The organism is Parenemella sanctibonifatiensis (genome assembly GCF_002250565.1).
GTDB lineage: Bacteria > Actinomycetota > Actinomycetes > Propionibacteriales > Propionibacteriaceae > Parenemella > Parenemella sanctibonifatiensis.
In genome coordinates, this window is sequence record NZ_NMVJ01000001.1 from 852,996 (window position 1) to 910,666 (window position 57,671).

Sequence of the window (57,671 nt, forward strand, 5' to 3'; positions counted from 1 at the left end):
CGCCGGGCTGGAACTGAAGAAGGAGTTCACCGAGGGGGCGCTGTCGCGACCCGCCGAGGCGCTGGTCCCGATCATCGCTGCGGTGTGCGGCATGGCGGTGCCGGCCGGCATCTTCTTGGCGGTCAACCTCGCCAGCCCCGACGGCCACCCTGGCGGCTGGGCGATCCCGATGGCCACTGACATCGCCTTCGCATTGGCGGTGCTGGCCGTGGTCGGCTCCAGCCTGCCCACGCCCGTACGCGCCTTCCTGCTCACCCTGGCCATCGTGGATGACCTGGGCGGCATCATCGTGATCGCGGTCGTCTTCACCACCGGCCTGAGCTTCGTGTGGCTCGGTGTCGCCCTGGCCTGCGTGCTGGTGTGGTGGCTGGCGCAGCGGCAACGCATCGATCACTGGGCGCTCTACGTCCCGCTGTTCATCCTCTGTTGGTACGCCACCTACCAGTCCGGCGTCCATGCCACCATCGCCGGTGTCGCGCTCGGTCTGGCGAGCCGCAACACCGCCACCGAGGGCAACGACCCGGTGGACCGCTGGAACCACTTCTGGTCCCCGGTCTCCGCCGGTTTCGTGGTGCCGTTCTTCGCCTTCATGGCGGCCGGCGTCGCCATCACCCCCGACCTGATGCTCGGCGTGGTGACCTCCCCGATCGGCCTGGGCATCGCGCTCGGTCTGGTGCTCGGCAAGACCATCGGCGTCTTCGGTGGCGCGATGCTCACCGCCAAACTCACCGGCGCCGCCCTGGGGTCGGGGGTGACGTGGCGCGAACTCCTCGGCGTCGGCGTCCTGGCCGGGCTGGGGTTCACGGTGTCGCTGCTGATCGTGGAGTTGAGCCTGCCCGCTGAACTGATCGACCAGGCCAAGGCGGCCGTGCTGACCGGCAGCTTGATCGCCGCGGTCGCCGGCGGCCTGCTGCTGGCCCGCCGCACCAAGGTCCACCGCGCCGAGCAGGCCTGAGTACGCCGTTGCACCCGGGGTATGGACGCGGGCCCCGCCGCACCCGATAGGCTGCCGATGCAGTAGACCCCACTGTCGGCCACCGGTCGGCAGTCCACCCAGTACCTGCGCAGGCAGGCCCGGAGGAGAACACGATGGCAGATCAGCCCGCAGTCGGTGACATCGTCAAGTTCATCACCGATGACGTGAAGGCCCTGGTCCGCGGCGAGATCGAGCTGGCGAAGTCCGAGCTCGTCCCTGCCGGCAAGGGCGTCGGTGGCGCCGCCGTCTTGGGCATCATCGCGCTCTACATCGTCTTCAACCTGCTCGCCTTCCTCTTCTTGGCCGGCGCCTTCGGCTGGTCACTGCTCTTCACCTTCGAGAGCACCGTGGTCAACCTGCTCTTCGGTTTCCTGTGCATGGCCGGCTGCATGCTCATCATCGCGGCCATCCTCGGCGCGATCATCTACTTCGTGCACGTGCCGAAGATCAAGGCGCCCGAGGCCACCATCGCGCAGGCCAAGGCGACCACCGGGGCCGTCAAGGCCTCGCTGGACCGCGGCCAGACCCAGGTCGCCGCCATCGGCGCGCAGCGTGCCGCCGCGAAGGAAGCCAAGAAGCAGGACCGTGACCTCGGCGGCCCGACCAGCTTCGAGGGCCGGGCCAGCTGACCCAAGTCAGGTCGTTCAGTCCAGTTCCGCCAGCAGTTCTCGCAACTGCTGGGCGCTGCTGAACGCCCCCGGATGGGTCCTCACGATCTCACCACTGGCTGACACCAGCAGGGTTTGCGGTACGCCGCTGCGCCCCAACTCGGCCAGGAACCGGCCCTGGGGGTCGAGCACGTGGGCGTACCTCCAGTCGGCCGCCTGCGCGAACTCGGTCGCCAGCGCAGGATCGTCCTCAACGATCACGCCCAGAAACGTGACCCGGTCGGCGTACTCCTCACTGACCTCGGCCAGGAACGGCGCCTCCTGCCGGCAGGGCCCACACCAGCTCGCCCACACATTGATCACCAACGGGCCGCGCAACTGGTCCAGTGAGACCTCGCTGTTGCCGCCCAGGCAGGTCAGCTGCAGGGCCGGCAGCTCACCGGGGCCGCTGGCCGATGGGCAGGCGGCAATTTCCTGCCCCAAGTCGACCGGTGCGGAGCTCGCAGGGCTGGGGTCGGCGCCCCGGTCCGGCGTCGGCAGGCAACCGGCCAGCAGGGCGGCTGCCAGTGCCACCCCCGCCACCAGCTGCCACCGTGCGCTCATCGACGCGGCTCCTTGATCAGGGTCGCGGCCACGTCCGGGTCGGTCTCGCCGATCCCGTACGCCGGGCACCACTGCGCCACCGAGCAGGCCCCGCAAGCAGGCCTGCGGGCATGGCAGCAACGCCGACCGTGCCAGATCACCCGATGGTTGAGCTGATTCCAGTCAGAGCGATCGAACAATTCGCCCACCTCGGCCTCGACCACCTCGGGCTTGTCACTGTCAGTCCAGCCGAACCGCCCCGCCAGCCGGATCAGGTGGGTGTCGGCAGTGATCCCCGGCACCCCGAAGGCGTCACTGAGGACGACATTGGCGGTCTTGCGCCCCACCCCGGGCAGCGCCACCAGAGATGCCAGATCACCGGGTACGTCACCGTCGTGGTCGGCCACCAGTTGGGCGGCCAGCGCGATGATCCGGGTCGACTTGGCGCGAAAAAAGCCGGTCGGCTTGATCACCTCGGCGACCTCGACCTCCTCGGCCCCGGCCAGGGCCGCCGCGTCGGGCCAGCGCCGGAAGAGTTCCGGGGTCACGCTGTTGACCCGTCGGTCGGTGCTCTGCGCCGACAACACGGTGGCGATCAGCAACTCGAAGGGGGTCGTGAAGTCGAGCTCACAACGCGCCTGCGGATAGGTGCGTCCCAGCTCTTCGAAGATTTCCTGCGTCACACGCGAAAGTCTAGGAGGGCGCGCGGACCGGGTCTGCGCGCGTACGGCTGCGCTGCCATGATGGGGCGATCGGTGCCGCGACACCACCGCCACCTGGACCGAGGGAGAAAGCCCTGATGACCCACGCTGCGAGCGAGCCGACCTGGCGTGACGCGCCGCTGTTCGAGGGGGCCGACGAATCCACCATCGATGCGGTCGGTGAGGCGATGTCGACGGTGAACGTACGCCGTGGCGAGACCCTGTTCCGGGCCGGTGACCGTGGCACCGAGCTCTACATCATCACTGCGGGCCGGATGAAACTGTCCCGCATCGAGCCCAACCCAGGCCCCCGCGCTCCGCGGGAGACGCTGCTGTCGGTGCTGACGCCCGGTCAGATGTTCGGCGAGCTGAGCCTGTTTGACCCGGGCCCCCGCAACACCACTGCCACGGCCCTGCTGGACACCCAGCTGCGCTGCTTGGAGCACGACGACCTGTTGGAGCTGCTGAACGGTCGTCCCGAGATCAGCCGGGCGCTGCTGACCCGGTTGGCGCATCGGCTGCGACGCGCCAACGAGATTGCGATCGACTTGGTGCTTTCCGACGTCCCCGGTCGGGTCGCGAAGTCGCTGCTGCGGTTGGCGGAGAAGTTCGCCGGCGACCAGCCGCTCCATGCCCCGATCGAGGTGCGCCACGACCTGACCCAGGCCGAGATTGCCCACATGGCCGGCGCCTCCCGGGAGACTGTCAACAAGGTCCTGGTCGACTTCGCGGTCCGCGGCTGGATCCGGCTCGAGTCCGGCGCCTTCACGATCCTCGACCACGACCGGCTGGTGAAGCGCTCCAGCTGAGAGGCGCCGGGGTGCCCCGGGGGGGCGACCTCGCTCATCGCCGCCCCCCATCACCGCACCGGAACTCAGCCCGCTCACTCACGTCAGTTCGGCGACCAGTTCCACCTCGACCGGCGCGTTCAGCGGCAGCGACACCATGCCGACCGCGGAGCGCGCGTGGCCGTCAGGGAAGACCTCCCCGAGCAGTTCCGAGGCCCCGTTGCCGACCAGCGCATGCTGCTCGAAGTCGGGGCTGGCCTGCACGAAGACGACGACCTTCACGATCCGCTTGATGTTGTCGAGCCCGCCTGCTGCCTGGGCAGCGGCCGCGAGGCCGTTGAGGGCGCAGATCCGGGCCTGCCGGGCGCCTTCCTCGACGTCGACGTCCGCACCGAGGGTGCCGGTCACCTCCAGCTTGCCGCCGATGGTGGCGAGTTGACCAGAGGTCCACACGTGGCCACCGCTCACGACGGCCGGGATGTACGCCGCGACAGGCTTGGCAACGACGGGCAGCTCCAGACCGGCCGCCTCGAGACGTTCGGTGGGGGTGCTCACTTGTCGTCCTCGATCGGGCGCTTGAAGTAGCCGACGAGGTTTTCGGCATTCATGCCGGGGACGACCTGGACCAGCTCCCAGCCATCGGAGCCGAAGTTGTCGAGGATCATCTTGGTGTTGTGCACCAGAATCGGTGCCGTCATGTATTCCCACTTGGTCATGGCACGTGCTTATTGGATTCCCGGCCCCAGCGCAAGGCCGCGCTGTCGTCGATGGACCGCTCAGCCGCGCTGGACCATTCAGTAGGCTGGCGCCATGACTTCTGAGCCGGTGCCGCTGCACATCGTCTCCGGCAAGGGTGGCACCGGCAAGACCACGGTCGCGGCAGCCGTGGCGTACGCCTTGGCTCGCGACGGCGCGCGGGTGCTGCTGTGCGAGGTCGAAGGCCGACAGGCGATCGCCGAGTTCTTTGCGACCAGCAGCCTGGGCGACACGGAGCAGCGAGTGCTCGCCTCGGTCGGCGGTGGCCGGCTGGTGGGGCAGTCGGTGGTGGCGACCCATGCGCTGCGCGAGTATCTGACGCGGGTTTCCCGGACACCGCTGGCGGGCCAGATTCTGGACAAGGTCGGGCTGGTGGACTTCGCGGCGACCATCGCTCCCGGACTGCGCGACCTGCTGCTGCTGGGCATGGTCTACGACGCGGTGCAGGCCAAGCCCAAGGGGCGTACGCCGGCGTACGACGCGGTGGTGCTGGATGCGCCGCCGACGGGTCGGCTCACCAACTTTCTCGACATCCACACCGCTGTCGCCGATCTGGCACGCAGCGGCCCGATCCACTCCCAGGCTCGCAGCATTGCCGAGGTGATGCAGCGGCCCCAGACCCGGGTGCATCTGGTCAGCCTGCTGGCCGACCTGCCCGCCACCGAGACCATCGAGGCCGCCGCCGAACTGGAACGGATCGGGGTCGCCGTGGGCGCGGTGATCACCAACCGGGTGCTGCCGGCCGATCTGGTGCCCGACCATCTGGATCGCGGCACCGCGCCGTGGCAGCAGCAGTTGGCCGCTGAGGTCGGGCTGGTCCGGGACCGGCACCAGCACGAACAGAGCGCGCTGGCCCGGCTGCAGGCCGTGGACCGACCCGTGGTGTCGGTGCCGGAATTGTGGACGGCGATCGACCACCGCAACCTGCCCGCACTGGCCGACCACGTCAAGGAGGCCATTCATGTCTGACGCCACCGACGACTTCGACCTCGATCATTTGCTGTCCGACCCCAGCGTCGGCATCCTGCTCAGCTGCGGCGCCGGTGGCGTCGGCAAGACTTCGGTCGCGGCCGCGATTGCGCTCCGTGCTGCCGAACTGGGACGCGAGGCGCTGGTGCTCACCGTCGATCCGGCTCGCCGACTCGCGCAGGCCCTCGGCCTGGGTGATGCGCTGGGCAACGAAGCGGCCCCGGTGCCCGACATCGACACCGCCGCCGGAGGTCGACTCGACGCGATGATGCTGGACATGAAGGCCACCTTCGACGAGGTGATTCGCTCCACCGCCCGCCCCGGCCGCGCCGAGGCGATCCTGCAGAACCGCTTCTATCAACAGCTCTCGACTGCCTTCACCGGCACCCAGGAATACCTGGCGTTGGAACGGCTGGGGCAGTTGGCGGACCAGGCCCGCGCGGGCGCCTGGGACCTGATCGTGGTGGACACGCCCCCCTCACGCAGCGCCCTGGATCTGCTCGACGCGCCGGACCGGTTGGGGCGGTTTCTGGACCACCAACTGATCGGCGCCATCACCGGCTCCGGCAGCGATGGGCCGCTGCGGCTCCTCAACCGTGGTCTGGGCGCTGCCACCAGCGTGGTGGGTCGGATCCTGGGCACCGAACTGGTCGCTGACCTACGCGCGTTCCTCGATGCCTTCTCCGACCAGTTCGAAGGTTTTCACGCCCGGGCCGAGGCGACTGCCGGCATCCTGCGCTCCCCCGCCACCCGATGTTTCCTGATCGCCTCGCCGCACTCCACGACCCTGCGCGAGGCCCGCTTCCTGGGGGAACGGTTGGACCGGGAACGGATGGGGATCGCCGCCACCATCGTCAACCAGGTGCACCCCTGTCCGCCGATCACCATCCCCGACGACTGGCAGAGCCCGGACCGGGCGCGACTGCTGGCGATGCACCAGTGGCTGCGCGGCCGCGCCGACCGGGAGCAGGATCTGGTCGCGGCGTACCGGGCTGGCGGCACCACGCATCCGGTGCTGACGGTGCCCCGGGTCGGCCGAGAAGTCAGTGATGTCGCATCGGTACGCGAGCTGGCCGCGGTGCTGGCCGATCAGCGGGTGCCCGAGCACCCATGGATGCGGTGGCGCTGAAAACTGAGAGGACCTTGACAACTCACCGAATCTCTGGCTCACATTTCGATGCGGTTGTCCCTTTCACGTACGCTGCCACCATGCCCACTACTGCCCGCAGCAGCAGCAAGCTCTACGCCGCGACGATGTTCGTGGCGATCAGTGTGCTGTCCGGACTGCTCGTCGCCGGACTGTTCCTGCCATTGGTCGCGACCGCCGGCGTCGGTGGTCGAGCCATCGAGGAGACCGTCGAGAACCTCCCGGCCGAGTTGGCGACCCCGCCGCAGTCGGAGCGTACGACCGTCCTGATGGCCGACGGCTCGGTGCTGACGCACTTCTACAACGAGAACCGCGTCTATGTGGAGCTGGATGACATCTCCAAGACGATGCAGGACGCGCAGGTCGCGATCGAGGACCACCGGTTCTTCGAACACGGCGCGATGGACCTTCAGGGCACGTTGCGGGCGTTCCTGTCGAACTCCGCCGGCGGCGACACCCAGGGTGGTTCGACGCTGACGCAGCAGTACGTCAAGCAGGTCCGCATCGAGACCGCTGCCCAGCGCGGCGATCGCCAAGCGGTCGCGGAGGCGCAGGAATCCAGCTACGAGCGCAAGATCATCGAGCTGCGCTATGCGATCGCGCTGGAGCGTCGCCTCGAGAAGCACCAGATCCTGGAGCGCTACCTCAACATCGCCTACTACGGCGACGGCGCGTACGGCGTCGAGGCCGCCGCCCAGCACTACTTCAACAAGAGCGCCAAGGACCTGGAACTGGCCGAGTCGGCGATGCTGGCCGGCATCGTCCAGAATCCGGTCGCGCTGGACCCGACCAACGACCCGGCCGCCGCAGTCGAGCGCCGCAACGTGGTGCTCGCGCAGATGGCCCGCTATGGCTTCATCACCGAGGAGGAGGCCGACGCTGCCAAGGAGGTCGAGTGGAACCCGGAGGGCATCCAGCCGCCTCGCAACGGTTGCGCCGCCTCCCCCTACCCCTTCCTGTGCCAGTACGTCGAGCGTTCGCTGCTGGCCAACCCGGCCTTCGGTCGGGACGAGGACGAGCGCCGCAACTTCCTCTACCGCGGCGGTCTGACCATCCAGACCAAGATCGACCCGAAGCTGCAGGATGCCGCCGAAGCAGCGATCGCCGAGAACATCGACGCCGAGGATCCCGTCCTGGGCGTGATGGTGATGCTGGAGCCCGGCACCGGGCAGATCCTGGCGATGGCGCAGAGTCGCCCCGAGATGGGCACCAACGCCGGTCAGACCTTCTTCAACTACGCGGCCTCCCGCGAGATGGGTGGGGCCGAGGGTTATCAGGCCGGCTCAACCTTCAAGCCGTTCACCGTCGCGGCTGCCCTGGAGAAGGGCATCCCGATGACGACGCGCTACGACTCCAACTCGCCGATGCAGTACAAGGGCAAGACCTTCCAGAGTTGCGAGGGTCCCGTCGAGATGGGTGATTACGAGGTACGCAACTCGACCCAGAGCGGCAACATGGACATGGCTCGGGCGATCTCCACGTCCACCAACAACTACTTCATCCAGCTCTCCCAGGCCGCCGGTCTGTGCAATATCACCCAGATGGCCGAGAAGCTCGGCATCGAGGTCGGCCCCGGCGTCGATCCGAACTGGGTCAACCTCTACTCCCACTTCGCGTCGCTGACCCTGGGCGCCCTGGAGGTGACGCCGCTGTCGATGGCGGAGGCGTACGCCACCTTCGCTGGCCGCGGCGTGCACTGCAACGCGGTGATCATCGAGTCGGTCCGCACCAAGGAGGACGTCGAGATCAACGTCCCGGGCGCTGACTGCAAGCAGGTCATCGCTCCCGAGGTGGCCGACGGCGTCAACTCGCTGCTGCAGGGCTCGGTGGCCAATGGCACCGGCCGGCCTGGCCGGATTCCCGGCGGCTATCCGCAGGCCGGCAAGACCGGTACCATCCAGGACACCCAGGCCGTGTGGTACGCCGGTTACACCCCAGAAGTTGCCGGCATCGCCATGGTCGCCATCGACAAGACCAACCCCTTCTGGCAGAGCGACAGCTGGCGCAACCGCACCCCCAGTCTGGATGGGCTGCGGCTTCCGGTGAGCGGCTCGCGGATGTCCGGTTCGGGTGGTCAGGACGCGGGCAACTGGATCTACCGTCCTTCGATGACGGCCGCCCTGGAGGGACGCCCGAAGACTGACTTCGTGGAGCCCACCGACGAGATCAAGAACGGCAAGCCGGTCGAGGTGCCCAGCGTCAAGGGGCTGAGCCCGAGCGCGGCCCAGAAGAAGCTGGAGGAGGCGGGCTTCGTGGTGGGTCGCACCCAGACCTACAGCAACCGTCCGGCCGGCACCTTCCTGGGCGTCTCGCCGACCGGCACCGCCCGGTACGGTCAGACCATCAACCTGATCTTCTCCCGCGGTCCGCGGCCGGATCCCAAGCCGGATCCCAAGCCGGATCCCAAGCCGGAGCCGAAGCCCGAGCCGGCGCCCGAACCGGCACCGGCCCCTGAGCCAGCCCCGCAGCCGCCGCCCGGCAACGAGGGCCCCGGCTTCGAGCCCCCCGGTGGCAATCAGGGCAACAACGGAAACAACGGCAACGGCGAAGGCGGCTGAGGTGACGCAGGTTCTCTGCCGGGAGGTCTCGGCCTCCCGGCCGCGCCCTGTCCCCGGCGTACGCCAGGTGCTCACCGGGCTCGGCGCAGTGGCGGCCACCGGTGCGATCCTCGGCGGTGGGCTGTTCGCGTACGGGCATGCCTCGCTGGGTGACTTCCGACTCCGCGAGGTCACCGCGCCGGTACTGCCGGCAGGCGCCGAACCGATTCGGGTGTTGCACCTGTCCGACCTGCACCTGTCACCCGATCAGACCCACAAGCGGCGCTGGGTGTCCCGGCTCGTGGCCCTGGAGCCGGACCTGGTCGTCAACACCGGGGACAACCTCTCGCATCCGATGGCGGTGCGGTCGGTGCTGGAGACCTACGGCGAGTTGCTCGAGCGCCCCGGGGTGTTCGTGTTCGGATCGAACGACTACCACGCGCCGCGGCCCCGTAACCCACTGCGATATCTGACCGGCCGCAAGCGGGCGCCGCGGCCCCCGCAGCTGTTGCCGTGGCAGAGCCTGCGCGACGGTTTCCTGACCGCGGGTTGGCATGACCTGACCCATCAGCGCGCCCAGATCGAGATCAACGGACTGCGGCTGGAATTCCGCGGCACCGACGATGCCCACATGGAGCTCGACGACTACTCCCGGGTCGCCGGTCCGGCCGCGCCGAGCACCCAGCTGAGCATTGGCGTGACCCATGCGCCGTATCTGCGGCTGCTGGACGCGATGACCGCAGACGGTTGCGAGTTGCTGCTGGCCGGCCACACCCACGGCGGTCAGGTCTGCCTGCCCGGCGGCCGTGCGATCATCACCAACTGCGACATCGAGCCGGAACGGGTGAAGGGCCTGTCCCAGCACAGTTTCGCTGGCCGGACGGCACACCTGCATGTGTCGGCGGGGCTGGGCAACTCGCCCTATGCGCCCTATCGGCTGTGGTGCCCACCAGAGGCGACGCTCCTCACCCTCACCGCTTGATCCCTGCCGCCTGAGTGGACCGCGGCAGCCAGGACCGCGACCCTAACCCCGCGTAGGATTCTCCTCACTCGCAGCCAGCTGGAGGGGGAAGGATCACCATGTTCAGCGAAACCGGCGTCACCAAGCCCGACCTCGACATCAACGAGCTCAACTCTCGCGGGTCGACCTACGACACGCTCACCGGCGCCACGACAGACGCCCTGTCGACCGTCACCGACGCCGTGCGTGCTGTCCTGGCCAAGAACAAGGGCGCCTCGGCCGACGCCTTCAAGGCCAGCGTCACCCGCGGCGGCTCGATCGTCGAGCACCTCTCCGAGGTCAGCCAGGCCGGCCAGCGCACCGCCGCGGCGTACGCCGGCGCTGCCAGCGGGGGCGGCTCCGTCCAGACCGCGATGGTGGCGGTCGCGACGACCCGCCGTCCGTACTTCTGGAAGGCGGTGATGATCGGCGACCACCAGTACGCGACAAAACTCCTCGACGCCACCCGCAAGGACCTGCAGCGGCTGGAGGCCACCGGGACCAGGAACGTGACCCAGGCCTTCTCCTCGCTCAATCTGCCCCAGCCGCTGCCGCTGGGCTATGGCGCCACCAGCATTGATCCGCGGATCGAGGACGACTGGCGCAAGCCCGAGTCCGAGGGTGGCATGTCTGATGAGGAGAAGAAGGATTTCCTGCAGCAGATGGCCGATGACTATGCGCGCGAGAACGGCTTTCCCCCGATTGAGATCGACTGGAACGCGCATCCCGGCTCCTTGGGCGTCTACATCCACCCGGACACCCTGAAGGTCGACCCGGCCAATCTCGATGACCCCGGGATCATGGAGACCGTGATCCACGAGATGCAGCACCGCCGCCAGCACACCGGCTACAAGGCCTTCCGATTCCCCTGGCAGGACGAGAAGAACGGCATGTCGCGGGAGGAGGCCGAGCGCTGGAAGCGGCTCAACGACGACTACGTCCGCGGCAAGGGCGACGATCCGAACACCCCCAACGACAACGAGGCCTATTGGGAGCGACCGGTCGAAGTGGATGCGCGGGAGGCCGCTTCTGGGTACATGAATGACTTCAGCTACGACGAGTACCAGAAGCGCAAGGACCCCAACTATCAGCCGCCCACCGGCGGTGGCACCGGCACCACCGACTTCCACCCGCCGACTTGGTCCGAGCAGGGCGGCAAGGTCGACTCGGCCGCCCAGGAGTTCTACATCACCGCCGAGCCGGTCATCACGATGCGGCCCTTCGCCGCCAAGTCCAACTCTCCGATCGAGTCGGCCGCCGTGGCCGGCGATGCCTCCTGCCTGGTGCCGTGGCATCGGATTGTCGCCGGCGCCAAGGAGGGCATGACCACCGTGGGTTCCAAGATGATCGGCACCGGCAATGACTACTCGGCGACCGAGGAGGACAACGCCTCCGCCGCCGGTCGGTTCTGGGTGTGACGATGATGCTCCAGGAAGCTCTGTCGTCCTATCTGGCCAAGCCCGGCGCGGCACGGGCACGCGAGTTGCAGCAGACGGTTCGCCGCCTGGCGGGCTTCGAAGAGGACACGCCGTGGATCGATCGTGCGATCGCCTTGGCGCAGCAGTCGCGCCACGACGAGTTGGCGCGGTTGCTGCGCGCCCTGATGCCGGCCAGCTTCGGCTGTCCGGTGGCCCATCAGTTGTACGCCGAGGCGTTGGCAGGTCTCGGCGATGCTGAGGGCGCCGAGCGGGAGCGGGCGTACGCGGCGCTGGGGCTCGAGCTGATCGAGGCCTCCGGGGACGGTTCCCGGGCCAAGCCGTGGTGGGTCCTGCACGTGGTTGACCAGTACGCCTTCCTGGATGCGCACGGCCACGAGGTCGTCTCGCAGCAACTGATCATGACTGACCCGGCCCACCTCGACGCCATCGAATGCGCCGACGGCGTCGTCCGTCACTTCGCTCTGGAGGCCGCCGATGCCGACTCCTGAGGTGCACACCGTCCATTCCGAGGACAGCGTCCACGTCGAATTCGTCGACGGCTCCCTCACGATCCTGCGGTGGCGCGGCGAGGGGCGTACGCCGCGAGCGTTGCTGGGCGCCGTCGCCGCGGCGTTGGACGCCGGCCGCGAGCAGCACCGCCAGGAGCTCGCGGCAGTCGCTGAGCCGCTGCCTGAGCCCGCACCGGATCCGGACCGGGATCTGGTGATGGCGTTCGCACAGCGACAGCTGGATGACAGCCCACCGGCGCCGCCACCGCAGCCGGGCGAGCTTTTCCCGAGCCAGACCGATGGTCGCGACGAGAGCGGCCGCGCCCACGTCTCGCTCACCATGGACCACGTGATGATCCTGGAGGTCTCCCCGGACCTGCTGGCCGATGAGCGGGCGGCCGGACTGGCGGTCATGGAGGCGTACAACCTCGCCGCCGAGCGGCTCACCGAGGACCTGCCCGCATGGGCCGAGGCGCGCCGCGACGACGACGCCCTTGCCGACGTGAACTGGTCGGAGCTGGCCCATGACGTACGCCGGCTCGGCGGGGGCCACTGAGATGGCGCCGCTGCCGCGTCGAGCGTTGTTGGCGGCGCTGGCCGCCGCACCCGTGCTGTCGGCCTGTCAGGGAGGCCCCGTGTCCACACCGTCCAGTTCATCACCAGGCGCCCCCTCGCCCGGTACGCCCACGGGCTCCCCCGGAGGCTCCACCCCGGCGACATCAGGGGTCGGCGAGTGCGCCTCGCTGACCTCGGGGCACCGCTACTCCCATCTCAGCGGCCGATGCGGGGCCGGCGCCCCGCCGCCCGGGACCGAGGTCGACCCGGTGCCGATGACCTGGGTCGGGCCGATCGAGCGCGACGGCGACACCGTACGCAGCGGCTTCATGAACACGGTGCTGGCCTGGGATCCGGCCACCGGCGCCGCCACGGCGCTGCTGGCAAAGCGCCACAACGCCAACCCGCTGTGGGCCGGCAGCGGCGATGTGGTCGTGGTGCCGCGCTGCGACGGCAGCCTGGTGGTGAGCCGGGCCGGCTGCGTGGTGCAGGAATTGCGCGGACACGCCCCGGTCGCCGAGGTGGGCGTCGGCGACGGGATCGTCGGGCTGACCTTCGTCGGCGACGAGTTGGTGTCGGCCGGTGCCGACGGGACGCTGCGGCGCTGGGACGCGCTGGCGGGACAGCAGCTCGCGCAGACCGACGTGGATCCCGGCGCCATCGCCATGACGGTGGGCCTGGGCGCCCTGGTGCTGAGCTGGCCCGACCGGGTGTCGGTGCGCCGGCCGTCCGACTTCGCCGAGATCACCGCCCACGCCGACCTGCCCAACAGCACCGGCTGGTCGCTGCTGGCTGGCGCACTGGTCGGGGTGACCGACAGCGACCCGCGCGAGGTCGTCCTGGTGCAGCCCGGTGCCGAACCGGTCCGGCACCCGTTGGACTACTGGCCCGTCGGGCTGTGTGTCACGGCCGACGGAGCGGCGGCGGTCTGGATCGACACCGACACCATTCACATCCTGCAGGCCGACGGGCAACTCACCGAGGTGCCGCTCGAACGACCGCGCCGCTTCCACACCGCCTGGCGGTGCGCCGTGGCCGACGGGGTGCTGTACGCCTCCGGCGCCGACCGGGGGATGTGGGCCTTCGACCTGGCCACCGGCCAGCTGCAGCAGACCTTCACCGACCCGCGTACCGGCCGCTGACGCTCACCGTGCAGCTGCAAGTGACACCCCCGCTTCCGCTGCGCTAAGCTGTTCCTCGGTCTTGTCCAGACCACAGACCTCGGGGTGTGGCGCAGCTTGGTAGCGCGCCTCGTTCGGGACGAGGAGGTCGCAGGTTCAAATCCTGTCACCCCGACATCAGTCAAGCCGGGCTCACGTTCTCGTGGGCCCGGCTTGTGCTTCCCGGGCCGCCTGACTTGGTGGGCGACCGGCGGCGGCTTCCCCTTCGATCATGTGGGCCCCTACGACGGCCTGCTGTGAGCCCCTACAGCGGCCAGAAGTTCTGTCGGTATGAGCCGGTAACGTGCAACTGAGGTCACGGCACAGCGGTGTGACCGGCGATCAGGACTGGGGTAAGCGATGACACGGGCAACCAACCGGGCGACGGTGGCGAGCGTGGCGCATGCGGCCGGAGTGTCCCCGGCAACGGTGTCCCGGGTCCTCAACCGCCACCCCAACGTGTCCCCCGAACTCGTGGCGCGTGTCAACGCCGCCGCAGACGAGGTGGGCTACCCGCGTACGCCCGCAGCCTCGGCCCGGCCCCGGACCAAGCTCTGGATGGCGATCGTCCCCGACGTCGAGACACCGTTCTTCATGCGGCTGCTGGACTCCTTCGACCAGGCCGCCGACGCCGCCGGGTGCTCGGTGCTGATCGGCAACTCGCGCGACAGTCCGGAGCGGGAGCGGACCCACATCGCCACCGCGATCGACCACCGGGTCTCCGGCGTGCTCATCGCGGCAGCATCGGTCAACTCCGACCTGGATCCGCTCAGCCAGGCCGGGATCCCGGTCGTCACCGTGGATCGGGAGGTGACCGGCTTCAGCGGCGACAACGTCGGGGTGAACAATCACCGTGCCGGGGAGCTCGCAGCCCAACACCTGCTGGCCCAAGGGGTGTCCCGGCCAGCCCTGATGACCGGTCCCGACAACGTCAACACCACGGTGGAACGCGAGGAAGGCTTTCTGGCGACCTTGGCCGCGGCGGGCATCGACCTGGGGCCGACGGTGCGGCTGCGGGAGCGCAGCCGTCACGCCCATCGGGTCGCCGCCGCGATGGTGCTGGACCACCCTGACATCGATGCGGTGTTCGCCACCAACAGTTGGCTGACGGCCGGGGCCTTCGCCGCGCTGCAGCGCTCCACACGCCGGATGCCGGACGACGTCGCCCTGATCGGCATTGACGACGACCCCTGGACAGCGCTGGTGACCCCGGCAGTGTCGGTGATCGGTCAGCCGATCGACCAGCTGGGTTCCTGGGCGGGTCGGCTGCTGACCGCGCGGGCGGACGGGCTCACCCATGATCAGGCCCGGGTCAGTCTCGACCCGGTGCTGGTGCCACGCGCCTCGACCCGCCGCCGCTGAGGTCAGCGCTCCCAGAGCCGAGTCACCGCACGCGGGAGCAATGGCGTCATGCCAAGCTGGGGGCCAGACCAATCCTTGGGAGTTTCGATGATCCGCATGCGTGCCGACTTCTTCGCCGAGTCCCTCGGCATGGGCACCTCGATGGTGGTCCTGATGCCACAGGAGACGGCCGGCATCGGCATGGCCGCGGCGGGCCCGCCCGAGGGTGGGGTGCCGGTGCTCTATCTGCTGCATGGCCTCAGCGATGACTGCACCGGTTGGGAGCGCCGCACCTCGATCGAGCGGTACGCCTCCGACACCGGCATCGCCGTGGTGATGCCGGAGGTGCGCCGCTCATTCTACGCCGACGAGGCCGTCGGCGAGGCGTACTGGACCTTCCTCAGCAAGGAGCTGCCGGCCCTGCTGGCACGGACCTTCCGGATCTCCACCGCACGCGAGGACACCTTCGTGGCGGGCCTGTCGATGGGTGGCTTCGGTGCCTTCAAGCTGGCCCTCAACCACCCCGACCGGATCGCGGCCGCCGCCAGCTTGTCCGGCGCACTGGACCTCACCCAACGATCCTTCGACGGATCCAACGGTCACCTCGCCGAACGCATCTGGGGTGACACAGACCTGGCCGGGACACCGGATGACCTGGTCGATCTGGTGCGCCGAGCCGATCCGGCCAGCACGCCGGCGCTGTGGCTGGACTGCGGCACCGAAGACTTCCTGGTGGACCACAACCACACCTTCGTCGCGGCCGCTGAGGAGGCCGGCGTACCGCTGCAGGCGCGGTTCCGCCCGGGCGCGCACAGTTGGGACTTCTGGGACGAAGGCATCCGCGACGTGCTGGCCTGGCTCCCGATCCGCCGCTGAGGTGGGGCGCCCAGCCGTCGAAGATCCTTTCACCCGCGGCTCGTGGCCACTTCACGACCGCGGGGAGCCCCCAACGTTCACCCAGAATCCACCCATCGCGGACCTGTCATTCATCGCGCTGCACTTGGATCAGCCCCGTGAAGACTCGCACCCTTTCCTCCGTCCGCGGCACAGTCGCGGCCGTCGTCGCTGCCGCCCTGTGCATGAGCGGCATCATCGGAGCCGCCCAGCCGGCTGCCGCTGCCCCTGAACCACTGCCGCCCCTGGTGATCACCGAGGTGATGCAGGACAACGCCGGAACGCCGAGCCACCAGGACTGGTTCGAGTTCTACGAGGTCACCAACACCACCGACGCGCCGATCAACTTCGCCGACTACGCGCTGCGCTACCACAACAGTGGCTGGCTGAGCGTGGTCGAGCCCGGCACCGAGACCCCGCTGGATGAGGTCATCATTCCCGCCAACGGGTCCGCGGTGTTCTGGCAGCGGTACGCCGTCGGCACCGGCGACGCGGCCGTGACGCAGTGGGAGCTGTCGGAGGCTGATTTCCGCGCCCACTATGGCAACGCGGACTCCACCTATCCGCTCTACCACTCGATCGGACAGGCCGGCTTCGCCAACTCCGGCGAGCGCAGCTTCACGCTCTTCGAGGCCGACCGTTCGACCACGGTCTCCGAGTCCCATTACAACCGCCCCGCCACCAACCGCGGCAACTCCGACCACTGGACCGTGCCGGCCGAGGGTGCCGTGCTGATCAACCACGTCCCCGGCACTGCGACCCCCGGCAGCGTCGCCGCCGACCAGCTGGTCCGGCCCGAGCCGACGGACCCCACTGATCCCACCGACCCGACCGCGCCCGGCCCCGGTGCCGACGGCAACGCCGGGGCGTACTTCCCGCTCGCCATCACCGAGATCTACGGCGACAATCCCGGCGCCGACGTCTATGAGTACGTCGAGGTCACCAACACGACCACCGAGCCGATCGACCTGACCGCCGAAGGCATCGAGCTGCGCTACCACACCTCCCAGTGGAACGCCGGTACGCCGCAGCCCTTCCTGCACCTGGCCGGCGAGGACGACACCCCGGTCGTGATCCCCGCCGGCGCCTCGGCGCTGTTCTGGCTCAACTACGGCGCCGACTCCACCCAGGCCGCCATGACCAAGGACCAGTTCCGCGCCGGCGTCGGCGCCGCTGCCGAGGTCCCCGTCTATCGCTTCGGCCCGCAGCCCGGCATCGCCAATGGCGGTGACCGTGGCTTCAGCCTGGTCCGCGACGGCGAGACCCTCAACCGCGCCTGGGCCCCGGCCGACACCGACCCGGCCGGCAACTGGAACGCCCAGTTCGCGGTGCCCGCCCGGATCGGCAGCGTCGACGCGGTGCTGGTCGACGCCGGCCCGGCCGTGGCCATCAGCCCCGGCACGGTGACGCTGGCCCAGGTCACCAGCGCCCTCGAGCGCGAGACCGACCCCGAGCTCGACGCTCCGGTGCTGCAGGTGACCGAGGTCGCCCCCGACACCGTCAACGTCGGCGGCTCCGACGGCTACGAGTTCGTCGAGGTCTACAACGCCTCCGATGCCCCGATCAACTTCGGCGACTACACGCTGAACTACCTCTACACCAACAACGACCAGTCCGGCCCGGTCACCAACAGCTCCACCCAGTGGCCCGCCGTGCCGTCCGATGTCGTCATCCCCGCCGGCGGCACCCTGGTGCTGTGGGTGAAGAACCCGGCCGGTGTCAACGCCGGCCTGACCGTGGCCGACTTCAACGAGCAGTTCGGCACCGACCTCGAGCTGGGCGTCGACATTGTCGAAATGTTCACCGGTGGCATGGCCAACGGCGGCTCCCGAGGCATTCAGGTCACCACCAACACCGGCCACGACATCAGCCGCAGCTACTACTTCGCCGACGACCAGACCACCCCGAGCACCGCCATCCAGTACGGCTGGAACCCCAGCACCAGCGACCCGCTGTGGGCGCCGCAGGATCCGACCGGCACCACTCAGACCATGATCGGGCTCTCGGCCCCGACCCCCGGCTCGGTTTCCGGCGACCAGGTGCCCCCGGCGTACGTCCCGGCGCCCGCGGCCGGCACCGCCCCGGTCGTCACCGATCTCACCGGCAGCGACGACGTACCCGACACCGAGAACCTCGACCTCGGCTTCGACATCGCCGACGACCTGCTGGTGCGCACCGTCACGCTGCGGATCACCGACAACCTCGGCGCCACCCAGGAGACGAACCTGGTGCCCGAGTCCGGTGACCGCTACACGTACGCCATCCCGGCAGCCGACCTCTTCGGCAAGCGCTGGATCGACTACGAGGTAATCGCCAGCGACGGCGCCCAGCAGACCACGTTCGGTCCGGTCCGGGTCGCGCTGGTCGAGGGCGAACCCGCCGCAGTCCGGATCAATCTGACCGAAGGCCAGTACGTCAGCGGTGAGACCCGCGTGGTCGCCACCAGCGAAGAGGGCAATCCGGTCTCCCTCAGCATCGACGGCGCCCCGATCGCCGATGCCGCACCGTCCTTGGAGACCGGCCCGGTGTTCGCCTTCGAGGCGACCAGCACCGACGCCTTCTTCCGCAACGGCGTCAAGCTCGGCGATGAGGTCCTGACCATCTTCGACGAGGGCTTCTACTCCCGTGTCGTCACCGTCGATGCGACAATCCCGGCCACCCAGGTGCGCCCGGGCGAGCAGGTGACCGTCACCATCGTCGCCGGCACCAAGGCGTGGCCGAACGCCGACGTCAATGAGAACAACGACGACTTCGTCGCCATCAACCCCCGCCTGGCGCTCCCCGACGGTCGCAGCCTACGGCCCGACAGCTGCGCGACCACCAAGGAGGCCGACGGCCGCGAGACCGACCCGGCGCCGATCGACTGCCCGGCTGCTGACGCCCGGATCGGCTTCTCCGACGCCGGCCTGGTTTCCTTCCTGGCGACCTTCACCATCCCCGAGGACGCCTTCACCTCGGTCGCGACCACCTGGGACACCACCGCCGTTGCGGACGGTCCCCACGTCATCGAGGCCAGCGGCGGCGACGCCAGCGCCACGCGTACGGTCCAGGTCGACAACACCGCCCCGGCCATCGAGAGCCCGATGGTCGACGGCGAGCTCTACCGCGGCGAGTTCGAGATCACCGCGACCGCAACCGACCAGGGCGCTGGGGTGGCCAACCTGACCGCCACCCTGGACGGCAATCCGATCCCGCTGCCGCTGGCGACCAGCTCACTGGCCTTGGCTCCGGGCGAGCACGTCCTGGCATTGACCGCCACCGACAAGGTCGGCAACACCACCACCCGGGAGATCACCTTCCGGACCGCCGACGAGCAGCCCGGCATCGAGCTCAACAGCCCCGATGACGGCGCCACCATCGACGGCAATGAGGTCGATCTGATCGCCACCGGCACCTCGCCCGAGGGTGACGAGTTGGACCTGAGCTTCCGGCGTGGCTACCGGTACGCCGCCACCGACCCCGAGGTCAGCGTCGGCGCCGGCAGCACCAGCGACGCCCGTCCCGGCGAGCGCAGCGACGCCACCGCGCTGAGCACCGAGGAGCTGGCCACCCTGGTCGGCACCGACGGTGTGGCAGTGGAGACCACCAGCGACACCGCGCTGCCCTACCAGCTGTTCACCATCGCGGTGCCGGCTGATGCGGGAGCCGGATCGCAGGCCCGGGTCCATTGGAGCGGCAGCGCCAACCCCGGCGCCAAGGTGATCCTCTACGTCCGCAATGCCGACGGTTCGTGGGAGAAGGTCGATCAGCAGCTGACCACCGCCACCCCGGCGGCGACCCAGCGTGCGGCGGCCGCGACCGAGATCGCCTTTGAGGCGATGGTGCCGGTGGATGGCCACGCCAGCAACGGCAAGCTGACCTTCCTGGTGCAGCACTCGGAGGGCTTCGCTGCGGAGCCGCGCAGCCAGCGCGACTCGGCGATCACACCCTTCAACCCGGATGCGACGCCGCGCAACCAGTACGACTTCACGATCGCGTGGGAGTCCGACACCCAGTACTACAACCGCAACCTGGGTCTCGACACCGACGGCAGCGACACCGAGTTCTACCGTCACCAGACCGCAATCCACGAGTTCGTCCTGGAGCAGCGCGACAACCTCAATCTGCAATACCTGGTGCACACCGGTGACATCGTCGACAGCGCCGACCAGCCGCACCAGTGGCGCAACGCCGACCAGGCGTACCGCATGCTCGACGAGGCGGGCTTCCCGTACGGCGTGCTGGCCGGCAACCACGACGTCCACGGCGGCGACGCCAACTACACCGAGTACGGCCAGTACTTCGGTGAGGACCGGTTTGCCAGCAACCCGTGGTACGGCGGTTCGTACAAGAACAACCGGGGTCACTACGACCTGATCTCGGCCAACGGCGTTGACCTGTTGGTGCTCTACATGGGCTGGCCGGACAACGTCTCCTACGAGGAGCTCAACAGCGAGGACATCGACTGGATGAACTCGGTGATCCGGCAGTACCCGGAGCGGAAGGTGTGGATCAACCTCCACGAGTACATGCTCACCACCGGTGGCCTGGGCCCGTTCCCGCAGCGAGTCTTCGACGAGGTCGTGAAGCCGAATCCGAACGTCTTCGCGGTCGGTTCGGGTCACTACCACGACGCGTACACCCGCCTCGACGAGATCGACGACAACGGTGACGGCGTGGCGGATCGCACCGTGACCTCGATGCTGTTCGACTACCAGGGTCTGCCCGAGGGTGGTCAGGGCTTCCTGCGACTGCTGCACTTCGACAACGAGGGACAGCGGATCCTGGTCCGCACCTACTCGCCGTCATTGGATCAGTTCAACTCCCCGGACGCCTCGCTCAACAACCCTCCGGGGATGCAGGAGTTCGAGATTCCGTACGCCGCGGCGGGCATCTCCCCCACCGCCAAGACCTTGGCGACTGACTCGTTCAGCGCCGAGATCCTGACGGCGACCGAGATCGGTTCGGTGGCCGGGGCGCCCTCGGGTCAGGCGGCGACGATCACCTGGTCCGAGGTGCCGCAGGGCGAGCAGGGCTGGTATGTGGTGGCGACCGGACCGCACGGTGGCGTGATGTACTCCGAGGTCCGCGAGCTCAACGCCCCGGCCGGCGTACCGGGTGAGCCCGGCGAACCCGAGGAGCCGGGTCAGCCCGAGGAGCCGGGTCAGCCCGGTGAGCCCGGTGGACCGGAGGAGCCGGGTCAGCCCGAGGAGCCGGGGCAGCCTGGCGAACCGGGTGAACCGGGGCCGGGCCAGCCCGGTGGACCGGAGGAGCCGGGTCAGCCCGGCCCGGATGGTCCGAAGCCCGGCCTGCCGGACACCGGTTCGGCGGCGGCGGCGGGAGCAGCCCTGCTGCTCGGGGCCGCCGCGCTGGCGGCGTACCGGATCAGTCGCCGACGCAACAGCTGAGGTCAGCACTCGCGGCCGGGAGGGAAACCTCCTGGCCGCGATGTGCGTTTCTGGCTGCTGCCCCGGCTGGGTCCGTCGGTCAGGCCCGGCTGATGGTGATCTCGGGCGGCTGCCGCAGCGTCTGGGCGACCACGCAGTAGCGCTCGGTCAGCTCCAGCAGCCGAGCCACGCTCTGATCGTCGGCGTCGGTGTCGAGGTCGAAGCTGAGGTCGATCGCCGTGAAGCCCACCGGGACCGACTTGTCGAGCCCGAGCGTGCCGCGGGCATCCCAGTGGCCGGTCGCGCGCACCGTGGCAGCTCGCAACTCGATCCGCATCGGCGTCGCCACCGAAGCCAGGGTCCCGCCGGCGCAGCTGGCCAGCCCCTGCAGCAGGATGTCACCGGAACAGGCATCGACCCCGTCGCCGCCGACGGCCTTGTGGAAGCCGGCCCGGATCGGCACGGCCCAGCTCTCGACCGTGGCGGTGATCGAATCGCGCCCGCCCCTGGCCTCGGCGACCGAGGTCACCTGCGCCGACTCCGGGTGATCGCGGTAGCCATCCTTGAGCGGGCGTTGCAGAGCCCGCAGTTCGGTGACGCCGATGCCGTGGGTCGGCGAGGTCGTCACGGTGGCCCGGTTGCCGGGCACCACCTGGTCAGAAGTCATCTCCGCTTCCCCTCTCACAGCTGGTGCGTCGGTCTCGGTGTCGCGGACCACCGCAGAACCATTGAGCCTGCATCGGGCCTGCCGATCGTACGCGCTAGCCCACTGGCATACGCGACGAAGGTGTTCATGCGCGGGCTTCCTTTTTCAGGCTCGGTAGCTGCCGGCGTGGTGGACCAGCGGACCGGAGTTGGGGGCATGACGGGCGGCGGAGACCTCGGCCAGCACGACGAAGCTGTCCCCGGCAGGCACCAGGTCGGAGATGTCAGCGGTCAGCCGAGCGCTGACGCCGGCCAGGCAGGGCAGCCCGTCGGCGGCGTACCCCCAGCTGCCGTCGTCAACGAATCGCTGCTGTCGGGGACCGGCGAAGCGGCGGGCAGTCGGCTCCTGCTGACGGTCGAGCAGGTGGATCGCGACCCGGCGGGTTCGCCCCAGTGTTGCCAGCGAACTGGAGCCACCGGACACGTTGAAGGAGACGATCGGCGGATCCATCGACACGGAGTTGACCGAGATGGCCGTGAAGCCGACCGGCCCGGCGTCACCGGTTGCGGTGACGACCCAGGCGCTGCTGGCAGCCTGACGGAACACCGGACGCAGGTCGAGCGCAGGCGCGGCCTGATCGATCTGGTCTGCGGCGATCGAGTTGGACATGCAATCTCTCCCGGGTGTCGGTGGCCGGCATGCCACGGCAATCATCATCCCACGTTGGAGGCCTCAATTAAATCGTTATGCCCGGTGGGTGAGACGGGCCCGGCTGCCGGCGTACGCCCGGCGCTCCCGCCGCACGGACCTGCACAACTACAGCCCGCTGCACCTACGCAGCCCGAACCGACGCTTTCACCTGCACAACTACAGCCCGCTGCACCTACGCAGCCCAAATCGGGGCGTACACCTGCACAACTACAGCCCGCTGCAGTTACGCAGCCGACCCCGCCCCCTTGTTGCTGCGTCTTTGATCCCAGCCGGCACGCCAGGGAGACCTCCCGGCGGCCAGGGCTGCCCGCGTACGCCCGCGCCCTCCGCGTACGCACAAAAACCCCGCCCAGCAGGGCGGGGTTTCCGTCAGAGTGGACGTCTCAGCGGCCGGTGCCGGCGTAGACGACGGCCTCGCCCTCGGCGTCCAGGCCGAATGCGGTGTGCGCAGCACGAACGGCGTCGTCGACCTTCTCGGAATCGACCACGACCGAGATCCGAATCTCGGAGGTGGAGATCATCTCGATGTTGATGCCAGCCTCACCCAGCGCGGTGAAGAAGCGGGCGGTCACACCGGGGTGGGAGCGCATCCCGACGCCGACGACCGAGACCTTGCCGATCTGGTCGTTGTAGAGGACCTCCTTGAAGCCGACCTCCTCACGGATTCGGTTGAGCAACTCGACACCCTTGCGACCGTCGGTGGTCGGGACGGTGAAGGAGATGTCGGTGCTGCCGGTCGCCACCGAGGAGACGTTCTGGACGATCATGTCGACGTTGATGTCGGCGGTCGACACGGACTCGAAGATCCGGGCCGCTGCACCGGGCTGGTCCGGTACGGCGACCACGGTGATCTTGGCCTCGTTGCGGTCATGCGCGACGCCGGAGATGAGGGCGGCTTCTTCCATGCTGCTTCCTTCGATCTGGTTGAGGTCCTTGACCCAGGTGCCGGGCTTGTCGGAGAAGGACGAACGGACGTGGACGGGAACGTTCTCGCGGCGCGCGTACTCAACGCAGCGCAGGTGCAGGATCTTGGCGCCGTTGGCCGCCATCTCCATCATCTCCTCGTAGGAAATCTCGGGGATCCGGCGGGCACCGGGCACGATCCGCGGGTCAGCGGTGAAGATGCCGTCGACATCGGAATAGATCTCGCAGTAGTCGGCGCCGACTGCGGCGGCCAGAGCTACAGCGGTGGTGTCGGAGGCACCCCGCCCCAGCGTCGTGACATCCTTGGTGGTCTGCGAGACGCCCTGGAATCCGGCGACGATGACGATGTCGCCCTCCTCGATGGCGGAGGTGATACGCCCCGGGGTGATGTCGATGATCCGGGCGTTGCCGTGGGTCTCGGTGGTGATGACGCCGGCCTGGGAACCTGTGAAGGACCGAGCCGTCGCGCCGAGGTCGTGGATCGCCATCGCCAACAGCGCGGCGCTCATCCGCTCCCCCGCGGTGAGCAACATGTCGAGCTCACGGGGCGGCGGCTGCGGGCTGACCTGGTTGGCCAGATCCATCAGCTCATCGGTGGTGTCGCCCATGGCAGAAATGACGACCACCACGTCGTCACCCTTCTGCTTGGCGTTGACGACCCGGCGGGCGACGCGCTTGATGCTCTCGGCGTCGGCCACCGAGGAGCCACCAAACTTCTGTACAACGCGTGTCACTACGGGACCTCCGGGTCGAGAACTTCCTGCGCGCACACTGTAGCGAGCGGCGCTGGGGGACTCAGCCTCGTCCATGACCGAGGAGGGCGGCCTCAAGTCGGGCCGGGGCAGCTGCGGCGCAACTACAGCGGATTGTAGAAATGCAGGCCGAATCGCCGATTCTGGCTGCGGAACCTCAGTGGACTGTAGTTGTGCAGGTCTGCGCCGGCGGAGGGCAGCGCCACGTACGCCAGGGTGCGTGCGATAACGACGGTAACTTCGGGCTTTGCAGCTGAGGTGCCAACGAGGAAATCTGACCATCGTTTCTGCACGCTCAGCCCGTACGCCGGCCGCGTCAGCCCAACCGAGCCTCAAAGGTGGGGTCGTGGGGGCGGTGTCGGGGTGTGGCGGGCGTACCGGAGCGGTACCCAACCGGACTACGGAGCGTACGCCGCCCCCACTGCCCGACCCGAACCCAAGTCGCCCCACGAGCACCCAAGCGCCACGCGCGTACGCGCATCGTCCGATCGGAGGATGCCCGGGGCCTGCGGATCGTTGGCCGACTGGGCATAATGGAAGGCATGGCAGGTCCTCCCAAGCGCATCGGCGATGCGGAACGCGACCAGGCGGTGCAGGCCCTCCAAGACCACATGGCCAAGGGGCGGCTCGACACCGCCGAGTTCGACGAACGCATGACCCAGGCGCTTCGGGCCAAGACCCTCGACGACCTGCACCCCCTCTTCGACGACCTGCCCGGTCCGCTGCCGGCGGGCCTGCTCGGCGGCCGCAGCCCCTACAACCTGGGCGCCTCGGCCTCCCGCGGCGGCGATGGCGTCGCCGTACGCCCCGGCAGCACTGGCAGCAAGCACTCCTCCGACGGGACGAGCTCATCAGACGGAACATGGGCGTGGTTCACCCGGCACGCCGACACCATCAACATGTTGGCCTGGCCGGTCACCATCCTGCTGATCATCATCAGCCGCGGCAGCCTGTGGTGGCTGATCTTCGTGACGATCTTCCTGTTGCCGGCACTGATGGACAAGCACCGCAAGAAGTGAGCCACGGGCGTACGCCTGGAGCCGCCGGGCCGACCTGCACAACTACAGCCTGCTGAGCTTTCGCAGCCCGAATCGGCGTTTTGACCCGCACAACTACAGCCTGCTGAGGTTATACGCCGCCGACGGGCCCCGCTCTTGCTGCGTCGTTCCCGGGCCGGCAATCCACGCGCCACAACCAAAAACGCACGGCCAACAGCAACGGGCCCGGAGCATCAGCTCCGGGCCCGTCCTGCTGTCGAATCAGCGGCCGGTGTCAGGCAGCTTCACCGGCGGCTGGTCGTCATCGTCGTCCTCGTCATCGTCGTCCGCAGCCGGCGCACCGATCAGCAGGGTTGCCTTGGAGGGCGACTCCAGCACGATCATGCCTTCCTGGTGGCCGACCGCGACCGGCCCGACCAGACGCCCGTCGGAGACGAAGTAGACCTCGCGGCCACTCGGCACCCGCAGTCGCAGGGTGCCCTGCACCTGGGCGCCGGTGTTGGCGACGTCGACCCGGATCCGGCCATCGGCCTGCTCCTGGCAGGTGATGGTGATGCTGTCACCGGCCGCGAACCGCGCCGACATGTCACCGCACTGCCCGGTCAGGGTCGTGATCGGACGCTGCAGCAGCACCTGCACCTCACGTTCGACCAGGTTGCCGGCCCGGTCCACCGCGGTCAGGGTCACCGGCACGGTCTGGTCCAGCTGCAGGCCGGACAGGTCAGCCTGCACGGTGAGGGCCTTGTCGAGGTCGTCGGCCACCGTGTACGCCGCATTCAGCTGCTCCTCGAGGTCGCCGTCCGGGTTCAGCGTGACCTGGTCGGGGCCCTCGATGACCGGGGCCCGGTCCAGCGCGAAGACCACGGCCTCTCTGGTGACGTTTCCGGCTCGGTCGGTGGAGAAGACCTCCATGATGTGACGGCCCGACTGGAGACCGGTCAGGTCGACGTCCACGCTGAGCGTGGTCACCGGCTCGGCGGCCGCCTGACGAGGCTGGGCCTGGCCGGACTCAGCGCCGGCCGACGGCGTACCGGTTGCGCCCGGATCCGGATCGGCCGGGTCACCGACGGACACGAAGGAGGCGCCCTCGGCCGGCACCACCGGGGTGGCCGGCTGAGCAACAACCTGGCCGTCGATGCGGACCGCCAAGTCCCGCAGGTGGTCATCGGTGGCCGTCACCTTCGCCTGAGTGGCGTCGGTCCGGGTCGAGTCAACCCCTTCGATCGTCAGTTCGGGCGCGCGGTCGTCGTGGATGACCGGGATCACCTGTTCCTGACCGTTGCCGGCCATGTCGTACAGGCCCAGCAGCACCTTGTCCCCGTCGGTGACGTCGATCTCGGCGCTGAAGTCGCGGCGGTTCACCTCGGCTCCCGGATCCCAGATGTTGCCGATCTCCTCAATCGCCGAACCGTTGATGTTGAGCTGGTAGCCGAAGGCGTTGTCCCACACCGAACCGGCGAACTCGGCGGTGGTGGACGCGTCGCTCACATACAGCGCACCGTCCTCGGCGATCTGCGGCGAGTTCAGCGTGAGCCCGGGCAGCTTGGAGTCGTAGAGGAAACGCCAGGCCGCATCGGCCAGCACGTCACCGTTGGTGTCGACGACCCGGTAGTTCAGCTTGGTGATGCCCTGGTTGAGCTCCACCTCGACGCTGAACCGACGGTCCGGGCCGACCTCGACGGTCTGACCGGCCACCTCGAACTCGCCGACCGCCCGATAGAAGGTGCCCGAGATCGTGTAGAAGATCCGGTCGCCGTCCTTGCGGATGTTGGGGTCGTCGGGGTTGAGGAAGTACGCGACCTTGCCGAACGGCTCCAGCGGCCCGAGGATCGACAGCAGGTTGCCCTGCAGCGTTGGGTCGTCGAAGACGATCGCCTGCAGACCGGTCTCGTCGGTCTCCCGCGCCAGCAGCGGCGTCTCCTGCGCACTGTTGAGTCCGTCGGAGGCGTACACGATCAGCGTCGCCAAGCCCGGATCGGGGGCGATGGTGACGTCGAAGCTGCCGTCCTCGTTCATCGGGGTCTCGTAGTTGACGCCGAGGCCGCCGACGTAGAGGTAGAGCTCGCGCTCCCCGCCCGGACTGGCCTGGTCGTCGGTGACTCGACCCTGGACGCGTACCTCGCCGTTGTCGTCGAGGACCACCCGGCCATCCTCGTCGAGCGGGACGTTGAGCTCGATGGCCGGCGGCTCGATGTCGACGACCAGCGTCTGCTCAGCGGTGCTGAGTTCGACGCCGGTCGCGTTGTACGCCACCACCCGGATCAGGTTGGCACCCGGGGTGACCGAGACCCGCGTCTCGAAGGTGCCGTCGGCGTTGAGTTCGGCCTCGACACCGTTGACGGTGACGCGAGAGGTGTCGCTGGTGGCGTAGCCCTGGACCACGTGGGTCAGGTCCTCGTCGATCAACGGGGTCCCGGTGTAGGGGTTGGCCGAGTCGAAGTTGGCCGGCTCCAGATAGAGGTCGGGGTGGACGAAGTCGGCGCCGCTGTCCCCGGCCAGATCGTGGCTGGTGACGCGGTTGCCGGCGATGTCGGTCAGCTGGAAGGTCAGCACCTCGACCGCACCGGGATCGGCAACCGTCACGGTCCAGCTGTTCTCACCGGTCACCTCGATGGTGTCGCTGTCCCCCAGTCCGTCGACCTCGAGCGAGCCGGGCGTCAGGCCGGAGCGGTCGTCCGACGCGGTGACGGTGTACGTCAGGGTCCCGTCGCCGGACACCTCGGCGGTGTAGTCCAGGGTCGGCGCGACCCGGTCCAGGGTGACGGGCATGTCGTACGCCTGCCAGGGCCGGTCCTGCGCCAACCGGGCCCGGACGCGGTAGGTGTAGTCACCATCGGCGACCGGCACGAAGGCACCGACCTTCGGGTCCCACACGGTGCCGTTCCAGGCGTACGCCGTGGACTCGTTGACGGCATTGCCGGCCGGGTCGATGCGGCTCAGCGGGAGCCGCTGGTATTCCTGCTCGAAGCCGAGGTCGCGCAGCACGGTGCCGTCAGCGGCAACGATCTGGTAGTTGATGTCGGAGGCCGAGCGGAGCAGCACGAAGCCGGGGTGGACCGTGTCGGCCAGACCGTCGCCGTTGGGCGAGATGGCATTCTCGCCCTCGCCTCGCGGCACCGGCATGCCCTGGTAGGAGCTCCACAACTGGGTCACGTTGCCCTGCCCTGCGCCGAAGAACTGGTCCAGCAGCGAGTCGCCCTCGGCGTACACCGGCAGGTCAATGATCGGCTCGGCGTTCCAGTCCCCGACGAAGCCGAGGTAGGGCAGCGCCAGGCTGGGCTGGTCCGCGTCCTCGGACGTCAGCTGCAGCCAGCCCTGGAGCCAGTGGTCCGCGGCGGCGGAGTTCGGGGTGATGGTCCACGACACCGTCGCGGTGCCACCGGCCGGCACGGTCACCGTGGCGTCGTCCGCCGTGGCCGACTCACCGGTGGCGCAGGTCACCGAGCTGGGAGCGTCGCCGGGCTGTTGCTCGGCGAGCACGCAGGTCTGGCCGGTGCTGAAGGTGGCATCGGCGTCGCCGGCGTTGGTCAGCTCGACGGTGACGGTGCGGGGGCCGGTGATCTCCTGCAGCGCGATGGTCGGCGATCCGTCGACGGTCGCGAAGATCTCACTCGCCAGCGCGTCGTCGACCTGCACCAGGCCGGCACCGATCTGGCGCGGCGCCTGCAGCGCGTCCTGATCGGGCACCAGCGCAGTGTTGGTGGCCGCGATCCGGGCGCGGGTGTTGCGCTCGGATGCCGACAGCTCGGGGTAGCGCTCGGCGTACGCCTGCTGCAGCAGCGCCGAGACGCCGGCCACGTGCGGGGCGGCCATCGAGGTGCCTGACTTCACGCCGTAGCCACCGTCATTCTGGGTGGAGTAGACGTTGCCGCCGATGCCGGCGATGGCGGGGTGGAACTGCAGGTCCGGGGTGGAACCCCAGGACGTGAAGGACGACGGGTTGCCGGCATTGGGGCCGGGCTGGGTGGCCCGGTCCTCGGTCAACCGCAGGGTGACGGCGGTGCCGTCCTCGAGCAGGGCGGCCAGTTCTTCACCGTCGTCCTGGCCCATGCCGATCACCGGGACGGTGGCGTTCTCGAGACCGGCCATGCCGGCGATCTCGCTGCCGCCGGTGTTGTTGTGGATCACGACACCGGTCGCGCCGGCGTTGACGGCGTTCCCGACCTTGTCGCTGAAGGCGATGCCGCCGCGGGCGACCAGCACCCACTTGCCGGCGACGTCCAGGCCCGAGTAGTCACCGGGCTCGCCGAGCCCCGCGTAGACCAGTTCATGCGGGTTCGCGTCGAACTCACCGGCCTGCTGGTCGTACGCCACGTCGGTGCTGCCACCCTGCCACGTCGCCTCGGCGGTGATGACCACCATGGTGTCGCCGTCGACCGAGGCAACCGCCCACGCATCGGGCGAGGTCGCCGGGGAACCGACGGTGGCGTTGTCGAGCTGGCCCAGCATGTTGGTGGTCTCGCCGAGCGGGTCGGAGAACAAGCCCTCGTTGCCGGCCGCGACGACCACCTGGGTGCCGGCGGCCTGGGCGTTCCGGATGGCCCGGGCCTCGCCCTGCACATCAATGTCGGTGCCGCCGGGCGAGCCGAGCGAGAGGTTGATGACGTCGGCGCCGCGGCGTACGGATTCTTCGATGGCGGCGATGACGTCGTCTTGGTAGGCACCGGGACGGGCCGGATCATTGGAGAAGACCTTCATGGCCAGCAGCTGGGCGTTCGGGGCAACGCCGGTGACGGCAAACTCGCCTTCCCCGTTGGCGGCGGCGATGCCGGCCACGTGCTGGCCGTGTTCGTCGATACTGGCGTCCTTGACGACCCTGTTCTGGTCGGCGAAGTTCCAGCCGTAGGGCACCTTCTCGGTCCACCCCTCCTCCGGGTCGAGCTTGTTGGAGGCCAGCGCGTCGTCGTCGATGCGCATGTCGGGATGCTCGAGGTCGATGCCGGAGTCGATGATCGAGATCACCATGCCGCGGCCGTCGACATCGTGGTGCTCGCGGGCGGCCGGGACCTGAGTCTCCTCACCGATGAGGACGTTCTGCTCGTAGCGGCCGACCGGCTTCACCGAGGCGATGCCGGGCTGCGCGGCCAGATTGCGGATCTCGCTCTGCGGCACCCATGCCGAGAAACCGTTGAGCAGCAGTCCAAACTTGCGCTCCACCTGCAGGCCGTGACGGGCCTGCCACTCGCCGAGCTGGCCGTCCAACCGGGACAGGTTGGCGCGCTCATCGCCCAGCCCGGTGGGCTGCTGCTCCAGCAGCACCATCACCTTCACCAACGGCGCATCGGCCGCGGGTGCGGCGCCGTCGGCGGGCGGACTGGCCGGCGGCGCGGCGAAGCCACGCATCGGCATCAGCAGGGCAGCCACGAGGGCCAGAATCAGCAACGCGCGAGGACGCGACTTGGACATGCGCTACTCCCGGGGGGTGCGCCCGCAGGCGCGGCAAGCGAGGGTGGGGTCCGCGGGGAAGCGCGCCCCGGTGGCGGGGCTGGACTTGGCTGGAAGTTATCGCTGAACGGGTGCGCGGGTTCCTCAGGTCAGCCGACCGTGACCAAGTTGTGACCTGATCGGTCGCTGCCCCCGGGCCCGACGGCGGGCCTCACAGCACCGGCTCGCCACCCACGAGGACGGTCAAGGCGGCCGGATCGACCGTGACGACGTGTTCGCCGTCGGGTGTGCGGATCCGGAGTTCCTGCCGACCGTCGTCGAGGTGTCGCCGATCGAGGGTGAAGGCCTCCGGCTCCGTCGCCCCGACCCGGATCGCCCAGGCGGTGTCAAGGATCGTCCGGCCGGGGCGGACGGCGTACGCGTCGTGTCGCTCGTCGGCGACGACCTGGTCCACCGTGATCGAGCGCAACCCCGCCCCGGGCTCGGGGTGGCGGACGGCGAGGTTGCCGCTGACCCGGACCTCGAGCGCGTCGTCGATCCGCAGGCCGGCGCCATTGGCGCACGGGACCTCAACCAGGCTGCGCTCCCGAGGCGTATACACGTCGTTCGGGAGGAGCAGGTTGAGGGCGTACGCCTCCAGCAACGGCGCGTGGTAGGTCCCGGCTCGGCACAGTTGCAGGCCCACGACGGTGGCGTCGTCGGGCAGTGCGACCACCGCCATCGTCGTGGTCGCCGCTGGGGTCCCCTCCGGTGAGTGCCAACCCTCGACCACGAAGAGGTCGTGGCCCTCCCCGACCACACCGACCGAGGCGAACCCGCCCGGGAACGTCGCCAGCCGGTAGTCGCCGAGCCGCCGATGTTCACGGGCGCTCTCGGTCGGCACGGCCGCGGGCTTGGCGCCCTCCCAGTGCAGGACCGGCGCGAGGTTCATCGACCACTCCGCCAGGTCCGGACGATCGGTCGGCAGCACCAGGGTCTGGCTGAGCGAGTGGGCACGCCAGCACACCGACGCGACGCGACCAGGGCCACGGGTGTACGCGAAACCGTGCTCCTGGTCGTGCCATTCGGCGACCGATCCGGGCAGTGGGTCCGCGGCCGGCCGCATCCCGACCTGCCCTGTCGACCCCGTCCGGGTCGACCCCGCCGCCGCCTGCTCCACTGACCCTGCCCAGCGCAGCCACCAGGCCCACGTCAGCGCCCGGTCCGTCTCCATGCGCTGGTAGTAGTAGGGCTGCCGCCGGGCCAGGTGCGCAAGCCGGCCGCCGTAGAAACTGCCGTCCTCGCCTGCGTCCTGCTCGCGCATCCCCAACCGGAGCACCTGCTCGGTCAACCCGCGCGCGTCGGGGTCGCCCAGCACCCGGTCGGCGTACAGCAGCGTCGGCAGCAGGTATTCCTGGCAGTACGCGTACCGCACCCGCGAGTCGCCACCGGGGCGCAGCAGCCGACCATCGGGGCCAATCAGCGGCTTGATCGTGCGCCACAGCCAGTCCTGCCGCCACGCCAGTGCCTCCGGCGTGTCCCAGCCTCGCTCGACGAAGTCGATGTGCGCCATCGCGGCGTTGCTGGCGCAGATCACCAGATAGCCAACATTCATGTACGCGTGGTGGTCCAGCGACAGGCTGTCGAAGAAGTTCGCACCGCGGTGGACGTCGCCGACTCGGATTCCGTCGACGACCTCGTCGCTGTCGGCGTCGGCCGACACCGAGATGCCGTTGAGAAGAAACTCCACCGCGCGTCGGCGGTAGTCGGCGGCGCGCGGGGCGTCGGCGTACGCCATCGCGGTCCGCCACAGCGCGGTGCCGTTCCAGATGTTGGACTCGGGTGCGTTCTTGCCGCTGCTGCCCCACTTGCCGCCGTGGATGCCCCGGTGCGGCCCGCGGACGTAGTCGTCGGTGAGCCAGTCCGCCTCGGCCAGCCGGAGCCGTCGCAGCCCCGCGGCGTCGGTCGCGGGCAGGCCAGGCTCGAGCAGGTCGAGCGCGAAGCCGGCGCGTTCGGGCCCGAGGCTGCTGATCCAGGTCGGCTCCCAGGGGCGGCCGTCGGCGGTCACGCCACCGCCGCTGACGTGGGAGTCGAGGGCATAGCGCAGCGACGACTCAGCCCGGTCCCGCGCCCACGCGCGTACCTCTGGGGTGGAGCCGTGCTGGGCCACCATCGTGGCCGCACCCAGATAGGGGTACAGCGTCTGGATGCCCCAGCCGGGATAGCCCGCTCCGTACCAGCTGCGGCCCGCGTCGTCCGAGCGCACCCACCGATCCGCCGATCCCAGCCAGCGTTCCAGTCGGGCAGCCACCTCGGCTCCGAGCACACTCAACCGATGGGGGCCACTCAGCCGGTCGCTCATGCCGTCTCCAGCACAGAGTCATCCTCGGCATACTCGACGCCGAGTTGCCCCAGCGCCGCGGTGAGGGTTTCCATCACGGCCAGGGTGTCCTCCAGCGGCATCAACTCGGACTCTGTGTGGCCGGCGAGCACCCGGGACGTCACCTCGGCGAGCTCGTGGGCATACCCGCGGCCGGTCCGGGGACAGTCGAAGGTGACCTGCTCCTCGCCGTCGCGGTGCAGGACGATCGCTTGGCTGTGGTGGAACTGGGGCACCAGTTCGGCCCAGCCCTCGGTGCCGTGGAGCGTGAAGCGGCCCGCGCCGCTCACCTCGGCGGAGCAGTACAGCGAGGACACCGCGCCGTTGGCGTGGCTGAGCTGGACCGCGGCGGTCCCGTCGACGCCGGTGCTGACCAGCCGGCCGGTGGCCCGCACGTCGGTCACCGGACCCAGGAAGTCGTGGGCGCAGGAGATCGGATAGACACCCAGGTCGAGCAGCGCGCCGCCGCCCAACGTCGGGTCGAAGAGACGATGACTCGCATCAAAGGGGAAGTGGGTGGTCAGGTCGCCGTGCGCCCCGCGTACCTCTCCCAGCGCCCCCTCATCGACCAGCTCGTGCAGCTTGCGGGTGGCGGGCTGGAACCGGGTCCACATCGCTTCCATGCAGAAGGTCCCGGTCGCCCGGGACGCCTCGACGACCTCCCGGGCGCCCGCCAGGGTCACGGTGAACGCCTTCTCCACAAGCAGATGCTTGCCGGCCTCGATCGCGGCCAACGCGAGCTGGTGATGCTGCGGATGCGGGGTGGCGATGTAGATGACATCGACCTCGTCGTCCTCGATCAGTTCCCGATAGGAGCCGTACGCCCGCGGGATGCCGTGCTCATCGGCGAAGGCGCGGGCACGGTCCTGGCTGCGCGATCCCACCGCGACGAAGGTCGCATCGGGGACCAGGTCCCGATCGGCCAGCACGGAACGGGCAATGTTGCCGGTGGCGGCGACTCCCCAACGAATCTGCTTCATGCCCCACGACCTTACGACCCCACGACCTCTCGACCCCACCCCTCGCCCGTGGCTTGGCCCGTGACACCCCGACAACACCTGACCGAGGTCAACCAGGAGGAGGTGTCAGCTCTCGGCGCGGCCGTGATGGCGCACGTTGCTGCCGGCACCCATGCCACCGCCGCCGAGGCCGCCGTCGCCATGTCCTCACCGGGCACCACCAGCGAACCCGATCCGCAGACCGCCTCCGTGTACGCCGAACTGGCTGACCTGCAGGCCGAGCTCTATCCCGCGCTGCACCCGATCTTCGAGGCGCAGCACGCGTTCGCGATGCGTCACCCGCTCAGCTGATTGCGCCGCTGTCCGTGGTGATCTCGACCTGAGGCATCTCGCCGCTGGTGTCGAGGGTGACGAGGTAGTCCTCACCACCGGACCGGACGCGCAGTTCTTGGCCGTGGTCGCCGGTCCGGTGCCGCTCGAACTGCAGCGGCGGCTCACCCGGTGCGGTCACTCGGATTGCCCAGGCGGTGTCGAGGATGACCGACCCGGGTGCGACGAAGAAGGCGCCGCGGCGTTGGTCGGCGCGGAACTGGTCCACCCCGATCGAGCGCAGCGCCGGATCCTGGTCGGTGGAGACCTGCACGCGCTCCAACGTCCCGCTGACCCGGACATCGAGCACGTCGTCGATCACCACTCCCGCCCCGGTACTGCAGGGCACTTCGACCACAGTGCGATCCGGCGTGTGAACGTCGTCGGGGATCTGCAGATTCAGTCCGTACGCCGACAACAGCGGCACGTGGTAATCCCCGGCTCGGCACAGCTGCAGGCCTACCACCGTGGCATCATCGGGCAGCGCCACCACGACCATGGTGGTCATCGCGGCGGGCTGGTCAGCCGCCGATCCCCACCCCTCCTGGATCCGCAGGTCGAGCCCCTCGGCAACCCGCGCCGACGTGACGAAGCCACCCTCGATGGTCTGCACCGAGAAGTCCGCCAGGCGCCGGTTGGTCCGGGCACTCTCGGTGGTCGACTTGGCCGCACCGGCGCCCTCCCACTGCAGCACCGGCGCCAAGTTCATCGACCACTCGGCCAGGTCGGAACGATCGGTGGGCACCACCAGGGTCTGGCTCAAGGATTCGGCATGCCACGCCGCCGACGCGAACCGGCGCGGCCCGCGTACCACCGCGAAACCGTGCTCCTGGTCGTGCCAGGACAGCGTCTCACCGGACCGGACCCAGATCGAGGGACGCTGCGACTCATCGGAGCTGGCCCCGCTTGTCGGTGTCTGGCTGGTCGGTGTCTGGCTCAGAGCCGTCGCGCCGGCCCGTCGCAGCCACCAGGCCCAGGACACGGCACGGTCAGCTTCCAGCCGGGTGTAGTAGTAGGGCTGCCGCTCGGCCAGGCCCCGCAGTCGACGACCGTAGAAACTGCCGTCGCCACCCTGGTCCTGCTCCCGCATTCCCAGCCCGATAAGCCCCTGGGCCAGCGCCGGCGCCTCGACGTCGCCGTGGACCCGGTCGGCGTACACGAGGCTGTGCAGCAGGTATTCCTGACAGTACGCGTACCGCACCCGGGAGTCGCCACCGATCCGCACCAGCCGACCGTCGGGGGCGATCATCGGCTTGATCGCCTGCCACAGCTCGGCTTGGTGCCAGCCCAGCGACTCCGGAGCCGCCCACCCCTGCTCCGCGAAGTCGAAGTGCGCCATCGCGACATTGCTCGCGCAGATCACCATGTAGCCGGCATTGAGATAGCTGTGGTGGTCGAGTGAGTAGCTGTCAAAGAAGTTGGCGCCGCGATGGACGTCAGCCACCCGTACGCCGTCAACGACCGCCTGGCTGGCGGCGTCCGCCTCGACGCTGACGCCGTTGAGCAGGAACTCGACGGCTCGGCTGCGAAATTCCTCGGCCCGCGGCTCGTCGGGGTAGGCACTGGCGGTGCGCCACAGGTGCGCACCGTTCCAAATGTTCGACTCCGGCCAGTTCTTGCCGGAGTCGCCCCACTTGCCGGCCTGGATGCCGGCCAGCGGCCCGCGTACATGCTCCTCCAGGAGCCAGGTCGCCTCCGCCACGCGTACCTCTCGGAGCCGGTCGTGGTCGGCCTGGCTGAGGTCGTCGGCCAGCAACGCGATCGCGAATCCTGCCCGTTCCGGACCCAGGTTGCTGATCCAGGTGCTCGGCCAGCGCCGGCCGTCGGCCGTGACCTGCGCGCCGGTGCGGTGGCTGTTGAGGGCATACCGAAGCACCGTCAACGCCCGCTCCCGGGCATGATCGCGGACCTCGGGCGTGGCGCCATAGCGACCGAGCGTCGCGGCGGCACTGAGGTAGGCGAACTGACTCTGGATGCCCCAGCCGGGATAGCCGGAGCCATACCAACAGCGGCTGGCATCGGCCGGATCGATGGTCACGTAACTCTCCATCGATTCCAGCCAGCCCGCCAACCGGTCGGCCACCGACCTCCCCAGCGGCGTCAGATTCTCGTACGCCGCCGCATCAGGCTCGGTCATGTCACTCCATCGGGTTGGTGTCGATGTCCTTCTGGTACTCGTCGATGATGGTCTGGCCACCCTCGTCGATCCAGCGCTGGGCAGCGGGGCGCCAGTCCGAGACCGGCCGCCGACCCAGCACGATGTCCTCCGAGACGCCCTTGAGATCCCGGTTGAGCGCGCTGAGGTTCTTCTCGGCGCTCGCGGAGTAGTAACCGAAGACCGGGTTGTCCAGGCACTTCTCCGTGACGCTGCGCTGGTGGTTCCAGGCAGACTCCACCGCATCCGGACGTCCGGGTGAATAGATCGCGCGGGCGGCATCACACATGTAGAGCGAACCGATGTTGACCTCGTCGGCCTTGTCGGTCGGGACCGGATCGGAGCTGCCGTTCTCGAGGGTGAAGTTGTGGCCCTCGATGCCGTACTTGTTGAAGCGGTACTCCTCGGTGCCGACCGGCGCGGCCAGCCAGTCAGCGATCTTGAGCAGCGTGGGCAACCGGTCCCCGACGTTGGCGTTGATCGCGGTGATCCCGAAGTTGGGGTTGGGCAGCGACTGGGTGCCCTTGCCACCGTTGACGCCGTTGACGGGCAGCGCCTGGATCTCCAGCCCCTCGGTCTGGTTGCCGTACTGCACGTAGAGGCTGAACCAGGCAATGAAGGAATCGGGATGCAGGACGCCGATGCCGGTGCCGAACCATGCCTTGCGGTTGGCGACCTGGGTGGCAGCGGCCTCCGGGTGCACCACCCCGTCCGCGGTCATCCGCCGAGCGGCCTCGAGCGCTTCCTCCTGGCGCTCGTCCAGGAGCGCCTGGGTCAGCCGGCCGCCCTCGTCACGGATGAAGGTCTGGGGGATGTCGTACATCGACTTGATGTGCCCCAGCGGCGAACCGGTCCAGGCAAACTGTCCGCCGCCGGTGAGTTCCTTCGACATCTCCTCCAGCGCGGCCAGGTCGGTGGCATCCGCGACGGACATACCGGCGGCTTCCATCAGGTCCTCGCGGCACAGGATGGAGCCGAGCGACACCAGGCCTCGCTCCAGCGGGAGGGCGCGGATCCGGCCACCAAAGACACACTGACGCCAGGACGCCTCCGGAATGTTGGCCAGACCGGGATAGTCGGTGATCGCGTCGCCGGCCAGGAAGTCGGTGAGGTCGGCAGCGGTCGCCGACATGAACTGCGGCAGCGAGGTGGCCGCGCCGATGTAGAACATGTCCGGCAACAGGTCGCCGGCCGTCGCGGTGGCAAACTTGGCGTTGTACTCCCCCGCCGGCGTGACCACGATGTCCAGCGGCGAACCGACCCGCTCGTTCATCTCCTGCCAGAACTTGTTGTTGGGCAGGGTCGGCGGCGGCGCGAACGAGGTCGGCCCCATGAAGGTGACCGGGGTGCCGTCGCCGGGGGTCTGGTCGCTGAAGACCGGCGGATCCGCGGGGTAGGTGGTGAACGCAGCGGAGCTGCGCCCCGATTCGGCTGGATAGTCCGGCTCGACCCCGTCGTAGGGAATGTAGGAGGGCAGCACGGCCCGGTTCTGGGCGGTGTCCTCCTGCGGCTTCTCGGTGGTGCAGCCGACGGTGGCGATCGCTGCTGCTGCGGCGGCGCCGCCGAGCAAGGTACGCCGGTTCAGCATCGGTGCTGCGGCTCGGTTGGTGTGGAAGGGGGACATTCACTACTCCGATCAACCTTGATGGAATGGCTTGGGGTGAGCCGATGGGCGCCACCACGATGGGGATTGCGCTTTCTGACGACTTTACAACGTTGTGTTCATCGCGTCCACCATCCCATGCAACAACCAACCGCGCCCCGGCGGCGGTGGGTCGCGACAGGTGCGACCTACCTCCGCTGGGGCGCGGGTTGTCTGGCTGTGCTGGTGTCTGGAACTGACCTCAGATGTCGTCGCGACGCTCGCTGCGATCCACCCGCGAACCGGTGGTCGGGTCGACGCTGGTGTGCGTGACCTGGGAGGTGTTACGCGAACGGGTCATCATGATGATGCTGAAGATCGTCACGATCGCACCGGCGGCGATGAGGATGTAGCCGATCATCGACCATTCGACACCGTCGATCGACCACAGGCCGGGCAATGCCCACGCCACGATCGCACCGAGGGCCATGAGAAATACACCAAGTCCGATACGCATTCTGTCCTCCTGTTGACTGCCGCGACGCGTGCCGGGCGTACGAACTCTAACCCGATGTCGACACGGTTTCGCGCACCGCGGGTCAGCTGTGCAGGTGTCCTTCGGTCGGCACCTCGGCCTCGGCCCAGTAGCCGCCCGGGGCGAACAGGGTCTCGACCACCTGTTCCAGCAGACCGAGCTCGAACAGCGCGTCCATGATCGTGTAGCGGGCACGGATCGTCTGGGACTGGTAGTAGGTCAGCTTCATCTTGTCGAGGTCAACGTCCACCTGGGCCGGGTGGTAGGGACCGCCAACGCGCTTGAGGATGTCGGCGATCTCAGCGGCCGGCATCACCTGCGGCTTGACCCGTTCCAGGATCGCGGGCCAGTGCTCCTGGATCAGCCGGATCCGGGCCGGCACCTCCTCGGCCGGGATGTACTTCGCCCGCGACTGCCCCAGCGCGGCTTCCTGGATCGCCGGCACCGGCTGCAGCGCCTTGACGCGGGCCTCGTCCTCCTCGGGGCTGAGCCAGGCCGCGGCCCGGGCCTCGGGGTCCACCCCGGCGACATCGAGGGATGCGAGCAGGTCATAGACGGCCGAGGTCGCGACCGCTCCGATGCCGACCTTGTTGCCGTGGCTCAACGGGGGCTCCCAGTCCAGACCGTGGCCCTCCATCTCCCACTGGTGGGAGAAATTGTGTCCGGCGCCCGACGCCGGCCGGGAGGACTGGTGGGCCTGCATCGCCAGCCCGGACAGCAGCAACTCCTCGGCGAGACCCTCAACGGCCTCGGGGTCGCCGGCGCGCAGCCCGTCGGGGTTGGACAGCGCCGCCCGCAGCGGCTTCTGGACCAGGTCCCAGACATCCTCGTCGACGGCCTCGATGCCGAGTTCGTCGGCGACCAGCCAGTCCGCGCCGCCGGGCACCTTCTCGATCAGGTCACCCAGGCCGGTGGCGGTCAGCCGCGGCGGCGCAGCGGCCATGATGTCGAAGTCAGCGACCAGCGCGGCCGGGGCCGGGCAGTCACGGGTGATTTTGAACCCGTCGCGGGTGATGGAGGCGCCGTAGGCGGCGTACCCGTCCATCGACGCTGCGGTGCAGACGTTCATGTACGCCCGTCCCAGCTCACCGGAGGCCAGCTTGGCGATGTCATTGAGGGTGCCGGAGGCGATCGAGACCGCGATCGCGTCGACCTGCTGCAGCGCCTCGCGCAGCGTGGTGACGTTCTCGTAGCCGGCGTACAGGGTCGGCGTACCCGGGAAGATGTAGGGGTCGAGAAGGGTGACGCCGGCCGCCTCCAAGGAGGCCTTGACCTGGTCTCCGGCGACCGCCCAGGTGTTCTCGTCGGCAACGATGATGGCGCTCTGGTCGCCGAACACCTCTCGGAAGACCTCGCCCGTACGCCCGACCACACCGCGACCGGTGACGATCGCCTTGGTGTCGGTGGAACTTTCCAGCGCCGTGTTGATCAGGTCAGACATGGTCACCCTTCCGGTTGAGTGTCGGCAGCTGTGCACTGCCCGCCAAACGGGTCCGGGAAAAAAGTTCCCTGGTTCGGGCAACCCGGCCCGCCCCTGACATCGTACTAATCATGGACTGGCGCTCGTCAGGGCCTCGCTGACCGGTGTGGTCCCCCATCACGCCCGACCATGAACATGGCAACCTCGGAAAGGGAGTCACATGTCACGCATCACCTCGTCCGCAAAGCTTGCCCGCCTCGGCGCTGGCCTGGCCGCAGCAGCACTGGTCGCGGTTGCTGGCTGTTCGCAACCCGAGGCCGGCGGCGAGCCGACCACCCCGGTCGAGACCACCACGGTGGAGGTCCCTGCGACCACCACGCCTGCGGAGACGACGTCGACGAGCGAACCCAGCTCGTCGGAGACCAGTTCGTCGGAATCCAGCTCGTCGTCGCCGGAAACCTCCTCATCGAGTGGTGCCGAGGACCGCCCCCTGGACAGCGTCCAGGACGAGGTGACCGTCGGAGAAACCGTGAAGACGCCGTTCTGGGACGTCACCGTCAAGGACTACACCCGCGCCGAGACCGACGTCAGCCTCGAGCTCGAAGTCTGCAATGCCTACCAGCCCGAGGACCGCGAGGACGCCGAGATCACCCTCGACCACTGGTACCTGATCGCCTACGACGGTGAGACCTCGACGCCGGAGGACGCCAAGCCGATCGCGCTGTCGGAGTTCGAGAACCTCCAGGCCGGTGACTTCGAAGGCACCCTGTCCGAGGGTGAGTGCACCTCCGACACGGTCACCCTCGAGGTCGCACCGGACATCATCATCAGCTCGGTCGCATTCTCCGACGGCAGGTTCGAGGACGGTGCCAACCAGATCAGCTGGTCCTTCGCCGGCGAGTGAGACCTCAGGGGGTCTCACCGACTGCAATCCCATCAGAAAACGTGACGGGGGCGGCTGCGAAGCCGCCCCCGTTCGGTGTCGTTCGGGTACGGATCAGGCCTTGCTGATGCCCAACCGCAGGCCCAACTCGTCGTCGACGACGGCGTCCGGGCCGGGGTCGGCTTCGGCCATCGAGGTCGCCAGGACCTCGTCTGCGATGAGGTCGGCGTGCTCGCGTACCGCCTCGGCCAGGTCACCATCAGCGAACCAGGTCAGCGAGATCCGGTCCGACACCTCGAAGCCGGAGTTCTTGCGGGTCTCCTGCACCAGGCGTACGACCTCACGGGCCAGACCGGCCCGCACCAGCTCCGGAGTGAGCTCCAGGTCGAGCGCCACCGTCTCGCCCTGCTCGTTGATGACCGACCAGCCCTCCCGGGGCCGTTCGGTGAGCAGCACGTCGTCGGCGCCGACCTCGACCGGTTCGTCGAAGCCCGTCACCTCCAAGGTGACCGGCCCCTGCGGCAGGCTGCTCGCCAGCCAAGCCGCGTCAGCCGCGGCGATCGCCTTGGCCACCACCGGAGTCTGCTTGCCGAACCGCTTGCCGAGGTTGCGGAAGTTGCCCTTGGCCTCGTAGTCGATCAGGTCCCCGGCATTGGCGAAGGACTCCACGGCCTGCACGTTGAGCTCCTGGCAGATCTCGGCGCGCAGGTCGTCGGTGAGTTGTCCGTACGCCGCGGAGGGCACCAGAGCCCGCCGCAGCGGCTGCCGGATCTTGACCTTGGCCTCCGCGCGGGCGCCGCGACCGAGCTCCACCAGGCGCTTGGTGAGTGCCATGCCGCGATCCAGGTCGGCGTCGATCGCCGACTCGTCGGCGGTCGGCCAGCCGGCCAAGTGCACCGATTCAGCCACCCCCGGGGTGACCGGGACGATGATCTGCTGCCAAACCTTCTCGGTGACGAACGGCATGATCGGCGCCATCAGCAGCGTCAGTGTCTGCAGAGTGTCCTGAAGGGTCTGCAGTGCGCCCGGCTCGCCGTCCCAGAACCGCCGACGGGAGCGGCGCACGTACCAATTGGACAGTTCGTCGACGAAGCCCTCCAGCAGCTGGCCGGCGCGCAGGCTGTCGAAGCCGTCCATAGCCGCGGTGACATCGCGCACCAGCGCCTGGGTGCGGCTACGCAGCCAGCGATCCAACACGTGACTCGAGCCCCGCCCATCACTCGACTGCTGGCCGGGCAACCAGTTGTTGACGCGGGCGTACAGCGCGTGGAAGGCGACGGTGTTCCAGTAGGTCAGGATCACCTTGCGGACCGTGTCGTTGAGGGTGGTGTCGCCCACCCGGCGCGACGCCCACGGGGATCCGCCGGCGGCCATGAACCAGCGCACCGCGTCGGCGCCGTGGTCATCCATCAGCGGGATCGGCAGCAGGATGTTGCCCAGGTGCTTGGACATCTTGCGGCCGTCCTCGGCCAGGAGCAGCCCCAGACACAGTACGTCGCGGTAGGCGCTCTCGCCGAAGACCAGCGTCCCGACCGCCATCAGGGTGTAGAACCAGCCGCGAGTCTGGTCGATCCCCTCGCAGATGAAGTCGGCCGGATAGGCGGCCTCGAAGCGTTCCTTGGATCCCTCGACCCAGGGATATCCGAACTGCGCGAACGGCATCGCACCCGAGTCGAACCAGCCATCGATCACGTCGGGCACCCGCCGGTAGGTGCCTTCCTCGCCGTCGACGGTGAAGGTCACCTCATCGATGAAGGGGCGGTGCGGATCCAGGCCGGACAGGTCGCGACCGGCGTACGCCGACAGCTCGGCCAGCGAGCCGATACAGACCATCCGACTCGGGTCGGCGTCGTTGCGCCAGATCGGCAGCGGCGTGCCCCAGTAACGGCTGCGCGACAGCGCCCAGTCGATGTTGTTTTCCAGCCAGTCGCCGTAGCGGCCGTGCTTGATGTGGTCGGGATGCCAGGTGGTCGCCTCGTTCTGGGCGATCAGCTGGTCCTTGACCTGGGTGGTGCGGATGTACCACGACGGCTGCGCGTAGTACATCAGCGGGGTGTGGCAGCGCCAGCAGTGCGGGTAGGCGTGCAGGTAGTCGAGCTTGCGGAACATCAGGCCGCGATCGGTCAGGTCAGCCACCAGCGCGGGGTCGGCGGCCTTGAAGAACTCCCCACCCACCAGCGGCACGTCCGGGCCGAAATGGCCATCCGGCTGGATCGGATTGACGACCTCAAGGCCGTAGCTGCGGCACACCGTCATGTCGTCAGCGCCGAAGGCGGGCGCCTGATGGACCAGACCGGTGCCGTCGGTGGTGGTGACGTAGTCGGCGAGCACCACGAAATGGGCCGGCTTCTCAAAGGACACGAAGTCGAACGGACGCTCGTACGCCCAGCGCTCCAGTTCGCGGCCGGTCCAGCTCTGTCCGGTGGGCTGCCAGGTCGGCTCGCCCTCCTTGCTCGGGAGCGCAGTCTCGACCAGCGGTTCGGCGACCACCAGGGTTTCGGAGCCGTTGCTCATCGCCAGGTAGGTGACCTCGGGGTGCACCGCCACCGCGGTGTTGGAAACCAGCGTCCACGGCGTGGTGGTCCACACCAGCAGGGAGGCCTGCCCGGCGAGCGGGCCCGAGGTGAGCGGGAAGCGTACGTAGACGGAGGGGTCGGTGATGTCCTCGTAGCCCTGGGCGACCTCGTGGTCACTCAGCCCGGTGCCACAGCGCGGGCAGTAGGGGGCGACCCGGTGGTCCTGGCTGAGCAGGCCCTTGTCGAAGATCTGCTTCAGCGCCCACCACACCGACTCGACGTAGCTGGAGTTCATCGTCCAGTAGGCCTCGTCGAAGTCGACCCAGTAACCCATCCGCTCGGTCATCTCGGTGAAGGCATCGACGTGGCGGTGCACCGAGGCGCGGCACCTGGCGTTGAACTTCTCGATGCCGTACGCCTCGATCTCCGGCTTGCCGTTGATGCCGATCTCCTTCTCGACGGCGAGCTCGACGGGCAGACCGTGGCAGTCCCAGCCGGCGCGGCGGTCAACGAAGCGGCCCTGCATGGTCTGGTAGCGAGGGAACATGTCCTTGAAGACCCGGGCTTCGACATGGTGGGTGCCGGGCTGGCCGTTGGCGGTCGGCGGGCCCTCGTAGAAGTTCCACGGCTGGCCGTCCCGGGTCTGCTCAAGCGCCTTGCTGAAGGTGCCCTCGTCGCGCCAGAGGGCCAAGATCTCGTGGTCGGTCGCGGGCAGGTCGATCTGCGCGGGAACAACGGGCCAATGGCGTTCGGCGGTCATGCGAGGCTCTCCTGAAGGTGCGGCATCGTCCAGTTACAGGTCGTTCAACTGCAAGGGACGAGCCGAGGCCCGCGGTACCACCCTTGTTGGCACGCCACCGGCGTACCCACTCTTGCTCGCCGCGGCCGGTTCTAGTGAGCTCCGCCAGTTCAATGGACAGTGGAGCCGTTCTTCCGGCAGCTCCGGGGTGATGGCCCCATCTGCGCCGTGCGACGGGGAGAGTGTACCCCGACACCACCGGTGTTGCCGAGAGGATTTCCCGGCCCGGATCAGGCGGTCTGGCGAGCCACCTTGCGGCCCACGAGCCAGGCCCACACCGCGGTGGCCAGGCCCAGCACCGCAGTGACGGCCAGGACCTGCACGGGGGCGGTGAAGATGAAGGCGCCACCGATGCCACCGGCGATCAGAATGCCGGCCCACCCCAGCGCGTGCCACAACTTCGCAAACCCGGCCATCGCGGGCACGCCCGTGATCATGGCCAGATTGCCGATCGTCCAGGTGGTGCCCAGAAAGGCCACCAAACCGAGCGGTTGCGTCATCGAACCGCCAACCGAGCCCCACGGGCCGGCGTACCCCTGCAGGACGTAGTAACCCGCCACCACCGCCATGCCTCCAGTCACGACCAGCGGCCCCGTGACCATGATTCGGCTCACCGTCGCGGGCGGGAAGCCGTTGTCCTGGCGGTCTCGTTCGTGCAGCAAGAAGGGCAGATAACCGGACAGCACCCCGACCATGATCCCCAGCCAGATCGGGCCGGGCTCGACCTCGCTGTTGTTCTGGGTGCGGAGCAGGCCCGCGGAGGCGAGCAGGTCCAACCCGATGATGAAGACGACCGCGACCACGGCGGCGGTGATCTGCATCCCCCAGCGCATGGTGGCCGGTTCTTCCTTGGGCTCGCGAGCGGGCGCCTGCTGGGGGCCGTTCTCGGGGAGCCAAGTGGACGGCGGCTGCCCCTGCGGGGACTGGCCCCACCCGGAGTCGTTGCGTTGGTTGTCGTGACCCACGCCGCGACGCTACCCGACGACCGCTCGACGCCTACACTTGGCGGGTTGTGTCAACCGACAGGAGGGGTTCGTGGCCAAGGTCGAGGACTCAATCTTGCAGTTGCAGCGCACCGGGGAGCTTTCCTATCGCCAACCGGCCGGCAAGGTGCTCGGGTTGCTGGTGATCGCGCTCGTCTTCGGCCTTTTCGGTTTGGTGGGGATCATCGTCTTCTTCCGGGACCATGGCGTCCGAGCCCTCCTCAACTTCGCCTTCTGGATTTGCACGGTGGCATTTGGGTTCTTCGGAGTCCTGGGCGTGCCAGCCCTGCTGATCCAGTTGCTGCGGCCCTTTCGGATCCACGTCACCCATCGAGGCGTGGCCCGTCAGCAGCTGATCAAGGGCCACTGGGTCGACCAGTGGGGTTTCGCCTGGGGCGACATCGAGGCCATCGACTTCCACCGCACCCGCCGGCTCCGACTCATCATGCTGCAGGTCACGCCCGAGGCGCACGACGCACTGCTCGGGGATTCTCGGGTGGCTCGTGGGATCTCCAAGATCGAGGCCCCGCTGTCGGGCGGTGCCCATCGGGTAGCGATCGAAGGCTCCCACACCTGGCGCATCAAGCGGATGTTCGAGGTGATGGAGCGGGCCCATCAGCTGTACGCCGGGAGAGCCGAGCCGGGACGCTACGCCGCAGGCTGACTCAGCCCAGCCGGCGTACGGCTCGTAGCGCCCGTTGCGCGGCGGCCACCTCAGCCTCGTGTTCCTCGACTGCCCGCTGGTGACTGGCGGCCAGCTTCTCGTGAAGTCGCTCCACCTGGGAGCGGACGTCACCCTCCGCCAGCCGCGACCGCTCGCTGGCCTGTCGGGTGGTGCGGAAGTGATGACCAGCGATGGCCACGGCAATGCCCACCGCCAACAGCGTCAGCGAGGTCGGCACCGAAAACCCGGCGAAGAGCAGCACCAGACCGAGCACGGCCAGTACGCCGCCAGTGACCATGATCGGTAGTGCATGACGCTGCGGCAATGACAGCCCGAATCTCTCCTCGAGCACCTGTTCCCGCCGGCGTACGTCGCTGGTGGAGTAACCCTTGGCGGTCACGTCAATGCCGTGACTACGCCCGGCCAAGGCCTCCGGTCGGGGGGCTGGCGCCTCGGCTGCTTCGGCGAGCTGGCCCTGCCAACCGCACGTGATCGCCTGCCACATGAGGCGCCGGTCACGGGGACTGGCGTGCTCGTCGGCGGCGGTCGCCCGGACCAGTTCGGCGACGTCGTGCGCGGCGGGCTCCTCGTCTGCCGGGGCCGGCCCGAGCGGATCCTCGAAGCGTCGTTCCAGCCGCGCCAAACTCGCCAGCATCGCGTCGAGATCGTGGTCACTCTCGGACTGGATCACTCCGGCGGCGGCCCCCAACAAGGCACCCTGGGTGTCGGACCAGGCCTCCTCCGGGGTGACGACACGGACCTCGTCGACGACCGTCTCGGGCTCGGCATCAGCCTCGGGCTCTGGCTCCTCGACCGGGCTGCCGAGCGTGCCGGTGAAGCGGCGCAGGTCCGTCAGCCGCATCCGCCACCGGGTGTCCTCGGACCCCGCCGTGGCCGACGCGGAGATCGGAGCCACCTCCTCGATCGCATCGGCGAGGGCTTCGTTCGCGGCAGCTGTTGCAGTCAGGGCGGTCTTGACCGTGTCGCTGTCGCTCAGCCTCCGCAGCCATTCATCGTTGCGCTCATCGCTTGCCAGCGCCTCCTGCAAGACCGGCAGCAGCAGCGGCAAGGCCTGCGGACCGAACGCGCCACGCAGCACGGCTCCCCACAGCGCCACCTGCCCCTCATCCCAGGTGCGCCGCTCCGGCTTGTCCGTCGCCAGTCGCAACGACCCGAGCGAACGATTGGTCGGCTCCGGCCGCGTCACCCGGATCTGCATCAGCTCCGGGATCTCGGCGGCGACCGCTGCCCCCTGGCCCAGCGCGGCGCGCGCCAAGACATGCAGACGGCGGGTGCGGACATCATCACGCTCCCGCGCCACCGCTGCGAGCCGGGGATCCAGCGAACCGTCCGGCCGCAACGCAGCCACCGCCGGCGGTAGCCAGTGCCCCTCGACGTCGGGTCGTTCCGGCGGGATGCCGCCTTCGGTGAGAGTCTCCAGGTCAGCCAGCGCCCAGCCACGCATCTTCAACAGATCCGGCGTTTGAGCGAGCTGCTGCCGCAGTGCATCAAGCTCGACGAAGGCCACGAAAGCAGACTGCAGCGCGTTCAACTGAACGCGCAGGTCACTGCCCACACCTTGGAGTTGGCTGGTCAGTTGTCGGATCTGGCTGCGGTGTCTCGCATTGGACCGGGCACGCGCCGCCGCCTCTGCCTCCATGGCCCGCCGAAGTGCGTTGTCCCGGTCGCTGAACCACCACTCAACGTCGCTGATGCTCACGAGGTCATTGTCGTCGCTGCCGGGACCAACATCAGCCGCAGTGTCGACCTGCTTACCAAGTGAGACATCGGCGGGCGACGGCGGAACCGGCCGGATCCCGAGCCGGTCAGCTGAACTCGCAGGTCCCGCGGATGTCGTTGCCGTACTGGGTGATCTCCACGTTCGTGACCGTGACGCCCGGCACCGACTCCGACGGCGACCAGGATCGGCCCACCACCCTGGTGATCATCGAGCGATAGATGCGCAGGCCCAGTGCCAGCAGCGGATGGCGACTGGTCACCTTGAGGTCCTCCAGCACCACCCGGCCGTCAGCGTTGTGAAGCCGGCCGACGGCGGCGACCCGGACCCGGGCGCCGACGATCCCATACCGGAATGCCAGCACGCCGTTGACGCTGATGCGTTGCTGCTGCTCCTGGGGTGGCTGCACCTCCAGGGTCGCGTCAAACTCGCTGAGCTTGCCCTTCTCGCCGACTTCCTTCTCGACGATCGTCCGCACCACCGCCACCACGTCAGTGACGTTGAACGTCAGCGCCGCGCGTCCGCCGAACCCGTCGGGTTGCTGCTCGGGCAGATTGATCCACAACCCGCCCTCGGTGTCCCGCAGCCACGAGAAGGCCACCTGGTCGGCGTCCAGCTCGACGCCGATGTCGGCTTCCTGCAGGTGCAGCGGCTCAGCCCGGACGGTCAGCTTCTCGATCCCGGCGGGCTGTTCGACCTCGACCAGCCGCGCCTGCGGGACGTGGTTCTTGGCGTCGTCAGCGCCATCGATGGGGTCGATGCGTACGCCGGACAGGTCCAGCGACGCCTCCGCGATCGCGGGCGGCTCTGCGTACGTGACGGCCAGCCGATCCAGAGCCGAGGCTGACAGCTGCGCGCCGGCTTCCGTCAGAGCACTGCGGATCAGCGCCCGGCACTGTGCCTGGTCGGTCGGGATCGTGCCCGACCCCAGCCACAGTGCCTCCTCGGGCACCCGGGTCATCTACACCAGTCCTTTCGGTGCGTACGCGGTCAGTCCTTCGCGGCTTCGTGGTCGACGACGCGATGGGTGAGCTCCTGCAACGCCGGATACGACTCGCAGTAGGCGTCCAAGTAGAACTGGTACTCCTCGTGGCGTTCCTGGTTGGGCGTGTACTGCTCCAGGTCATGCACCATTTCCTTGGCGGCAGCACCGAGATCGGGATAGATCTCCGCGCCGACCGCGGCCATCATCGCCGAGCCGAGCGCGACGGCGTCGCCGACCTGGGTGACGGTGATGGGTACGCCGGTGACATCGGAATGCATCTGCATCCAGTCGCGGGACTTGGTCGAGCCACCACAGGCCACCATCTCGGTGACGGTGAAGCCGGCCTCATTCATGGTGCGCAGGTTCTGCGCGACGCCGTAGCAGACCGCTTCCTGGATCGCCTTGTAGACATGCGCCGGGCCGTGGTGCAGCGACAGGCCCCACATGATGCCGCGTGCCTTCGAATCGGTGTACGGGGTCCGGTTGCCCTGGAAGTACTCGTTGATGATCAGACCATCGGAGCCTGCCGGGATCTCACGCGCCTTCTGGTTGAGCAGGTCGTACGCATTCAACCCCACCTTGTCGGCGAGCTCGACGATGTCGCTGGCGAAGTTGTCCTTGAACCACTTCAGCACCGAACCGGTCGACACTCCGCCACCCTCGACGGTGTACTGGCCGGGGATCACGCCGTCGGTGTAGGAACCGAAGAAGCCCTTGCCGTGCAGCGGCTCGGCCGACTGACCCGACATCACATGGGACGAGCCGGTGATGAGCGCCAGCTTGCCTGGGTCGGTGACACCCAGTCCGAGCTGTCCGGCCCACGCATCCGCCGAGCCCTGTGCCACCGGGATGCCCGGTGGCAGGCCGAGCAGCTGAGCCGGGGTGACGGCGAGTTCGCCGACCGGCTTGCCCAGGTCGACCACGTTCTCGGGCAGCTTGTCGAAGACGTCGCCGCAGCCGATGTGCTCGTAGAACTCGGTCGGCCAGCCGCCCTGGTCGCGGTTGTAGTACATCCGCAGCGCGGCGGAGTTGATGTTGACGCTCCACTCACCGGTCAGCTTGTAGGTGATCCAGTCCGGCGCATCGACCAGACGATGCGCCTTGTCGTACGTGTCCCGCTCGTGCTGGCGCAGCCACGCCGCCTTGAAGGGGTACCACTCAGCGGTCGCCGGCGCGGTGCCGTTGCCGTTGTAGAGGCGGGCCCAGTGGTCGATCGTCTCGGCCTTCGCTGCCTGCTCGGTGGCGCGGACATCCATCCACATGATCGCCGGACGCAGCGCCTCGCCCTTGGTGTCCATCGCGACGACGGTCATCGTGGTGGCGTCATAGGAGATGCCGGCGATGCTGGAGGCCGGCACCCCCGACTTGGCCAGTGCCTTCTGCGAGGAGGCCTGCAGCGCCTCCCACCAGTCCTCGGGGCTCTGCTCGGCCCAGCCCGGCCGCGGATGGGTCGTCTTGTACTCGGTGGCGGCGAACGTGATGGGTTTGCCGGTGGCGTCGAAGATGGCGACTCGACACGATTCGGTGCCGAAGTCGATGCCCATCAGGTATGGGCCGGTGAGGCGGGGGGACATGTTTCCTCCTGTGCGTCGGCGGTCTGGAGGCTGACGGCGTACGCCGTCAGACTGGATCAGTCGTCGGTGTCGCTCCACCCGAGCTCGTCCCAGGCAGCCTGCGGGATGAGTCGGTCGATGCGGTCGAGCAGCAGGGTGGGCTGCTGGTCGGCACTGCGGTCCAGCACGTCGGCCTCGGTGGCCTCACCGGTGAGGACGCAGGCAGACGCCATGCCGCCGTCGAGTGCCATCTGGATGTCGGTCTGGAGGCGGTCGCCAACCATCATGGAACGGCCCACCTCGACGTCGACATTGGCCAGTGCCTCGTGGAGCATGATCGGATCCGGCTTGCCCAGGTTCTTGACCAGCTCGGTGCCGGTGCAGCCCTGAATGGCACCCACGATCGCGGCGGCATCGGGCTCACCGCGACCGCCCGGGAAGGGGCAGAACCGATCGGGGTTGGTGGTGATGAGAAAGGCACGCTTGTGAAACCAGATCGCATCGAAGGCGATCTGGAGCTTGCGGTAGTCGAACGTGCGGTCGTAGGAGGCGATGACGATGTCGATCTCCTCCGGGTCCTCGCTGAGCGTGAAGCCGGCCTCGCGCAGCGCACGCTGCAGCGGCTCCTCAGCGATCGGGAACAGGACCGCGTCGGGGTGGTTGGCCTGCAGCCACCGAGTCGTGGTGACCACCGTGTTGGCGATGTCGGCGACCGACGTCTCCACCCCCAGCTTGGTCAGCTTGTCGCTGTACATCTGGGGGTCCTTGGTGGGGTTGTTCGACAGGAACCGCACCGGGATCCCCCGGCGCCGCAGCTCGGCGATCATCCGGGCCGCCCCCGGGAGGAGGTGGTCGCCCAGATAGATCGTGCCGTCGAGGTCGAAGACGTAGGCGTCGTAGAACTCAGCTGCGTGGCGCAGGGGGCCGGTGGTTGCCATGAGCACTCCTGGTCAAGCGGTGAACGGGATCAGAGGAATGCGACGATTCCGAGCACCAGTGTGGTCGAGGGCCAGATCGCGAAGGCAGGCGGGTCGATGTGGGTGTCGCCACGGTTGTGGACCCAGCGGGCGCCGAGCTCGGCGATCGTGGCCGAGATCATCGCGAAGACCGCACCGATCAACACCGCGATCAGGGCGGCGGTCCACTCACCGCTGCCCCACTCGCCGGTCCAGCTGAAGCCCTCACCTGCGAGGATCGGCATGAACTTCGCCGCCGCCAGGCCACCGATGATGGTCATGTGGTGGGTGACCGGCATGTTCGCGCCCAGCGACAGGAAGATGATGCAGATCGCCGAGATGCCGAAGGTGAAGGTGTGGGCGTTCGCCGCGGCACCCTCGAAGGCGTGACCCAGCACGATCGAGACAGCCGCGGCGAGGATGCCGACGAAGAAGGCGATGCTGAGGTACTGGCCGGGCTTCTCCTGCCATTCCAGCCAGCGCCACTTCTCCGAGGGCGCCCAGCCGTTCTCCTTGCGCTCGCTGTGGACCATGCCGCCGCCGACCAGGAGACGGGCCACCAGCGCGGAGAGGACCACGGTCAGCGCTACCGCGTCGGTGTTGGACCCGAACCACGGGATCTGAGCGATGCCCTGCTGGACCAGGAAGCCGCCGGCACCGAAGCCGGCGCCGACCAGCAGCACGTCGGGCTTGCCGAGGCTGGCCAGCGGCAGCACGACGTCTCGTCCGCTGTCGATGTAACCGCGTTTGTACGCGTACGCCGCCGCCGCGACACCGCCGGCGAAGCCGACGTGCGGGCCCGTGAACGGCCCGAAGGCGATGTAGTCGAAGCCGACGGTGTCACCAGTCGCGGCGAGGATTCCCCACGACACCATGACGGCGACACCGGCGATGCCGAAGGAGAAGTTGCCGCCGATCGCGGCACCGAACCAGCCACCTGCGGCGGCGGCCAGGATCCCGAACACAAGCAGTGGGACGGACGAAAAGAAGTCCATGATCGTCGTCGATCCTCTCGTGGGCCCCACCGCGGTGGGGTGTGAAGGTGCAAGGAGGGGTGAAAAGGGTTGGGGGGTGCAGCCGACCGGACGGTCGGCCGCGACATACAGGCAGATCAGGCCTGTTCGGGCTCACCAGTCTCGTAGGACTCGATCGCCTCGACCTTGGCAGCCGAATGCGACTGCGGGTCAAAGGTGTAGCTCACGAACTCCCGCGCCAGCCGCTTGGCCAGCTCGACGCCGATCACTCGCTGACCCAGGCAGAGCACCTGGGCGTTGTTGGACAGCACCAGTCGTTCCACTGAGAAGCTGTCGTGGGCGGTGCTGGCACGGATGCCGGGCACCTTGTTGGCGGAGATGGCAACGCCCATGCCAGTGCCACACAAGAACACGCCGCGGTCGGCTTCGCCGGCCTTGATCATGCGGGCGCCCTTGACGGCGAGGTGGGGGTAGTCGACGTCCTCGCCGGCGTGGAGCCCTAGATCAGTGACGCTGTCGACATACTCACTCTTCTCGAGTTCGGCCGCGACAGCGTCCTTGTACTCGATCGCAGCGGCATCAGCAGTGACCACAATTCGCAATCCCATGACAGGTCCCTTCGTCCTTGGGGCTCGATTGGCAGGAAAGCTACCACACGGAACTGCGACTTTGAACAGATTCAGAATGCCCTTTGGTCCACCCGAATCGGCCTTGCCGAGAATGGGTTTACTCGGTGCTTCGACTGCCAATATCGGCGGCCCTGCGGGCGATTTCTCAGTCGAGGGTGAGGGCTGGTTGTCATTCGTGCAGCCGAATTGCACCGGTGTGCAGGCGCCCGATCGGACCCACCACGGGGTCAGGCGCGCAGTGCTCGGCGGCCCTCGAAAGCACGACCCAGGGTGACCTCGTCGGCGTACTCCAGGTCACCGCCGACCGGCAGTCCGCTGGCCAGCCGGGACACCGCCACGCCGAGCGGGAGCAGCAGCCGGGAGAGGTAGGAGGCGGTCGCCTCGCCATCGAGGTTCGGGTCGGTGGCGAGGATCACCTCCGTGACGGTGCCGTCACCGAGCCGCTGGACGAGTTCGCGGATGTGCAGGTCGCCGGGGCCGATGCCGTCGATCGGGCTGATCGCCCCACCGAGCACGTGATAGAGGCCGCGGAACTCCCGCGTGCGTTCGATCGCCACGACGTCCTTGGGTTCCTCGACCACGCAGATCGCAGTCTGGTCGCGGCGGGCGTCCATGCAGACCCGACACCGCTCCCCCTCTGCCACGTTGAAGCAGATCTGGCAGAAGTGCACCTGATCCTTGACCCGGGTGAGGGCTGCGGTCAGCCGGTCGATGTCCTCGCGGTCAGCTGACAACACGTGGAAGGCGATCCGCTGGGCGCTCTTCGGCCCGACCCCGGGGAGCATGCCCAACTCGGTGATCAGGTCCTGGATCGGCCCTTCGTACAACGCGCGCCCTTCCGTGAAAGCTCGGTGGTCCGGGTCCGCCGCCGCGACGGCGCCCGGACCTGATGATGGTGGAGTGTCAGAGCCCCGGTACGCCGCCCGGCATGCCACCCATGCCCTCGAGCCCGCCGGTCAGCGGGCCCATCTTGGACTGCGCCAGCGCCGAGGCCTGGTTGTTGGCGTCCCGAACGGCTGCCACGATCAGGTCGGCGAGGGATTCGGTGTCCTCGGGGTCGCACGCTTCGGGCTTGATCTCGAGGCCGAGCAGTTCACCGGCGCCGCTGACGGTGGCCACGATCAGCCCGCCACCGGAGGTGCCGGTGACCTCAGTCTCGGCCAACTCCTGCTGGGCACTCATCAACTGCTCCTGCATGGCCTGGGCCTGCTGGAGCAGTGCGTTCATGTCGGTACCTTCACCGAACATCGGGTCCTCCTGGCGTCGCGCGCGGGCTGTGGGCCAACCCTGCCAGCCACTCTAGACGGTGGCAGCGACAGTTCGGGGGCATGTCGGCACCACCGCCGCCCTCATCGGCGGCCGTCGCGTCGAGGTGGCGGGGGAAGTAGCCGTCAGTCCCGGTGGTCACGCCGGGCAACACCAGCCAGTTCCAGCCGGCAGGCAGCGAGTCGCGGCCCGCCTCGGGATGCCCGGCAATCAACAGGCCGCGTACCGACCGACCGGTCAGCGCCGGCAACTGCTCGGCGAGCGCGTACGCCAGGGCCCGGTTGCGGCGGGCGTGACCCAGTCCAACTGAGTCGTGCGAGTAGAGCGCAATGGTGATGTCCACCCGGGGACCTCCTCTTCGGCGTTGAGAGGAGATTTCCGGATGAACGTGAGGTGAACGTGAGCGCTGCGTGAAGGCTTCTTCACATTGCTGCCAGCGCGTGGTTCTGAGCGTCACGCGGTCATGAATTCCGGCGTGTCCCGTTGGTGGTGAGGCACTACTCCTCGCCAATCAGTTCGGCTCCCAGGCTCTGCCGGAGCAGTTCTGCCGAATCCTCCGACTCCTGCAGGGTTGGGTCGCTGCGGTCGGGCAGATCCTCGTCCTCGGGCTCCCGTTCGGCAGGGCTGGAACCACTGCGGACCGGGCGGATCTCGGCGCGAGCGCGTTCCATCGCCGCGCGGGCGGCGCTGGGGCGAGGCGGGGTCGGACCACCCGGCCCTGCCTTTGGTGGTGCGGCGGCAGGTGGTGGTGCGGCGGGTGTCGGCGAGGTCGGTGTCGGGGCGGCGGCAGCCGGCGCAGACTGGTAGCGGTCAGTCGACGGGGCGTCCTCCTCCGGCGGATATTCCTCCGGCGGAGGCCCATCAAAAGGGGGCGGACCATCCTCTGGCGGCGGCCCGTCCTGCCGGGGGGCGTCCTGCGCAGGTGCTGCCAGCTCGGGCGCGTCCTGAGTGGGCGCCGCTTGAGCTGGCGTCGCTTGCTGGCGCTGCGGAGCGGCCGGTGCGGCGGCGGCCTGGCCACCACCCCACGGGTCGGGGTTGCTCTGCCGCGGTTCAGCCCTCGGACGACTGGCGCCGCCACCACTCTCGTCAACGACCACCTCGACCCGCAGGTCGGCACCGAGCAGGTCGAGGATGGCGCTGCGCAAGGCCTCGATGCTGCCGCCCTTGGAGAAGGATTCCCGGGCGCCCGGCGAGGACGCCCCCAACATCAGCGCACCGTCGTTGACGTCCATCACATGCAGGTGCTGCTGCAGCAGCACCCAGGCGAATCGCTTGCGCTGACGCACCAACTCCAACACCTGTGGCCACTGCTCCCGCAACTGCCCGGCGCTGATCCCAGCGGCCTGTGTCGTCGGGTGGGCAGCACCGTCGGGCGCCGGGGTCTGCTGGCGCTGCGGCTCAGGCTGGCGCTGCGGCTCAGGCTGGCGCTGCGGCTCAGGCTGGCGGCGGGCCTCAGGCTGACGCTGCGGCTCGCCCTGGCGCTGGCTTTCGGATCGCTCGGGCTGCTGTGTCGGCTCGGGCCACGAGGGCTCCGCTGCCGTCGGTGCCGCAGGCGTCGGGGACACCGGGGCCACAGCTGGGGCGGCACTCGGCGCGGCCTCGCCGCCGGCCATCCCGATCCGGCGTTCCAGCCGATCCAGCCGGGCGTGGGTGCCTCGGTCGTCGGTGTCGGCGCCGGGCAGCAGCACCCGGGAACACATGAGTTCCAGGTGCAGCCGGGGCGCAGTGGTGCCGCGCATGTTGGTCAGGCCCTCGGCGATCACCTCGGCGGCTCTGGTCAGTTCACCGGCCCCCATCACGGCGGCCTGATTCGCGAGCCGTTCCCCCTGTTCGGGGCTCACCTCGCCGATCAGCTCATTGCTGATCGCATCCGGCACGGCCGCGACGATGACCAGGTCCCGGAGCCGGTGCAGCAGGTCTTCGGCAAACCGCCGCGGATCCTGGCCGACTTCCATCACCTTGTCGATCGTCGAAAAGACCTGCTTGGCGTCGCCGGCAGCGAAACCGTCCACGACCGCATCCAGCAGCGCCTCGGGGGTGTGACCGAGCAGGGCCGCGGCTTCGGCGTACTCCACGCCATCACTTCCGGCGGCGCCGAGCAACTGGTCCAGCACCGACAACGAGTCACGCACCGAACCACCGCCGGCGCGCACCACCAGCGGCAGCACCGCCGGGTCGACGACGACATTCTCCGCATCGCAGATCTCGGCCAGATAGGTGGTCAGCAGCTTGGGCGGCACCAGCCGGAAGGGATAGTGGTGCGTACGCGAGCGGATGGTGCCGATGACCCGTTCCGGCTCGGTGGTGGCGAAGATGAACTTCACGTGCGGCGGCGGCTCCTCGACCAGCTTGAGCAGCGCGTTGAAGCCGCCCGAGGTCACCATGTGGGCCTCGTCGACGATGTAGACCTTGTAACGCGAACTCACCGGCGCATAGAACGCCTTCTCGCGCAGATCACGGGCGTCATCAACGCCGCCGTGGCTGGCCGCGTCAATCTCGATCACGTCGATGCTGCCAGGACCGCCGCGGGCCAGATCTCGGCAGGAGTCGCAACGACCGCACGGATCCGGGGTCGGCCCCTGCTCACAGTTGAGGCTGCGGGCCAGGATCCGCGCCGAGGTGGTCTTGCCACAGCCACGCGGGCCCGAGAAGAGGTACGCGTGGTTGACCCGGTTGTTGTTCAGGGCCCGCCGCAGCGGTTCGGTGACATGGTCCTGGCCGATCACCTCGGCGAAAGTGTCAGGGCGATAACGCCGATACAGGGCCAGCGGCGCCGCCGACTCCACCGCCGCGCCGGTCACGTCATCCTCGTCCACGGGCCCCACCCTATGCGAGCGGTCTGACACTCGTCACGGCCAGCGAACTATCATCCCGCCATGGATCAGCTTCGCTTCATCGACCGTCCCGAGGAGAACCGCTGGGTCGCCCTGTCAGGTGACACCGTGGTGGGTTGGCTGACGTACGAGAGGTCCGGGGACCACCTGGTGCTCCCGAGCACCGTCACCGACCCCGAGCATCGCGGGCAGGGCATCGCCTCGAAGCTGGTCAGCCACGCCGTCGAGGATCTCCGTGCCCGGCAGCGGGCCGGCGAGCAGGTCAGCGTCGTCCCCGAATGTCCCTTCGTCGCGCAATGGTTCGCCGACCATCCCGATCAGGCCGACCTGCTGGCCGCCGGTCAGCCGGAGACATGACCCGCATCGACGTGTGGCTGTGGTCGGTGCGGATCTTCAAGACCCGCTCGATCGCGACCAATGCGGTCAAGGGCGGCCACGTACGCCTCAATGATGACCCGGTCAAGCCTGCCCAGCGGGTCACGCCGGGCGATCGGATCAGTGTGAAGGAACCGGGCTGGGTGAGGGAGTTCGAGGTGACCCAGCTCATCAACAAGCGGGTCGGCGCGGCCATCGCGCAGGGTTGTTATCTCGATCATTCGCCGCCGCGGCCGGCGTACCTGTCGATGGCGTCGGGACGGCGAGAGGCGGGCGCTGGGCGACCCACCAAGAAGGATCGGCGGGCCATCGACCGGCTGCAGGGCCGCTGAGGCGATCGGCTCACCGGGCCCGGACACAGAAGGGTCCCCCGTGCACCCGATAGAGCTCACTTACCCTTGCTGCCTTCCGGCC

45 protein-coding genes, 1 tRNA gene, 1 other RNA gene and 1 pseudogene (2 of these 48 cut by a window edge) are annotated in these 57,671 nt (G+C 68.7%); 21 read left to right on the top strand and 27 right to left on the bottom strand.

Features of this window, described 5'->3' with window-relative positions; translation table 11 throughout:
* Positions 1–955: the 3' portion of a Na+/H+ antiporter NhaA gene (gene nhaA, locus CGZ91_RS04025; RefSeq protein WP_229116409.1), read on the top strand. The gene continues 257 nt to the left of window position 1, outside the view; the window shows 955 of its 1,212 coding nt (coding positions 258–1,212); the start codon falls outside the window, past its left edge; its stop codon occupies positions 953–955.
* 134 nt (positions 956–1,089) lie between these two features.
* Positions 1,090–1,605: a phage holin family protein gene (locus CGZ91_RS04030; RefSeq protein ID WP_094452711.1), complete on the top strand. Its 516-nt coding sequence runs from the start codon at positions 1,090–1,092 to the stop codon at positions 1,603–1,605.
* Positions 1,606–1,620: 15 nt separating this feature from the next.
* On the opposite strand, the gene CGZ91_RS04035 is transcribed toward CGZ91_RS04030, so the two are convergent.
* Together CGZ91_RS04035 and nth are read right to left on the bottom strand one after the other, a co-directional pair.
* A complete protein-coding gene (locus CGZ91_RS04035) occupies positions 1,621–2,187 on the bottom strand; it encodes a TlpA family protein disulfide reductase (RefSeq protein WP_094452713.1) in 567 nt (188 codons plus the stop codon).
* A complete protein-coding gene (nth, locus tag CGZ91_RS04040; protein ID WP_229116410.1) occupies positions 2,184–2,849 on the bottom strand; it encodes an endonuclease III in 666 nt (221 codons plus the stop codon). The genes CGZ91_RS04035 and nth overlap by 4 nt, the downstream gene beginning before the upstream one ends.
* 116 nt (positions 2,850–2,965) lie before the next feature.
* Here nth and CGZ91_RS04045 point away from each other — a divergent pair, with 116 nt between their 5' ends.
* Positions 2,966–3,676, top strand: a complete 711-nt coding sequence (locus tag CGZ91_RS04045) for a Crp/Fnr family transcriptional regulator (RefSeq protein WP_094451641.1) — start codon at positions 2,966–2,968, stop codon at positions 3,674–3,676.
* 78 nt (positions 3,677–3,754) lie between these two features.
* On the opposite strand, the gene CGZ91_RS04050 is transcribed toward CGZ91_RS04045, so the two are convergent.
* Positions 3,755–4,210, bottom strand: a complete 456-nt coding sequence (locus CGZ91_RS04050) for a RidA family protein (protein ID WP_094452717.1) — start codon at positions 4,208–4,210, stop codon at positions 3,755–3,757.
* Positions 4,207–4,371 carry a hypothetical protein gene (locus tag CGZ91_RS14210; RefSeq protein ID WP_094451639.1) on the bottom strand — a complete coding sequence of 55 codons (165 nt, stop codon included), beginning with the start codon at positions 4,369–4,371 and terminating at the stop codon, positions 4,207–4,209. Before CGZ91_RS14210 ends, CGZ91_RS04050 begins: the two co-directional genes overlap by 4 nt.
* Before the next feature lie 94 nt (positions 4,372–4,465).
* Between CGZ91_RS14210 and CGZ91_RS04060 the strand changes: the two genes are divergently transcribed.
* The 12 genes from CGZ91_RS04060 (at position 4,466) to CGZ91_RS14215 (ending at position 21,328) form a co-directional block, all read left to right on the top strand.
* Complete coding sequence (locus CGZ91_RS04060; protein ID WP_094451638.1) at positions 4,466–5,380, top strand: ArsA-related P-loop ATPase; 915 nt, start codon at positions 4,466–4,468, stop codon at positions 5,378–5,380.
* Entirely contained in the window at positions 5,373–6,509 is a 1,137-nt protein-coding gene (locus tag CGZ91_RS04065) for an ArsA family ATPase (protein ID WP_094452719.1), read from the top strand. The genes CGZ91_RS04060 and CGZ91_RS04065 overlap by 8 nt, the downstream gene beginning before the upstream one ends.
* Before the next feature lie 80 nt (positions 6,510–6,589).
* Entirely contained in the window at positions 6,590–9,085 is a 2,496-nt protein-coding gene (locus CGZ91_RS04070) for a transglycosylase domain-containing protein (protein ID WP_229116411.1), read from the top strand.
* Between the two features lies 1 nt (position 9,086).
* Complete coding sequence (locus CGZ91_RS04075) at positions 9,087–10,046, top strand: metallophosphoesterase (RefSeq protein WP_229116412.1); 960 nt, start codon at positions 9,087–9,089, stop codon at positions 10,044–10,046.
* 98 nt (positions 10,047–10,144) lie between these two features.
* Complete coding sequence (locus tag CGZ91_RS04080; protein ID WP_094452721.1) at positions 10,145–11,482, top strand: hypothetical protein; 1,338 nt, start codon at positions 10,145–10,147, stop codon at positions 11,480–11,482.
* Entirely contained in the window at positions 11,479–11,991 is a 513-nt protein-coding gene (locus CGZ91_RS04085; RefSeq protein ID WP_094452723.1) for a hypothetical protein, read from the top strand. Before CGZ91_RS04080 ends, CGZ91_RS04085 begins: the two co-directional genes overlap by 4 nt.
* Positions 11,978–12,547, top strand: coding sequence for a hypothetical protein (locus tag CGZ91_RS04090; RefSeq protein ID WP_094452725.1), 570 nt, complete (start codon positions 11,978–11,980; stop codon positions 12,545–12,547). The genes CGZ91_RS04085 and CGZ91_RS04090 overlap by 14 nt, the downstream gene beginning before the upstream one ends.
* On the top strand, positions 12,516–13,688 hold the full coding sequence (locus CGZ91_RS04095) for a WD40 repeat domain-containing protein (protein WP_144276772.1): 1,173 nt from the start codon (positions 12,516–12,518) through the stop codon (positions 13,686–13,688). Before CGZ91_RS04090 ends, CGZ91_RS04095 begins: the two co-directional genes overlap by 32 nt.
* An 80-nt stretch (positions 13,689–13,768) precedes the next feature.
* A tRNA-Pro gene (locus CGZ91_RS04100) sits at positions 13,769–13,842 on the top strand.
* 224 nt (positions 13,843–14,066) lie between these two features.
* Positions 14,067–15,068 (top strand): LacI family DNA-binding transcriptional regulator, encoded by a 1,002-nt coding sequence (locus CGZ91_RS04105; RefSeq protein WP_094452729.1) that lies wholly within the window; start codon positions 14,067–14,069, stop codon positions 15,066–15,068.
* Positions 15,069–15,155: 87 nt separating this feature from the next.
* Entirely contained in the window at positions 15,156–15,923 is a 768-nt protein-coding gene (locus CGZ91_RS04110; protein WP_094452731.1) for an alpha/beta hydrolase, read from the top strand.
* 137 nt (positions 15,924–16,060) lie between these two features.
* Positions 16,061–21,328 carry a metallophosphoesterase gene (locus tag CGZ91_RS14215; RefSeq protein ID WP_094452733.1) on the top strand — a complete coding sequence of 1,756 codons (5,268 nt, stop codon included), beginning with the start codon at positions 16,061–16,063 and terminating at the stop codon, positions 21,326–21,328.
* 79 nt (positions 21,329–21,407) lie between these two features.
* Here the strand turns inward: CGZ91_RS14215 and CGZ91_RS04120 are convergent, their stop codons facing one another.
* The 3 genes from CGZ91_RS04120 to CGZ91_RS04130 form a co-directional block, all read right to left on the bottom strand.
* Positions 21,408–21,974: an OsmC family protein gene (locus CGZ91_RS04120; RefSeq protein WP_229116413.1), complete on the bottom strand. Its 567-nt coding sequence runs from the start codon at positions 21,972–21,974 to the stop codon at positions 21,408–21,410.
* A gap of 144 nt (positions 21,975–22,118) precedes the next feature.
* Positions 22,119–22,622 (bottom strand): flavin reductase family protein, encoded by a 504-nt coding sequence (locus CGZ91_RS04125; protein ID WP_179229200.1) that lies wholly within the window; start codon positions 22,620–22,622, stop codon positions 22,119–22,121.
* Positions 22,623–23,047: 425 nt separating this feature from the next.
* Positions 23,048–24,322, bottom strand: a complete 1,275-nt coding sequence (locus CGZ91_RS04130; RefSeq protein ID WP_094452737.1) for an aspartate kinase — start codon at positions 24,320–24,322, stop codon at positions 23,048–23,050.
* A gap of 560 nt (positions 24,323–24,882) precedes the next feature.
* Here CGZ91_RS04130 and CGZ91_RS04135 point away from each other — a divergent pair.
* Positions 24,883–25,359 carry a DUF1707 SHOCT-like domain-containing protein gene (locus CGZ91_RS04135; RefSeq protein ID WP_179229201.1) on the top strand — a complete coding sequence of 159 codons (477 nt, stop codon included), beginning with the start codon at positions 24,883–24,885 and terminating at the stop codon, positions 25,357–25,359.
* Positions 25,360–25,599: 240 nt separating this feature from the next.
* Here the strand turns inward: CGZ91_RS04135 and CGZ91_RS04140 are convergent, their stop codons facing one another.
* From CGZ91_RS04140 to CGZ91_RS04150, 3 genes are all read right to left on the bottom strand, one after another.
* Complete coding sequence (locus CGZ91_RS04140) at positions 25,600–30,744, bottom strand: S8 family serine peptidase (protein WP_094452741.1); 5,145 nt, start codon at positions 30,742–30,744, stop codon at positions 25,600–25,602.
* 190 nt (positions 30,745–30,934) lie between these two features.
* The gene (locus tag CGZ91_RS04145) at positions 30,935–33,064 is read right to left on the bottom strand and encodes a hypothetical protein (RefSeq protein ID WP_094452743.1); all 2,130 of its coding nucleotides are present in this window, start codon (positions 33,062–33,064) and stop codon (positions 30,935–30,937) included.
* Entirely contained in the window at positions 33,061–34,062 is a 1,002-nt protein-coding gene (locus CGZ91_RS04150) for a Gfo/Idh/MocA family protein (protein ID WP_094452745.1), read from the bottom strand. The genes CGZ91_RS04145 and CGZ91_RS04150 overlap by 4 nt, the downstream gene beginning before the upstream one ends.
* Before the next feature lie 60 nt (positions 34,063–34,122).
* Between CGZ91_RS04150 and CGZ91_RS04155 the strand changes: the two genes are divergently transcribed.
* A complete protein-coding gene (locus CGZ91_RS04155; protein WP_094452747.1) occupies positions 34,123–34,392 on the top strand; it encodes a hypothetical protein in 270 nt (89 codons plus the stop codon).
* Here the strand turns inward: CGZ91_RS04155 and CGZ91_RS04160 are convergent.
* From CGZ91_RS04160 to CGZ91_RS04175, 4 genes are all read right to left on the bottom strand, one after another.
* Positions 34,385–36,547: a hypothetical protein gene (locus tag CGZ91_RS04160; RefSeq protein WP_094452749.1), complete on the bottom strand. Its 2,163-nt coding sequence runs from the start codon at positions 36,545–36,547 to the stop codon at positions 34,385–34,387. The genes CGZ91_RS04155 and CGZ91_RS04160 overlap by 8 nt on opposite strands.
* A 1-nt stretch (position 36,548) precedes the next feature.
* Positions 36,549–38,189 (bottom strand): type 2 periplasmic-binding domain-containing protein, encoded by a 1,641-nt coding sequence (locus CGZ91_RS04165; protein WP_094452751.1) that lies wholly within the window; start codon positions 38,187–38,189, stop codon positions 36,549–36,551.
* Between the two features lie 220 nt (positions 38,190–38,409).
* A complete protein-coding gene (locus tag CGZ91_RS04170) occupies positions 38,410–38,664 on the bottom strand; it encodes a DUF6458 family protein (protein WP_094452753.1) in 255 nt (84 codons plus the stop codon).
* An 82-nt stretch (positions 38,665–38,746) separates the two neighbouring features.
* A complete protein-coding gene (locus CGZ91_RS04175; protein WP_094452755.1) occupies positions 38,747–40,123 on the bottom strand; it encodes a sn-glycerol-1-phosphate dehydrogenase in 1,377 nt (458 codons plus the stop codon).
* Positions 40,124–40,322: 199 nt separating this feature from the next.
* On the opposite strand from CGZ91_RS04175, the gene CGZ91_RS04180 reads away from it, so the two are divergent.
* Complete coding sequence (locus CGZ91_RS04180; RefSeq protein ID WP_094452757.1) at positions 40,323–41,006, top strand: hypothetical protein; 684 nt, start codon at positions 40,323–40,325, stop codon at positions 41,004–41,006.
* Between the two features lie 93 nt (positions 41,007–41,099).
* Here the strand turns inward: CGZ91_RS04180 and ileS are convergent, their stop codons facing one another.
* Both ileS and CGZ91_RS04190 read right to left on the bottom strand, forming a co-directional pair.
* Positions 41,100–44,261, bottom strand: a complete 3,162-nt coding sequence (gene ileS / locus CGZ91_RS04185) for an isoleucine--tRNA ligase (RefSeq protein WP_094452759.1) — start codon at positions 44,259–44,261, stop codon at positions 41,100–41,102.
* Positions 44,262–44,530: 269 nt separating this feature from the next.
* Positions 44,531–45,265, bottom strand: a complete 735-nt coding sequence (locus tag CGZ91_RS04190) for a hypothetical protein (RefSeq protein WP_144276773.1) — start codon at positions 45,263–45,265, stop codon at positions 44,531–44,533.
* A gap of 70 nt (positions 45,266–45,335) precedes the next feature.
* On the opposite strand from CGZ91_RS04190, the gene CGZ91_RS04195 reads away from it, so the two are divergent.
* A complete protein-coding gene (locus CGZ91_RS04195; RefSeq protein WP_094452763.1) occupies positions 45,336–45,947 on the top strand; it encodes a hypothetical protein in 612 nt (203 codons plus the stop codon).
* 1 nt (position 45,948) lies between these two features.
* On the opposite strand, the gene CGZ91_RS04200 is transcribed toward CGZ91_RS04195, so the two are convergent.
* The 10 genes from CGZ91_RS04200 to CGZ91_RS04245 all read right to left on the bottom strand — a co-directional run bounded on the left by CGZ91_RS04200 (position 45,949) and on the right by CGZ91_RS04245 (position 56,873).
* Positions 45,949–47,667 carry a hypothetical protein gene (locus tag CGZ91_RS04200; RefSeq protein WP_094452765.1) on the bottom strand — a complete coding sequence of 573 codons (1,719 nt, stop codon included), beginning with the start codon at positions 47,665–47,667 and terminating at the stop codon, positions 45,949–45,951.
* Positions 47,668–47,773: 106 nt separating this feature from the next.
* Positions 47,774–48,646: a hypothetical protein gene (locus CGZ91_RS04205; RefSeq protein ID WP_094452767.1), complete on the bottom strand. Its 873-nt coding sequence runs from the start codon at positions 48,644–48,646 to the stop codon at positions 47,774–47,776.
* A 29-nt stretch (positions 48,647–48,675) separates the two neighbouring features.
* The gene (locus CGZ91_RS04210; RefSeq protein WP_094452769.1) at positions 48,676–50,244 is read right to left on the bottom strand and encodes an FGGY-family carbohydrate kinase; all 1,569 of its coding nucleotides are present in this window, start codon (positions 50,242–50,244) and stop codon (positions 48,676–48,678) included.
* A 56-nt stretch (positions 50,245–50,300) separates the two neighbouring features.
* On the bottom strand, positions 50,301–51,161 hold the full coding sequence (locus tag CGZ91_RS04215) for an HAD-IIA family hydrolase (protein ID WP_094452771.1): 861 nt from the start codon (positions 51,159–51,161) through the stop codon (positions 50,301–50,303).
* Positions 51,162–51,190: 29 nt separating this feature from the next.
* Positions 51,191–52,174: a hypothetical protein gene (locus CGZ91_RS04220; protein WP_094452773.1), complete on the bottom strand. Its 984-nt coding sequence runs from the start codon at positions 52,172–52,174 to the stop codon at positions 51,191–51,193.
* A 116-nt stretch (positions 52,175–52,290) separates the two neighbouring features.
* On the bottom strand, positions 52,291–52,761 hold the full coding sequence (locus CGZ91_RS04225) for an RpiB/LacA/LacB family sugar-phosphate isomerase (protein ID WP_094451600.1): 471 nt from the start codon (positions 52,759–52,761) through the stop codon (positions 52,291–52,293).
* A gap of 248 nt (positions 52,762–53,009) precedes the next feature.
* Positions 53,010–53,609, bottom strand: a complete 600-nt coding sequence (gene recR / locus CGZ91_RS04230; RefSeq protein WP_094451599.1) for a recombination mediator RecR — start codon at positions 53,607–53,609, stop codon at positions 53,010–53,012.
* 76 nt (positions 53,610–53,685) lie between these two features.
* Complete coding sequence (locus tag CGZ91_RS04235; protein ID WP_229116156.1) at positions 53,686–54,009, bottom strand: YbaB/EbfC family nucleoid-associated protein; 324 nt, start codon at positions 54,007–54,009, stop codon at positions 53,686–53,688.
* 10 nt (positions 54,010–54,019) lie between these two features.
* Positions 54,020–54,391: a hypothetical protein gene (locus CGZ91_RS14510; protein WP_229116414.1), complete on the bottom strand. Its 372-nt coding sequence runs from the start codon at positions 54,389–54,391 to the stop codon at positions 54,020–54,022.
* A gap of 154 nt (positions 54,392–54,545) precedes the next feature.
* Complete coding sequence (locus CGZ91_RS04245) at positions 54,546–56,873, bottom strand: DNA polymerase III subunit gamma and tau (protein WP_407670823.1); 2,328 nt, start codon at positions 56,871–56,873, stop codon at positions 54,546–54,548.
* A 48-nt stretch (positions 56,874–56,921) separates the two neighbouring features.
* Here CGZ91_RS04245 and CGZ91_RS04250 point away from each other — a divergent pair.
* Positions 56,922–57,239, top strand: a pseudogene (locus CGZ91_RS04250) (GNAT family N-acetyltransferase); the annotation flags it as partial.
* Complete coding sequence (locus CGZ91_RS04255) at positions 57,236–57,589, top strand: RNA-binding S4 domain-containing protein (RefSeq protein ID WP_094452779.1); 354 nt, start codon at positions 57,236–57,238, stop codon at positions 57,587–57,589. The pseudogene CGZ91_RS04250 and the gene CGZ91_RS04255, both read left to right, overlap by 4 nt.
* 27 nt (positions 57,590–57,616) lie before the next feature.
* On the opposite strand, the gene ffs is transcribed toward CGZ91_RS04255, so the two are convergent.
* Positions 57,617–57,671, bottom strand: an RNA gene (gene ffs / locus CGZ91_RS04260) — signal recognition particle sRNA small type (it continues 40 nt past the right edge of the window).

Bases quoted from the DNA above. Each gene is read 5' to 3' on its own strand.
- CGZ91_RS04030 (WP_094452711.1), top strand. From the start codon at position 1,090: ATGGCAGATCAGCCCGCAGTCGGTGACATCGTCAAGTTCATCACCGAT.
- CGZ91_RS04035 (WP_094452713.1), bottom strand. From the start codon at position 2,187: ATGAGCGCACGGTGGCAGCTGGTGGCGGGGGTGGCACTGGCAGCCGCC.
- CGZ91_RS04045 (WP_094451641.1), top strand. From the start codon at position 2,966: ATGACCCACGCTGCGAGCGAGCCGACCTGGCGTGACGCGCCGCTGTTC.
- CGZ91_RS14210 (WP_094451639.1), bottom strand. From the start codon at position 4,371: ATGACCAAGTGGGAATACATGACGGCACCGATTCTGGTGCACAACACC.
- CGZ91_RS04060 (WP_094451638.1), top strand. From the start codon at position 4,466: ATGACTTCTGAGCCGGTGCCGCTGCACATCGTCTCCGGCAAGGGTGGC.
- CGZ91_RS04065 (WP_094452719.1), top strand. From the start codon at position 5,373: ATGTCTGACGCCACCGACGACTTCGACCTCGATCATTTGCTGTCCGAC.
- CGZ91_RS04070 (WP_229116411.1), top strand. From the start codon at position 6,590: ATGCCCACTACTGCCCGCAGCAGCAGCAAGCTCTACGCCGCGACGATG.
- CGZ91_RS04080 (WP_094452721.1), top strand. From the start codon at position 10,145: ATGTTCAGCGAAACCGGCGTCACCAAGCCCGACCTCGACATCAACGAG.
- CGZ91_RS04090 (WP_094452725.1), top strand. From the start codon at position 11,978: ATGCCGACTCCTGAGGTGCACACCGTCCATTCCGAGGACAGCGTCCAC.
- CGZ91_RS04095 (WP_144276772.1), top strand. From the start codon at position 12,516: ATGACGTACGCCGGCTCGGCGGGGGCCACTGAGATGGCGCCGCTGCCG.
- CGZ91_RS04105 (WP_094452729.1), top strand. From the start codon at position 14,067: ATGACACGGGCAACCAACCGGGCGACGGTGGCGAGCGTGGCGCATGCG.
- CGZ91_RS04110 (WP_094452731.1), top strand. From the start codon at position 15,156: ATGATCCGCATGCGTGCCGACTTCTTCGCCGAGTCCCTCGGCATGGGC.
- CGZ91_RS04120 (WP_229116413.1), bottom strand. From the start codon at position 21,974: ATGACTTCTGACCAGGTGGTGCCCGGCAACCGGGCCACCGTGACGACC.
- CGZ91_RS04125 (WP_179229200.1), bottom strand. From the start codon at position 22,622: ATGTCCAACTCGATCGCCGCAGACCAGATCGATCAGGCCGCGCCTGCG.
- CGZ91_RS04135 (WP_179229201.1), top strand. From the start codon at position 24,883: ATGGCAGGTCCTCCCAAGCGCATCGGCGATGCGGAACGCGACCAGGCG.
- CGZ91_RS04140 (WP_094452741.1), bottom strand. From the start codon at position 30,744: ATGTCCAAGTCGCGTCCTCGCGCGTTGCTGATTCTGGCCCTCGTGGCT.
- CGZ91_RS04145 (WP_094452743.1), bottom strand. From the start codon at position 33,064: ATGAGCGACCGGCTGAGTGGCCCCCATCGGTTGAGTGTGCTCGGAGCC.
- CGZ91_RS04150 (WP_094452745.1), bottom strand. From the start codon at position 34,062: ATGAAGCAGATTCGTTGGGGAGTCGCCGCCACCGGCAACATTGCCCGT.
- CGZ91_RS04160 (WP_094452749.1), bottom strand. From the start codon at position 36,547: ATGACCGAGCCTGATGCGGCGGCGTACGAGAATCTGACGCCGCTGGGG.
- CGZ91_RS04165 (WP_094452751.1), bottom strand. From the start codon at position 38,189: ATGTCCCCCTTCCACACCAACCGAGCCGCAGCACCGATGCTGAACCGG.
- CGZ91_RS04170 (WP_094452753.1), bottom strand. From the start codon at position 38,664: ATGCGTATCGGACTTGGTGTATTTCTCATGGCCCTCGGTGCGATCGTG.
- CGZ91_RS04175 (WP_094452755.1), bottom strand. From the start codon at position 40,123: ATGTCTGACCTGATCAACACGGCGCTGGAAAGTTCCACCGACACCAAG.
- CGZ91_RS04180 (WP_094452757.1), top strand. From the start codon at position 40,323: ATGTCACGCATCACCTCGTCCGCAAAGCTTGCCCGCCTCGGCGCTGGC.
- ileS (WP_094452759.1), bottom strand. From the start codon at position 44,261: ATGACCGCCGAACGCCATTGGCCCGTTGTTCCCGCGCAGATCGACCTG.
- CGZ91_RS04205 (WP_094452767.1), bottom strand. From the start codon at position 48,646: ATGACCCGGGTGCCCGAGGAGGCACTGTGGCTGGGGTCGGGCACGATC.
- CGZ91_RS04210 (WP_094452769.1), bottom strand. From the start codon at position 50,244: ATGTCCCCCCGCCTCACCGGCCCATACCTGATGGGCATCGACTTCGGC.
- CGZ91_RS04215 (WP_094452771.1), bottom strand. From the start codon at position 51,161: ATGGCAACCACCGGCCCCCTGCGCCACGCAGCTGAGTTCTACGACGCC.
- CGZ91_RS04220 (WP_094452773.1), bottom strand. From the start codon at position 52,174: ATGGACTTCTTTTCGTCCGTCCCACTGCTTGTGTTCGGGATCCTGGCC.
- CGZ91_RS04225 (WP_094451600.1), bottom strand. From the start codon at position 52,761: ATGGGATTGCGAATTGTGGTCACTGCTGATGCCGCTGCGATCGAGTAC.
- CGZ91_RS04235 (WP_229116156.1), bottom strand. From the start codon at position 54,009: ATGAACGCACTGCTCCAGCAGGCCCAGGCCATGCAGGAGCAGTTGATG.
- CGZ91_RS04255 (WP_094452779.1), top strand. From the start codon at position 57,236: ATGACCCGCATCGACGTGTGGCTGTGGTCGGTGCGGATCTTCAAGACC.